The 57200-nt window shown below is 68.0% G+C and carries 50 protein-coding genes, 1 tRNA gene and 1 riboswitch (1 of these 52 running past the window's edge); of the genes, 29 read left to right on the forward strand and 22 right to left on the reverse strand.

Annotation, left to right across the window (positions count from 1 at the left end):
• Nucleotides 1-90 precede the first annotated feature (90 nt).
• From rho to argS, 6 genes are all read right to left on the reverse strand, one after another.
• Nucleotides 91-2244, reverse strand: coding sequence for a transcription termination factor Rho (rho, locus tag ACTWQD_RS04085; RefSeq protein WP_443194923.1), 2154 nt, complete (start codon nt 2242-2244; stop codon nt 91-93).
• Nucleotides 2245-2568: 324 nt separating this feature from the next.
• Complete coding sequence (thrB, locus tag ACTWQD_RS04090; RefSeq protein ID WP_443194924.1) at nt 2569-3555, reverse strand: homoserine kinase; 987 nt, start codon at nt 3553-3555, stop codon at nt 2569-2571.
• A 2-nt stretch (nt 3556-3557) separates the two neighbouring features.
• The gene (thrC, locus tag ACTWQD_RS04095) at nt 3558-4664 is read right to left on the reverse strand and encodes a threonine synthase (RefSeq protein WP_443194925.1); all 1107 of its coding nucleotides are present in this window, start codon (nt 4662-4664) and stop codon (nt 3558-3560) included.
• Nucleotides 4665-5990 carry a homoserine dehydrogenase gene (locus ACTWQD_RS04100; RefSeq protein ID WP_443194926.1) on the reverse strand — a complete coding sequence of 442 codons (1326 nt, stop codon included), beginning with the start codon at nt 5988-5990 and terminating at the stop codon, nt 4665-4667. It abuts the gene before it with no gap.
• Nucleotides 5991-7451, reverse strand: a complete 1461-nt coding sequence (lysA, locus tag ACTWQD_RS04105) for a diaminopimelate decarboxylase (protein WP_443194927.1) — start codon at nt 7449-7451, stop codon at nt 5991-5993.
• A 5-nt stretch (nt 7452-7456) separates the two neighbouring features.
• Complete coding sequence (gene argS, locus ACTWQD_RS04110; protein ID WP_443194928.1) at nt 7457-9121, reverse strand: arginine--tRNA ligase; 1665 nt, start codon at nt 9119-9121, stop codon at nt 7457-7459.
• A 170-nt stretch (nt 9122-9291) separates the two neighbouring features.
• On the opposite strand from argS, the gene ACTWQD_RS04115 reads away from it, so the two are divergent.
• The 5 genes from ACTWQD_RS04115 to yidC all read left to right on the forward strand — a co-directional run bounded on the left by ACTWQD_RS04115 (nt 9292) and on the right by yidC (nt 13189).
• The gene (locus ACTWQD_RS04115) at nt 9292-9729 is read left to right on the forward strand and encodes an FMN-binding protein (protein WP_443194929.1); all 438 of its coding nucleotides are present in this window, start codon (nt 9292-9294) and stop codon (nt 9727-9729) included.
• Nucleotides 9730-9735: 6 nt separating this feature from the next.
• Complete coding sequence (locus ACTWQD_RS04120; protein WP_443194930.1) at nt 9736-10608, forward strand: FAD:protein FMN transferase; 873 nt, start codon at nt 9736-9738, stop codon at nt 10606-10608.
• The gene (locus tag ACTWQD_RS04125) at nt 10605-12140 is read left to right on the forward strand and encodes an FAD-dependent oxidoreductase (protein WP_443194931.1); all 1536 of its coding nucleotides are present in this window, start codon (nt 10605-10607) and stop codon (nt 12138-12140) included. Before ACTWQD_RS04120 ends, ACTWQD_RS04125 begins: the two co-directional genes overlap by 4 nt.
• An 87-nt stretch (nt 12141-12227) precedes the next feature.
• A tRNA-Arg gene (locus ACTWQD_RS04130) sits at nt 12228-12300 on the forward strand.
• Between the two features lie 91 nt (nt 12301-12391).
• Nucleotides 12392-13189, forward strand: coding sequence for a membrane protein insertase YidC (gene yidC, locus ACTWQD_RS04135; protein ID WP_443194932.1), 798 nt, complete (start codon nt 12392-12394; stop codon nt 13187-13189).
• A 30-nt stretch (nt 13190-13219) separates the two neighbouring features.
• Here yidC and ACTWQD_RS04140 read toward each other — a convergent pair whose 3' ends face one another.
• Nucleotides 13220-13672, reverse strand: coding sequence for an SRPBCC family protein (locus tag ACTWQD_RS04140; protein ID WP_443194933.1), 453 nt, complete (start codon nt 13670-13672; stop codon nt 13220-13222).
• Between the two features lie 212 nt (nt 13673-13884).
• On the opposite strand from ACTWQD_RS04140, the gene ACTWQD_RS04145 reads away from it, so the two are divergent.
• Together ACTWQD_RS04145 and ACTWQD_RS04150 are read left to right on the forward strand one after the other, a co-directional pair.
• A complete protein-coding gene (locus ACTWQD_RS04145) occupies nt 13885-14943 on the forward strand; it encodes a M4 family metallopeptidase (protein ID WP_443194934.1) in 1059 nt (352 codons plus the stop codon).
• Nucleotides 14944-14968: 25 nt separating this feature from the next.
• Nucleotides 14969-15277 carry a protealysin inhibitor emfourin gene (locus ACTWQD_RS04150; protein ID WP_443194935.1) on the forward strand — a complete coding sequence of 103 codons (309 nt, stop codon included), beginning with the start codon at nt 14969-14971 and terminating at the stop codon, nt 15275-15277.
• Here the strand turns inward: ACTWQD_RS04150 and ACTWQD_RS04155 are convergent.
• Complete coding sequence (locus tag ACTWQD_RS04155; RefSeq protein WP_443194936.1) at nt 15274-16242, reverse strand: GlxA family transcriptional regulator; 969 nt, start codon at nt 16240-16242, stop codon at nt 15274-15276. The two genes, ACTWQD_RS04150 and ACTWQD_RS04155, sit on opposite strands and share 4 nt — an antisense overlap.
• Nucleotides 16243-16335: 93 nt before the next feature.
• Here ACTWQD_RS04155 and ACTWQD_RS04160 point away from each other — a divergent pair, with 93 nt between their 5' ends.
• Nucleotides 16336-16503 carry a hypothetical protein gene (locus ACTWQD_RS04160; protein WP_443194937.1) on the forward strand — a complete coding sequence of 56 codons (168 nt, stop codon included), beginning with the start codon at nt 16336-16338 and terminating at the stop codon, nt 16501-16503.
• Nucleotides 16504-16603: 100 nt separating this feature from the next.
• Complete coding sequence (hrpA, locus tag ACTWQD_RS04165) at nt 16604-20665, forward strand: ATP-dependent RNA helicase HrpA (protein WP_443194938.1); 4062 nt, start codon at nt 16604-16606, stop codon at nt 20663-20665.
• Between the two features lie 6 nt (nt 20666-20671).
• On the opposite strand, the gene ACTWQD_RS04170 is transcribed toward hrpA, so the two are convergent.
• Together ACTWQD_RS04170 and ACTWQD_RS04175 are read right to left on the reverse strand one after the other, a co-directional pair.
• Entirely contained in the window at nt 20672-21100 is a 429-nt protein-coding gene (locus tag ACTWQD_RS04170; protein ID WP_443194939.1) for an HIT family protein, read from the reverse strand.
• On the reverse strand, nt 21097-22251 hold the full coding sequence (locus ACTWQD_RS04175; RefSeq protein WP_443194940.1) for an NAD(P)-dependent alcohol dehydrogenase: 1155 nt from the start codon (nt 22249-22251) through the stop codon (nt 21097-21099). The genes ACTWQD_RS04170 and ACTWQD_RS04175 overlap by 4 nt, the downstream gene beginning before the upstream one ends.
• Before the next feature lie 167 nt (nt 22252-22418).
• On the opposite strand from ACTWQD_RS04175, the gene ACTWQD_RS04180 reads away from it, so the two are divergent.
• Together ACTWQD_RS04180 and ACTWQD_RS04185 are read left to right on the forward strand one after the other, a co-directional pair.
• Complete coding sequence (locus ACTWQD_RS04180; protein ID WP_443195513.1) at nt 22419-22892, forward strand: ASCH domain-containing protein; 474 nt, start codon at nt 22419-22421, stop codon at nt 22890-22892.
• A 559-nt stretch (nt 22893-23451) separates the two neighbouring features.
• The gene (locus tag ACTWQD_RS04185) at nt 23452-24837 is read left to right on the forward strand and encodes a DUF222 domain-containing protein (protein ID WP_443195514.1); all 1386 of its coding nucleotides are present in this window, start codon (nt 23452-23454) and stop codon (nt 24835-24837) included.
• A 215-nt stretch (nt 24838-25052) separates the two neighbouring features.
• Here the strand turns inward: ACTWQD_RS04185 and ACTWQD_RS04190 are convergent, their stop codons facing one another.
• On the reverse strand, nt 25053-25925 hold the full coding sequence (locus ACTWQD_RS04190; RefSeq protein WP_443194941.1) for a sulfurtransferase: 873 nt from the start codon (nt 25923-25925) through the stop codon (nt 25053-25055).
• Nucleotides 25926-25974: 49 nt separating this feature from the next.
• Between ACTWQD_RS04190 and ACTWQD_RS04195 the strand changes: the two genes are divergently transcribed.
• The 3 genes from ACTWQD_RS04195 to ACTWQD_RS04205 all read left to right on the forward strand — a co-directional run bounded on the left by ACTWQD_RS04195 (nt 25975) and on the right by ACTWQD_RS04205 (nt 29840).
• The gene (locus ACTWQD_RS04195) at nt 25975-27072 is read left to right on the forward strand and encodes a PLP-dependent cysteine synthase family protein (protein ID WP_443194942.1); all 1098 of its coding nucleotides are present in this window, start codon (nt 25975-25977) and stop codon (nt 27070-27072) included.
• Nucleotides 27073-27504: 432 nt separating this feature from the next.
• Nucleotides 27505-29301 carry a BCCT family transporter gene (locus ACTWQD_RS04200; protein WP_443194943.1) on the forward strand — a complete coding sequence of 599 codons (1797 nt, stop codon included), beginning with the start codon at nt 27505-27507 and terminating at the stop codon, nt 29299-29301.
• A gap of 323 nt (nt 29302-29624) precedes the next feature.
• Nucleotides 29625-29840 (forward strand): VOC family protein, encoded by a 216-nt coding sequence (locus ACTWQD_RS04205; protein ID WP_443195515.1) that lies wholly within the window; start codon nt 29625-29627, stop codon nt 29838-29840.
• A gap of 27 nt (nt 29841-29867) precedes the next feature.
• Here ACTWQD_RS04205 and ACTWQD_RS04210 read toward each other — a convergent pair whose 3' ends face one another.
• A complete protein-coding gene (locus ACTWQD_RS04210) occupies nt 29868-30524 on the reverse strand; it encodes an MBL fold metallo-hydrolase (RefSeq protein WP_443194944.1) in 657 nt (218 codons plus the stop codon).
• Between the two features lie 105 nt (nt 30525-30629).
• Between ACTWQD_RS04210 and ACTWQD_RS04215 the strand changes: the two genes are divergently transcribed.
• Nucleotides 30630-31088: a Fur family transcriptional regulator gene (locus ACTWQD_RS04215; RefSeq protein WP_443195516.1), complete on the forward strand. Its 459-nt coding sequence runs from the start codon at nt 30630-30632 to the stop codon at nt 31086-31088.
• Here the strand turns inward: ACTWQD_RS04215 and ACTWQD_RS04220 are convergent.
• The 8 genes from ACTWQD_RS04220 to ACTWQD_RS04255 form a co-directional block, all read right to left on the reverse strand.
• Entirely contained in the window at nt 31085-32707 is a 1623-nt protein-coding gene (locus tag ACTWQD_RS04220) for an MDR family MFS transporter (protein ID WP_443194945.1), read from the reverse strand. The two genes, ACTWQD_RS04215 and ACTWQD_RS04220, sit on opposite strands and share 4 nt — an antisense overlap.
• The gene (locus ACTWQD_RS04225) at nt 32704-33333 is read right to left on the reverse strand and encodes a TetR/AcrR family transcriptional regulator (RefSeq protein ID WP_443194946.1); all 630 of its coding nucleotides are present in this window, start codon (nt 33331-33333) and stop codon (nt 32704-32706) included. The genes ACTWQD_RS04220 and ACTWQD_RS04225 overlap by 4 nt, the downstream gene beginning before the upstream one ends.
• Nucleotides 33334-33423: 90 nt before the next feature.
• Nucleotides 33424-34314: a metal ABC transporter permease gene (locus ACTWQD_RS04230; protein WP_443194947.1), complete on the reverse strand. Its 891-nt coding sequence runs from the start codon at nt 34312-34314 to the stop codon at nt 33424-33426.
• A complete protein-coding gene (locus tag ACTWQD_RS04235; RefSeq protein WP_443194948.1) occupies nt 34315-35130 on the reverse strand; it encodes a metal ABC transporter ATP-binding protein in 816 nt (271 codons plus the stop codon). It lies immediately after the preceding gene.
• A gap of 53 nt (nt 35131-35183) precedes the next feature.
• A complete protein-coding gene (locus ACTWQD_RS04240) occupies nt 35184-36143 on the reverse strand; it encodes a metal ABC transporter solute-binding protein, Zn/Mn family (protein WP_443194949.1) in 960 nt (319 codons plus the stop codon).
• A 111-nt stretch (nt 36144-36254) separates the two neighbouring features.
• Nucleotides 36255-37319 carry a hemolysin family protein gene (locus tag ACTWQD_RS04245; protein ID WP_443194950.1) on the reverse strand — a complete coding sequence of 355 codons (1065 nt, stop codon included), beginning with the start codon at nt 37317-37319 and terminating at the stop codon, nt 36255-36257.
• Nucleotides 37316-38653 carry a hemolysin family protein gene (locus ACTWQD_RS04250; protein WP_443194951.1) on the reverse strand — a complete coding sequence of 446 codons (1338 nt, stop codon included), beginning with the start codon at nt 38651-38653 and terminating at the stop codon, nt 37316-37318. Before ACTWQD_RS04250 ends, ACTWQD_RS04245 begins: the two co-directional genes overlap by 4 nt.
• A 270-nt stretch (nt 38654-38923) precedes the next feature.
• Nucleotides 38924-40387, reverse strand: a complete 1464-nt coding sequence (locus ACTWQD_RS04255; protein ID WP_443194952.1) for a GuaB1 family IMP dehydrogenase-related protein — start codon at nt 40385-40387, stop codon at nt 38924-38926.
• A gap of 262 nt (nt 40388-40649) precedes the next feature.
• Between ACTWQD_RS04255 and ACTWQD_RS04260 the strand changes: the two genes are divergently transcribed.
• From ACTWQD_RS04260 to ACTWQD_RS04280, 5 genes are all read left to right on the forward strand, one after another.
• Nucleotides 40650-44465, forward strand: coding sequence for a multifunctional oxoglutarate decarboxylase/oxoglutarate dehydrogenase thiamine pyrophosphate-binding subunit/dihydrolipoyllysine-residue succinyltransferase subunit (locus ACTWQD_RS04260; RefSeq protein WP_443194953.1), 3816 nt, complete (start codon nt 40650-40652; stop codon nt 44463-44465).
• Nucleotides 44466-44597: 132 nt separating this feature from the next.
• Entirely contained in the window at nt 44598-45197 is a 600-nt protein-coding gene (locus ACTWQD_RS04265; RefSeq protein WP_443194954.1) for a GDSL-type esterase/lipase family protein, read from the forward strand.
• Nucleotides 45198-45314: 117 nt separating this feature from the next.
• On the forward strand, nt 45315-46142 hold the full coding sequence (locus ACTWQD_RS04270; RefSeq protein ID WP_443194955.1) for a DUF4097 family beta strand repeat-containing protein: 828 nt from the start codon (nt 45315-45317) through the stop codon (nt 46140-46142).
• Entirely contained in the window at nt 46142-46762 is a 621-nt protein-coding gene (locus tag ACTWQD_RS04275; protein WP_443194956.1) for a PadR family transcriptional regulator, read from the forward strand. The genes ACTWQD_RS04270 and ACTWQD_RS04275 overlap by 1 nt, the downstream gene beginning before the upstream one ends.
• 85 nt (nt 46763-46847) lie before the next feature.
• The gene (locus ACTWQD_RS04280; RefSeq protein WP_369299106.1) at nt 46848-46922 is read left to right on the forward strand and encodes a 50S ribosomal protein bL37; all 75 of its coding nucleotides are present in this window, start codon (nt 46848-46850) and stop codon (nt 46920-46922) included.
• Between the two features lie 96 nt (nt 46923-47018).
• Here ACTWQD_RS04280 and rsrA read toward each other — a convergent pair whose 3' ends face one another.
• Entirely contained in the window at nt 47019-47273 is a 255-nt protein-coding gene (gene rsrA, locus ACTWQD_RS04285) for a mycothiol system anti-sigma-R factor (protein WP_443194957.1), read from the reverse strand.
• The gene (locus ACTWQD_RS04290; RefSeq protein WP_443195517.1) at nt 47270-47917 is read right to left on the reverse strand and encodes a sigma-70 family RNA polymerase sigma factor; all 648 of its coding nucleotides are present in this window, start codon (nt 47915-47917) and stop codon (nt 47270-47272) included. Before ACTWQD_RS04290 ends, rsrA begins: the two co-directional genes overlap by 4 nt.
• Before the next feature lie 306 nt (nt 47918-48223).
• Here ACTWQD_RS04290 and ACTWQD_RS04295 point away from each other — a divergent pair, with 306 nt between their 5' ends.
• The 9 genes from ACTWQD_RS04295 to ACTWQD_RS04335 all read left to right on the forward strand — a co-directional run.
• Nucleotides 48224-48772 carry a DoxX family protein gene (locus ACTWQD_RS04295; protein ID WP_066432855.1) on the forward strand — a complete coding sequence of 183 codons (549 nt, stop codon included), beginning with the start codon at nt 48224-48226 and terminating at the stop codon, nt 48770-48772.
• Between the two features lie 7 nt (nt 48773-48779).
• Nucleotides 48780-50207, forward strand: coding sequence for a 3-phosphoshikimate 1-carboxyvinyltransferase (gene aroA / locus ACTWQD_RS04300; RefSeq protein WP_443194958.1), 1428 nt, complete (start codon nt 48780-48782; stop codon nt 50205-50207).
• On the forward strand, nt 50191-51306 hold the full coding sequence (gene rsgA, locus ACTWQD_RS04305) for a ribosome small subunit-dependent GTPase A (RefSeq protein ID WP_443194959.1): 1116 nt from the start codon (nt 50191-50193) through the stop codon (nt 51304-51306). Before aroA ends, rsgA begins: the two co-directional genes overlap by 17 nt.
• 55 nt (nt 51307-51361) lie before the next feature.
• The gene (gene hisN / locus ACTWQD_RS04310) at nt 51362-52174 is read left to right on the forward strand and encodes a histidinol-phosphatase (RefSeq protein WP_066432848.1); all 813 of its coding nucleotides are present in this window, start codon (nt 51362-51364) and stop codon (nt 52172-52174) included.
• 106 nt (nt 52175-52280) lie between these two features.
• Nucleotides 52281-53636 carry a glutamyl-tRNA reductase gene (locus ACTWQD_RS04315; protein ID WP_443194960.1) on the forward strand — a complete coding sequence of 452 codons (1356 nt, stop codon included), beginning with the start codon at nt 52281-52283 and terminating at the stop codon, nt 53634-53636.
• Nucleotides 53637-53701: 65 nt separating this feature from the next.
• A riboswitch (SAM riboswitch) is annotated at nt 53702-53815 on the forward strand.
• 34 nt (nt 53816-53849) lie between these two features.
• On the forward strand, nt 53850-55328 hold the full coding sequence (locus tag ACTWQD_RS04320) for an aminotransferase class V-fold PLP-dependent enzyme (RefSeq protein WP_443194961.1): 1479 nt from the start codon (nt 53850-53852) through the stop codon (nt 55326-55328).
• Nucleotides 55329-55439: 111 nt separating this feature from the next.
• A complete protein-coding gene (locus tag ACTWQD_RS04325; protein ID WP_443194962.1) occupies nt 55440-56198 on the forward strand; it encodes a class I SAM-dependent methyltransferase in 759 nt (252 codons plus the stop codon).
• 97 nt (nt 56199-56295) lie between these two features.
• Nucleotides 56296-57009 carry a metal-dependent transcriptional regulator gene (locus ACTWQD_RS04330; RefSeq protein WP_443194963.1) on the forward strand — a complete coding sequence of 238 codons (714 nt, stop codon included), beginning with the start codon at nt 56296-56298 and terminating at the stop codon, nt 57007-57009.
• On the forward strand, nt 56996-57200 hold the 5' end (the start) of the coding sequence (locus tag ACTWQD_RS04335; protein ID WP_443194964.1) for a fluoride efflux transporter FluC. It continues 209 nt past the right edge of the window; the window shows 205 of its 414 coding nt (coding positions 1-205); its start codon is at nt 56996-56998; its stop codon lies beyond the right edge, outside the window. Before ACTWQD_RS04330 ends, ACTWQD_RS04335 begins: the two co-directional genes overlap by 14 nt.

Genomic DNA, 57200 nt, shown 5'->3' on the forward strand with positions numbered 1-57200 from the left:
CAAAGCCTCTCACCACAGGCCGGCCGAGGATTGACTTCGGGCCACCCGGCGGAGGGGCGGGGCCGGCATATATTGAGCGGCTGAAGCCAGCTACTTGTCGTTATCGGACTTCGCACCAAGCGTCGTCTTCTGCACCTGCATCAGGAACTCGACGTTGCTCTGGGTCTCCCGGATCTTGTTGGTCAGCAGCTCAAGGCTCTGCTGCGTTTCGAGTCCGGAGAGGACGCGGCGCAGCTTCCACATGATCTTGACTTCCTCGGCGGAGAGCAGGTTCTCTTCGCGGCGGGTGCCGGACGCGTTTACGTCCACGGCCGGGAAGATGCGCTTGTCCGCGAGCTGGCGGGACAGTCGCAGTTCCATGTTGCCGGTGCCCTTGAACTCTTCGAAGATGACCTCGTCCATCTTGGAGCCGGTCTCTACGAGCGCGGTGGCCAGGATGGTGAGCGAGCCGCCGTTTTCGATGTTGCGGGCTGCACCGAAGAAGCGCTTCGGCGGGTACAGCGCGGCCGAGTCGACACCACCGGAGAGGATACGGCCCGACGCCGGTGCCGCCAGGTTGTAGGCGCGGCCCAGGCGGGTCATGGAGTCGAGGAGCACCACAACGTCCATGCCCATTTCCACGAGGCGCTTGGCGCGTTCGATGGAGAGCTCGGCCACCGTGGTGTGGTCGTCGGCGGGGCGGTCGAAGGTGGACGCGATGACCTCACCCTTGACGGTGCGCTGCATGTCCGTGACTTCTTCGGGACGTTCGTCCACGAGCACCATCATGAGGTGGACCTCAGGGTTGTTCGTGGTGATGGCGTTCGCGATCGACTGCAGGATGAGCGTCTTGCCGGCCTTCGGCGGCGAAACGATCAGGCCGCGCTGGCCCTTGCCGATCGGGGCCACCAGGTCGATGACGCGGGGGCCGATCTTCTTGGGGTCCGTCTCGAGGCGGAGGCGCTCGGAGGGGTACAGCGGGACGAGCTTCGCGAACTCGACGCGGTCCTTAAGTTCCTCAGGCGTCTTGCCGTTGACCGAGGTGACCCGGACGAGTGCGTTGAACTTCTGGCGGGCGGACTGCTGCTGGTTGCTGCGGTCCTCGCCTTCACGGGGTGCGCGGATGGCGCCGACGACGGCGTCGCCCTTGCGCAGGTTGTACTTCTTGACCTGGGCGAGGGACACGTACACGTCGTTCGGGCCGGGCAGGTAACCGGAGGTGCGGATGAACGCGTAGTTCTCCAGCACGTCCAGGATGCCGGCGACCGGCAGCAGGACGTCGTCCTCGGTGACCTCGACGTCGTCGACGTCCGGTCCCTGGACACGCCCGCGGCGGCGGTCGTTGCGGTCGCGGAAGCGATCGTTGCGCGAGGAGTTGTCGCGGCTGTCCTGCCCGCGGTCGGACCGGTCGTTGCGGTCGCGCCGGTTGCGGCGGTTGCGGCGGCTGCCGCCGTCGTTGTCGTCGTTGTCCCGGTTATCGCGGTTGTCCCGGTTGTCGCGGCCGCCGGCGGAATCGTCGCGGCCACCGCGGGTGCGGGTGTTCTCGCGGCGCTGGCCGTCCTCGCTGCCCTGGTCGGACTGGCGCTGGTCGGACTGGCGCTGCTCGGTACGCTGTTCCGTGCGCTCTGCCTGGCGCTGCTCGCCGGCTGCCTGCTCGGCCGGAGCCTCGGCGGAGCTGTTGCCCTGGCCTGCGGCCTGGTCTGCGCCCTGGGCGGCTGCCTCGCCGCGGCGGCGGTTGCGGGTGCGCGGCTGGCGGGTGCGTTCGCCGCCTTCCGGCGCGGACTCAGCGGAGCCCGCTTCGGCGGAAGCCGCGGGAGCCTCCACTGCCGGGGCAGCTGCGGCCGGGGCCTCGGCTGCTGGGGTGGTGATGACGCCGTCGCTGCCGGCGCGGCGGCTGCGGCCGCGGCCGCGGGCACGCGGGTTCTCCTGGGCCGGAGCCTCGGCATCGGCGGCGGGGGCAGCAGCGGGTGCAGCGGCGGCAGGTGCGGCGGACTGGGAGACGGTGCCGTTGTCGGTCGCCTTTTCAGCAGCGCGGGACGGCGCCTTGCTCACAGGGGTACCGGCCCGGTGGGCGGAAATGGCGGACACAAGGTCGCCCTTCCGCATCCGGGAACCGCCGGAAATCCCCAGCTGGCTGGCAAGAGCCTGGAGCTGGGCGAGCTTGAGGCCTGCGAGGCCGCTGCTCTTGGCGGGTGCAGCCGATGATGATCCGGCAGCAGAAGATGATGTTTCCACAGCTGAAGACAGCTCAGTGGTTTCGGTCACGAAGGATCCTTCCCCCTCGACGGCGTCCAGGCTAGGAGCTGGACGCGATGATTTGATCCGGGCTGCAGTTCAGATCTGCAGCCGCGATTTCGGCCTTGCCGGATGGAAATGGCCGGCTCAGCCGGATACTGCATTCACCTGGCTCGTTCCGGTAGAGAAGGAACGGCGGGCTGACTTTTCAGGGGTGCAGAGACTGTTTCTGCGGGTTCCTGCGTCAGACCCTAATGCAGGTGGCACCGAAATTATTGCGCAGTGAAAGATGAGAAAGGCAACTAGGCCAACATCGCGGTCTTAAGGACGGCAATTAAATTGCCGACTGCGGAATTACCGCCGGTGCACTTCCACTTTAGCACCTTCAACGTCCACAGCCAGCTTCATCACACGCCAGCCCACGTCCGGCGTGTTGCCGGCCGTGAAGGAACCGATGAACCCGACGGCGGCTTCCGCCTGGGCCTCGCCGTTGGCCAAAACCAGCACGGTGGGTCCGGCCCCGGAGACGACGGCGGCGAAACCCGCGCCCCGCAACGCTGCGATCAGGTCCGCGCTGGGCCGCATGGCTTCGGCCCGGTAGCTCTGGTGCAGGTAGTCCTCTGTCCCGGCGAGCAGGAATTCCGGTTTCTGCGTCAGCGCATGGATCAGCAGGGCCGCCCGGCCGGAGTTCATGGCCGCAGCATGGTGGCCCACCGAGGCGGGCAGCAGCGCCCGCGCGGCTTCAGTGGAAAGCTCATAGTCCGGTACTGCCACGACCGGAATGACCGCGGCTGCGACGCTCGCGCAGGTGCTGCTGTACTGGTCACTGTCCTGCCACGACAGCGCCAGTCCGCCAAAAATCGCGGGAGCGACGTTGTCCGGGTGGCCTTCCATCTCACTCGTGAGTTGCAGGACCCAGTCCCGGCCCCGGCGCGAGGCCTCCGGGACCAGGGCGTTGGCCGCGGTGACGGCAGCCACCACGGCGCAGGCCGAGGAGCCCAGGCCGCGGCCGTGCGGGTTGATGTTATCCGCCGTGATCCGCAGGCCCTCGTGCCGGAAGCCCAGGCGGTGCAGGGCCTCGGTAAGTGCCCTCACCACCAGGTGGCTGGCATCGCGGGGCAGGGATTCCGCGCCCTCCCCGCTGAGTTCGAACTCCAGCTCGCCGCTGTCCAGGGTTTCCACCGTCAGGGTGTCGAACAGCGTCAACGCCAGGCCGAGGCTGTCATAGCCAGGCCCCAGGTTCGCGCTGGTGGCGGGCACCCGGACCGTCACGAGCTGCCCGGACGGCACCGCCGGTGTGTCGGCGGCGGACTCGGCCGGGATGGTGAGGGTGGTTTCCACGGTTACTTTTCTTCCAGTCCCAGGGCGGTGGCCACGGTGACAACATCGTTTGCGACCTTGACCGGCTGCACTTCGCTGCCGTCCTCGGTGCGGAGCGCCCACTGCGGATCCTTGAGGCCATGGCCGGTGACCGTGATGACGATCGTCTTGCCGGCCGGCACCTCGCCGGCGGCGTGCTTTTTGATCAGCCCGGCGACGCCGGCAGCGGAGCCGGGTTCGACGAAGACGCCTTCACGGGAGGAGAGCCAGCGGTGGGCGGAGAGGATTTCCTCGTCGGTCACGGCCTCGATCACACCGCCGGACTCATCGCGTGCGGCGACGGCGGTCTCCCAGGAGGCGGGGTTGCCGATCCGGATGGCGGTTGCGATCGTATCGGGCTCCGTGATGGGGTGGCCGGCGACGAACGGAGCCGCGCCGGCGGCCTGGAAGCCCCACATGACCGGTGTCCGGGTGGAGACGGGGGCCAGCGTGCCGGCCGTGAGGGACTGGTACGGGGCGCAGTATTCCTTGTAGCCCTTCCAGTACGCGGTGATGTTGCCGGCGTTGCCGACGGGCAGCACGTGGAAGTCCGGTGCGTCGCCGAGCCAGTCGACCACTTCGAAGGCGCCGGTTTTCTGGCCCTCGATCCGGGCGGGGTTGACCGAGTTGACCAGGAACACGGGGTAGGACTCCCCCAGCTTCCGGGCAATCTCGAGGCAGTCATCGAAGTTGCCGTCGACCTGCAGCAGCGTTGCACCGTGCGCGATCGCCTGGCTCAGCTTTCCCATCGAGATCTTGCCCTCGGGCACCAGCACCACGCACTTGAGCCCCGCCGCGGTGGCGTACGCTGCGGCCGACGCGGAGGTGTTGCCCGTGGACGCGCACACCACGGCTTTGGCCCCGGCGGCCACCGCCGCCGTCATGGCCATGGTCATGCCGCGGTCCTTGAACGAGCCGGTCGGGTTCATGCCCTCGACCTTGAGGTAGACGTCGCTGCCGGTCAGGGCGGACAACTGCTGCGCGTGCACCAGCGGGGTGCCGCCCTCACCCAGGGTGATGACGGTGGTCTCCGCGGTGACGGGCAGACGGTCAGCGTATTCGCGGATAACGCCGCGCCATTGGTGAGCCACTTAGACTCCTTCTACCCGCAGAACGGATGTAACTGAATTGATGACGTCCAGGCCCTTCACGGCCTCGACGGTGGCTGCCAGTGCAGCCTCGCTTGCGCGGTGGGTCACGATCCGCAGTTCCGCGGATTCGGTGTTCGAATCAGCGTCGCGGTGGATGGTCTGCCGCATGATTTCAATGGAGACCCCGTGCTCGGCGAAGAGACGGGCGATCTGGGCCAGGACGCCGGGCTGGTCCGCCACGTCGAGGCCGATGTAGTAGCTGGTGACCGCCGAGGTGATGGGCAGCGCCACCACCTGGCCGGTGGTGGTCTCGGCGCGGCCGGGGCCGCCCAGGACGATGCTCCGGGCAGCGGAGATCAGATCGCCCATAACAGCCGAGGCAGTCGGCTTGCCGCCGGCGCCCTGGCCGTAAAACATCAGCTCTCCGGCGTTTTCGGCCTCGACAAAGACTGCGTTGAAGGCGCCGTGGACCGCGGCCAGCGGGTGTTCGCGGGGCAGCAGCGTCGGGTGCACGCGGACGGAGATCCCGGTGTCACCGGTGCCTGCTTCTGCGGCGTCCAGCTTCTCAGCGATCGCCAGCAGCTTGATCACAAAACCGGCGTCCTTGGCCGCGGCGATGTCCGCGGCGGTGACGGAGCTGATGCCCTCGCAGTACACGTCGTCCAGGGAGAAGCGGGTGTGGAAGGACAGGGAGGCCAGGATCGCGGCCTTTGAGGCGGCGTCGTGGCCCTCGACGTCGGCGGTGGGGTCGGCTTCCGCGTAGCCGAGGCGCTGGGCCTGGGCCAGGGCGTCGGCGAACTGCGCGCCGGTGGAATCCATCTGGTCCAGGATGAAGTTGGTGGTCCCGTTGACGATGCCCAGAACGCGGGTGATGCGGTCGCCGGAGAGGCTGTCCCGGATGGGCCGCAGGATGGGGATCGCGCCGGCCACGGCGGCTTCGTAGGACAGCTGCACGCCGGCCCGGTCCGCTTCCTCGTGGAGCGTGGGCCCGTCCTTGGCCACAAGCGCCTTGTTGCCGGTGACCACGCAGGCACCGTTCCGCATGGCGGTCAGGATCAAAGTCCGGGCAGGCTCGATACCGCCCATCAGCTCGATCACCAGGTCCGCGTCCTTGACCAGGGCCTCGGCGTCCGTGGTGAACAGCGCGCGCGGCAGGTCGACGTCGCGGGGGGCATCGACGTCGCGCACGGCGATGCCGGACAGTTCCAGCCGGGCGCCGGCGCGGGACGCCAGCGTGTCGGCGTCGTCAATGAGAATCCGCGCAACCTGGGCCCCGACGTTGCCACAGCCCAGCAGGGCTACTTTCAGGGTTCGCAATTCGGTCATTCAGACTCCCATGTCGCGGTTGAGCAGATCTTCTTCGGTTTCCCCGCGGACAATGAGCCGGGCAGATCCGTCGCGCACAGCGACAACGCCCGGCCGGGCCAGATAGTTGTAGTTGCTTGACAGGGCCCAGCAGTAGGCGCCGGTCCCCGGTACAGCGAGCAGATCACCGGCTGCCACGTCCTCGGGCAGATATACATCTCTAACAACTATGTCGCCGCTCTCGCAATGTTTGCCCACTACTCGGGACAGCTGCGGCGCCGCGTCCGAGGTCCGTGAGGCCAGAATGGCCGAGTAATCCGCGTCGTACAGCACCGGACGCGCGTTGTCGCTCATGCCGCCGTCCACCGACACATACCGGCGCGGGTACGTAACGTTCCCGTCCCCCGGCGCGTCCACCCGGACGGTCTTCAGCGTGCCCACTTCGTAGAGCGTGAACGTGCTGCTGCCGACAATCGCGCGGCCCGGCTCGATTGAAATCCGAGGCGCGGTAATGCCCAGTTCCGCACACTTGGTGCGGACGACGGCGGCCATCGCCTGCGCGATTTCGGCGGGCGGGCGCGGGGTGTCCACCGGCGTGTAGGCAATGCCGTAGCCGCCGCCGAGGTCCAGTTCGGGAAGCACAATCGAGTACTTGGCCTGCATCGCGGCGAGGAAGTCGAGCAGCTTCTCCGCGGCCAGGGCGAAGCCGTCGGGTTCGAAGATCTGCGAGCCGATGTGGCAGTGCAGGCCCAGCAGTTCGATGCTGGGGTACGCGGACGCCGCGGCCACGGCTTCCTCAGCCGCTGACAGCCCGGCCTGCTCGGTGGAGTCCCCCGCCATGGAGAGGCCGAACTTCTGGTCCTCGTGCGCCGTGGCGATGAACTCGTGGGTGTGGGCGTGGACGCCGGGGGTCAAGCGCAGCATCACCCTGGCGGTTTCGCCGCGAGCCTCCGCGATCCTGGCGACGCGCTCGAGTTCGACGAGGCTGTCCACCACGATCCGGCCCAGTTGCAGGTCCAGCGCCCGGTGGATCTCGCCGTCGGACTTGTTGTTGCCGTGCAGCGCAACGTCGGCGCCGGGGATCCCGGCGCGGGCGGCGACGGCGAGTTCCCCGCCGGAGGCCGTGTCCAGCCGGAGGCCCTCCTCCTCCACCCAGCGGACCACCGCGGTGCACAGGAAGGATTTGCCGGCGTAGTAGACGTCCACCCCGCCGCAGATGTCGGCGAACGCGTCGTTGAAGGCATCTGAGAACGCGCGGGCGCGGGCCCGGAAATCGTTCTCGCTCATGACGAACAGCGGTGTGCCGAACTGGCGCTGGAGTTCGCTGACGGGAATGCCGTCAATGGCGAGTTCGCCGGCGTCGTTCCTGGCGACGTCGCCGGCCCACATGGGCGCGTGCAGGGCGTTGAGGTCGGCGGGAACCTGCAGCCACTCGGGTGCGAGCGGAGAGCCTGCGGCCGGGCCGGGGGCGTTCGTGGTCATGGCGGTTACATCCGTTCCGGCGCCGAAACGCCCAGCAGGTCCAGTCCGTTGGCCAGCACCTGGCTGGTGGCGTCGTTGAGCCACAGCCGGGTGCGGTTGAGGTCGGTGATGGCTTCCTCGCCGAGGGGGGCGATGCGGCAGGCGTCGTACCAGCGGTGGTACGCCCCGGCGATGACCTCCAGGTGGCGGGCCACACGGTGCGGCTCCCGCAGTTCGGCGGCCTTGGCCACGATCGAGGGGTAGCTGCCCAGGTGCGAGAGCAGCTCGTTCTCGGTCGCGTGATCCAGCAGCGATGCCTCGAAGCTGTCCTTGCCGTCCACGCTGCGCTCGACGCCGGCGGCCACGGCGTTGCGTGCCGCGCCACGGGACCGGGCGTGCGCGTACTGGACGTAGAACACCGGGTTCTCGTTGCTGTGCTTCTTCAGCAGCTCCGGGTCCAGGGTCAGCGGGGAATCGGCCGGGAAGCGGGCCAGCGAGTAGCGCACCGCGTCCTTGCCTAGCCAGTCGATGAGGTCCTTGAGTTCGATGATGTTGCCGGCCCGCTTCGAGAGCTTCGCGCCGTTCACCGAAACCAGCTGGCCGATCAGGACCTCGATGTTGACCTCGGGGTCGTCGCCGGCGGCGGCCGCAATGGCCTTGAGCCGGTTGATGTAGCCGTGGTGGTCCGCGCCGAGGAGGTAGATCTTCTCGGTGAAGCCGCGGTCCTTCTTGGACAGGTAGTAGGCGGCGTCGGCGGCGAAATAGGTCGGTTCGCCGTTCGCCCGGATCATGACGCGGTCCTTGTCGTCGCCGAAGTCCGTGGTGCGCAGCCAGACCGCGCCGCCGTCGTCGTACACGTGCCCCTGCTCCCGGAGCCGCGCCACGGCGTCCTCGATGGCGCCGGCGTCGTGGAGTTCCTGCTCGGAGAAGTAGACATCGAATTCGACGTCGAAGTCCGCCAGGGTGCGCTTGATGTCGTGCAGTTGCGCCTTGTACGCAGCTCCCCGGATCACCGGCAGCGCGGCGACGTCGGTCAGCTCGCGGATGTCCGGGTGCTGGGTGAGCACCTCATGGCCCAGGTCGGCGATGTACTCGCCGGGGTAGCCGCCCTCCGGGACGCCCCGGCCGTGCAGCCGCGACAGCACCGAATGGGCGAAAACGTTCATCTGCGAGCCGGCGTCGTTGATGTAGTACTCGGCCGTGACGTCCGCGCCGGACGCACGGAGGACACGCGCGATCGCGTCTCCCAGGGCGGCCCAGCGGGTGTGGCCGATGTGCAGCGGGCCGGTGGGGTTGGCGGAGACGAACTCCATGTTGACGGTGTGGCCCGCGAGCGCCGTGTTGGTGCCGTAGACCGGCCCGGCCTCGACGATGGCCTTGGCCAGGGCCCCGGCGGCGGCGGCGTCGACCGTGATGTTGAGGAACCCCGGTCCGGCGATGTCGACGGCGGACACTCCCTCGATGGACTTCAGCCGCGCGCTCAGGACGGACGCGAAGTCGCGCGGGTTGGTGCCGGCCTTCTTGGCCAGCTGCAGGGCGATGTTGGTGGCCCAGTCACCGTGGTCCCGGTTCTTCGGCCGCTCGACGCGCACCTCATCCGGGAGCTCGGATGCGGAGAGCCCGATTTCACCGGCGGCGACGGCGTCTTTCAGGCAGGCGGATATGGCGAGGGAAAGTTCTTCAGGGGTCACGCTTCCAGCCTACCGGTGGCCCCGGTGTGTGGCGGAATTTGGTGTCCGTCATGACCCCGGGCACAGGGGTGATGGGGAATTGCCGGCTTCCCAAGCAGGATCACAGGTTGAACCACTACGCTGATCCATACGTCGTATCCCGGAGTGTCCGCTAGAGAAACGAGCCGCTGTTGAATACCTCTCTTCGTAAAAGCGTTGTGGTCGGCATCGCCGGGCTGTCCCTGGCCGGTTCAGCGGCCGGGTGCGCGCCGGGGCAGGCGTCCGGAACCCCGGACTCCAGCGCCGCGCCTCCGGCCGCCACAGGCGGCGGGTCCTACAAGGACGGGACCTACAGCGCGGACGGCAACTATGTGTCCCCCAACGGCAACGAGACGGTGGGGGTGACCCTCACCGTCGCCAACGGCGCCGTGTCCGATGTCCAGATCACCCAGCATCCGTCGAACCCCAACACCCGCAAATTCCAGGGCGAGTTCGCCGGCGGCATCAAGTCCCAGATCGCCGGCAAGAGCCTCGACGAGATCAAGGTCTCCAAGGTGGCGGGCTCCTCGCTGACGAGCGGGGGCTTCAACCAGGCCGTGGAGAAGATTAAATCCGAGGCACAGGCCTAGGCCACAGTGCCGCATCCGGGCTGGACTGACTTCAGTTTCGACGGGATCGGTACCCGCTGGGAAATTTCCACACCGGCCCCGCTCTCCGGAGCGCTCAAACGCCGGCTGCTGGACACCGTGGCGGGCTACGACGCCGTGTGGTCCCGGTTCCGGCCGGACTCCGTCATCGCGGCCGCGGCCCGGCAGGCGGGACGTTACGAGCTGCCCCCGGAAGCGGATCCCCTGGGCCGGCTGTATGACACCCTGTACCGGCTCAGCGGCGGGTCCATGACCCCGCTGATCGGCGGCAGCCTGGAGCACCTCGGCTACGACGCCGCCTACTCCCTCAGGCCGGCCGGACCACCGCAGCCGGCGCCCCCGTGGGACGACGTGCTCGAGTGGCAGGGCAACGTGCTGGCCACCCGGGCGCCGGTGGTGCTCGACGTCGGGGCAGCCGGGAAGGGGCAGCTGGCCGACCTGTTGTCCGGGGTGCTGCGCGACGGCGGCGTAGGAGAGCACTTCATCGATGCCAGCGGCGACCTGCTCAACACCGGGCCCGTTCCGGTCGACGTCGGGCTGGAACATCCTTATGACCCGTCCCGTGCCATCGGGATCGTCAGCCTCGGGGCCGGCGCCCTCTGTGCTTCCGCCGCCAACCGGCGTGCCTGGGGCGACGGGCTGCACCATGTGCTGGATGGCACCACCGGCGCCCCGGTGCGCACCGTCGTCGCCAGCTGGGCACTGGCGGGGACCGCCATGGTGGCCGATGCGCTGGCCACGGCTCTGTTCTTCGTCGACGGCTCCCGGCTGGCGGCGGAGTTCGACTGTTCCTGGCTGACCGTCTACTCAGACGGCCATGCCGAGTATTCGGCCGGTTTTGAAGGGGTGCTGTTTCCATGACCGCCACGATGTCCCCTCCCCTGGGTTCCCGGCTGGACACGGTGCTGGGCCGGTTCACGATGTACCGGCTGGTGCTCTGGGTCCTCGCCGTGCTGGCCGGGTACAGCCTGCTGCTCAACGTGCTGGGATGGCTCACGTTCGGGCTCCCGGAGATGATCGCCCACCTGACACTCTGCCTCGGCCTGACGTACGGCTCCAACCGGGCCATCGCCGCCCTGTTCCATGTGCGCCCGCATTCGGAGTCGTCCCTGATCACGGGGCTGCTGCTGTATTTCCTCTTCTGGCCGACCCAGTTCTCTGCGGGGCTGCAGTACCTGGACCTGGCGGGCGTCGCCCTCGCGTGTGTGCTGGCGTCAGTGTCCAAGTACGCCTTGGCCTGGCGCGGCCGCCACATCTTCAACCCGGCGGCCGCCGGGGCCTTTCTCACCGGGCTGACGGGACTCAACATCGCCACGTGGTGGGTGGCCACGCCCGCGATGCTGTGGCTGGTGCTGCCGGGGGTGCTGCTGGTCCTGTACCGGGTCCGGAAACTGCTGATGGCCGCCCTCTTTACGGTGGTGGCGGTGTCCATCGTGGCCGTGGAGCTGCTGGGCTCCGGCATGACCCTCGCGGAAGCGCTGTGGCAGCCCCTGGCGCAGCGCCCCGTGCTGTTTTTCGTCGGCTTTATGCTCACCGAACCACTCACCCTGCCGCCGCGCCGGTGGCAGCAGCTGGTGCTGGCCGCCGTCGTCGGGGTGCTCTTCGCCGTGCCCTACAACCTGGGCGTCGTGGCCAACTCCCCCGAACTGGCGCTGCTGGTGGGCAATGCGCTGGCGTTCATCGCCGGCCAGCGCAGCCGGGTGCTGCTCCGTTTCCGCGGAGCCCGCCCCTTAACCCCGACGACGACGGAACTCACCTTCCAGCCCGAGCACCCGGTCCGCTTCACGCCGGGGCAGTACATTGAGCTGAACCTGCCGCACACCGGGGCCGACCGCAAAGGCAGGCGCCGGGTGTTCAGCCTGACCAGTCCCCCGGAGACGGCGGAGCTGAGCATCGGCGTCGGAACGGCCCAACCGCTGTCGACGGCCAAGCAGTCCCTCCTTGCCCTGGCGCCCGGCGACGAACTGACCGCCACCACGGTGGGCGGCGACTTCGTCCTGCCGCGGGATCCGGCGAGGCCGGTGCTGCTGGTGGCCGCCGGCATCGGCATCACCCCGTATCTGTCGCAGCTGACCGGGAGCGCCGGCGGGGATCGGGACGTGGTGCTGCTGTACCTGGCCCGGACCGCCTCCGAGCTTGCCTACGCCGCGGAACTCGAACGCGCGGGAGTGCGGGTCATCGCGAGGCTGTCCGACGGGTCCGTGCCGCCGGCGTTTATGCAGGACGCGGGCCAGGCCCGGATCGACGGAGCCGCGCTGAAGGAACTGGTGCCGGACATCGCCGGCCGCGACGTCTACGTGTCGGGTTCGCCGTCGAGCGTCCGCTCGCTCCGTGCAGCGGCGCGCAGAGCCGGTGCGCGGAGGATCCATGTGGACTCCTTTGCGGGCTATTGACCGCGCCGGGTGCGCCGATTTTCCCTTGGGGCCCTCCTTCCTGCTAAGCTCTAGGACGTCCCGCCGGTCACGGCAGGAACCCTGACTGCCCTCGTAGCTCAGGGGATAGAGCGTCTGCCTCCGGAGCAGAAGGTCGTTGGTTCGATTCCAATCGAGGGCACAGCCAAGAACCCCTAGGATCCACTGGATTCTGGGGGTTCTTTCGTGTTTGCTTGCGGGAAGTGCGCAGATTATGAATCGGGGGACGTCGGATGGGTTTTGGCGCAGAGCTCCTGTTCCCGTTCCAGTGGCTGGTGTCGGCCATCCTGGTGGGACTCCACGACGGCCTGAGCGCCCTCGGCATGTCCGCTGCCAGCGGCTGGACGTGGACGCTGGCCATCATCGGGCTGGTGCTGGCCATCCGGGCCGCCCTGATCCCCGTAGCCCTGCAGCAGATCAGGGCCCAGCGCCGCATGCGGCAGCTGCAGCCGGACCTGAAGACACTGCAGGACAAGTACGCCGGTAGGACCGACGCTCTGTCCCGGCAGGCCATGGCGCAGGAACAGATGGCCCTGTACAAGGAGCACGGCACCAATCCGTTCTCGGCCTGTCTGCCCCTGCTGATCCAGGTGCCGTTTTTCTTCGCCCTCTTCACCGTGTTGTCCCTCATCCCGGCGGCGGCCGCCAGCGGCCAAGGCATCGGCGCCATGAGCGCGGAGCAGGTGGTGCAGTTCGGGGAATCGAGCATCTTTGGTGCCCCGCTGTCGGCGTCCGTGCTGCACGGCACGCCCCCGGGCGGCAACGTGGTGGCCGTGTGGCTCCTGTCCATGGTGATGATTCTGGCCATGTCGGCGGCGCAGTTCATCACGCAGCGGCACATTCTGGCCAAGACTACGTCCGCGGAGGCCATGGCGGGCCCGTTCATGCGCCAGCAGAAAGTGGTGCTTTACTCCTTGCCCATCGTCTTCGGCGCGGGCGGCATCATCTTCCCCATCGGCGTGCTGATCTACTGGACCACCACGAATCTGTGGACCATGGTGCAGCAGTTCGTCCTTGACCCGGGGCCGTGATGAACGTCCGGGCAGGCGGACCCCGGCAGCTCAGCGCCGGGCTTCGGCGATTTCCTTGAGTTTTGCCAGCGCGGGCGGCCACGCGTCGTCGAACATGGACACGAACTGTTCGTCGCTGTCGAGCTCCACGTCCACCGTCGTTGACCCACCGGACTCGCTGAAGGCATACCTTTCGTGGCCGCCCACAAAAGGCTTCGCAGCCTCGCTGGTGGCATCGACCTCGCCGTTGACGATCAGCCCGATGTAGCGCAGGGAGATGAGCTCGTGCGGCCTGTTTTCCTCGACCGTGGCGATCAATCCCCCCATGGAGCCGTCGCCGTCGGGTCCGACGAAACGGATATCGCTGCCCTGGCTCCAATCCCCGACGTAGGAGGACTCGCCGAAGGCCTTGGTCCATTCCCGGTAGGAGGCCTGGTCCAGCATCGTGGACCACACGTCTTGTACGGGCGCGTTGACGGTTACCGAATACCTCAACTTTTCCATAGCCGATTCTACGTCTGCGCTTGAATCCCGGACCAGCACGCGGTACAGGTCCCGCGCGGGATGACGCGGAAGCGGGCGCGGCCCCTGCCAATTGTCGGTGCCCGCTCGTAGGCTGTCTGCATCGGCAGCGGGGTTCCGGCAGCCGGGTGGCTGGACTGGGTGCCGGCCGCCGCATCACGCCGGGATTCCGCCGAAGCGCAAAGGGGTCTCACATGCAGTGCACCATCATCCCTCCATACATGCTCCGCCGGCTGGCAGCCCAGCGCGAACCGGAGCTCTCCGCAGCCGCGCGTGCGGCGAAGGAGGCCCTGCACCACGTCCCCAGCTTCCAGGCGGCCCGCGCCGTGCCCGGGCCCGGCAGCCATCCGGGGCTGCGGGAACCCCGGCCGGCACCGCCAGAGCGGACTGTCTACGACGCCGAGTTCGCCGAGCAACTGCCCGGCAGCGTGGTCCGGAAGGAAGGGGAACCGCCCACCGGCGATCCCGCCGCCGATGAAGCCTACGACGGGCTGGGCCACACGCACCGTCTTTACGCCGAGGCCTTCGGCCGGAACTCAATCGACGGCAACGGCCTGCACCTTGAGGCCACCGTGCACTACGGGCGGCTGTATGACAACGCGTTCTGGGACGGCCGGCAGATGGTCTTCGGCGACGGTGACGGCCAGGTCTTCCAGCGGTTTACGAAGTCCTTGAGCGTGATCGGCCACGAGCTGGCCCACGGCGTCACCCAATACTCGGCAGGGCTGGTCTACCGCAACCAGGCCGGCGCACTGAACGAATCGATGTCCGATGTTTTCGGGGCGCTCGTTGAGCAGCACGTCCGGCGGCAGTCGACCGCGGACGCCAGCTGGCTGATCGGCGAGGGCCTCTTCACGGAAAAAGTCCAGGGGACGGCCCTGCGTTCCATGAAGGCCCCGGGAACCGCGTACGACGACGACGTGCTCGGCAAGGATCCGCAGCCGGACTCGATGGACAGCTACGTGCACACAAGCGCGGACAATGGCGGCGTCCACATCAATTCCGGGATCCCCAACCGGGCGTTTTACCTGGTGGCCACCAGCCTCGGCGGCAACGCCTGGGACGCGCCGGGCCGGATCTGGTACGAGACCCTGACCGGCGGCTCGCTGGCCCCGAATGCGACGTTCGGGGCCTTCGCCAAGGCCACCGCGGCTGCTGCCAAGGAGCTTTTCGGGGCGGATTCTACGGAGCATGACGCCGTGCGCTCCGCGTGGGAAACTGTGAAGGTAAAGTTCCCCGGAGCCCGGCGGTAACCAGGCTCATGACGATCCGAGCCCCATGAAAATAACTGTCCAGCGCAGCGGCGGCATTGCCGGCATGAAGCGGACGTGGACCGTGCAGCCCACGCCGCCTGAGGACACTGACGTCTGGCAGCCGCTGATTGAGGCCTGCCCGTGGGACGCCGTTCCACTGGCGGGCAGGGGCGCCCCGACCGGCCAGCCGGACCGGTTCCTCTACAGCATCCGGGCCGGGCAGCACCGTGCCACCCTGCCCGAGCAGGCCGTCACCGGACCGTGGCGGGACCTCGTCGAGACCGCCAAAGCGGCGGCCGAGCCGGCACCGCCGTCGGACCGGCTTGCCCCTTAGACCGCGGCAGCCAGATGGCCGCGGAAGGTCCGGCGGTAGGACTGCGGACTCGTGTCGAGCACCTTGGCGAAGTGGTGCCGCAGCAGCACCGAGTGGCCGAAACCTGACTCGCGGGCGATTTCGTCGATATTGAGATCCGTGGTCTCCAGCAGTTCCTGCGCCCGCAGCACACGCTGGGAATTGAGCCAGGCCGCCGGGGTCGCTCCCGTTTCAGAACGGAAGCGCCGGGCAAACGTGCGGGGTGACATGTGGACGCGCGCGGCAAGCTCGTTGACCGAGTGGTCTTCCCCCAGATGCCGCACCATCCACTGCAGGAGTTCCTCCATGGGCTCGGAGCCGCAGCGCGGGATCGGCCGGTCGATGAACTGCGCCTGACCGCCGTCGCGGTGCGGCGGGACCACCATGTCCCGTGCGATGCTCGCCGCCACGTTCGCACCGAACTCCCGCCGGATCAGGTGCAGGCAGGCGTCGATACCGGCGGCCGTGCCGGCGCTGGTGATGATCCGGTTGTCCTCGACGTAGAGGACGTTCTCATCCACGTGAGCCGCCGGGTACCGGGCAGCGAGTTCCTGGGAGTAATGCCAGTGCGTGGTGCAGCGACGCCCGTCGAGCAGGCCAGCCCGGGCCAGGGCGAAGGCCCCGGAACAGATGGACATCACCCACGCGCCGCGGGCGTGGGCCGCCCGCAGCGCCTCCAGGACGGATTCCGGGACGTCCCGGTCGTGGCCGAAGGGCGTCATGATGACCAGGTCGGCGTCGGCCGCGGCCTCCAGCCCGAGGCCCACGTGCAGGGACAGCCCGGACTTCATCGGGACATCGCCCGGCGCCGGGGTACAGACGCGGAAGTCGAAACCGGGGACGCCGCTCCCGCGCGGCGAGCGGTCGATGCCGAACACCTCGAACGCCGTCGCGAATTCGAAGACCGAGAAGTGCGGAACCACGATCATGGCCACTGATTTGATCATGCCTTCATTGTGGCAGAAGCAGTGGCAGAAATTATAGCTTTTTGGTCATTTCTGCCACTTATTTCCGCGCCGCCAGAGGAGAACCATGGAGTCATGGAACTCTTCGGAATCGCAGTCATCGTTCTCATCGTCGTCGGAGTCGCCGCCACAGTGGCCGCTCTCCGCAAGGACGGGCTTGGCCACAACCCGCCGGTCCGCTCGGAAGACCACTGGTCCGCCCTGGACCTGCCCAGCAGCAACTACACCTTCCGGATCTTCTGAACGCCCCACGCGCACCCGAGGCCCGGTCCCGTCAGGGGGGCCGGGCACATTCTTGCCCGGACCGCCGCAGCGGACTGTTCCCAGTAGACTGTGTGCAGCCATGACACTGCATATCTCCTACCCCGCCGAGCTGCCGGTTTCCGAGCGCCGCGAGGACCTGATGGCCGCCATCGCGGCCAACCAGGTGACCATCATCGCCGGCGAGACCGGTTCCGGTAAGACCACCCAGATTCCGAAAATGTGCCTGGAGCTGGGGCTGGGCGAGAACGGCCTCATCGGCCACACGCAGCCGCGGCGGCTGGCCGCCCGTACGGTCGCCGAGCGCATCGCGGAGGAACTCGGCGTCGAGATCGGCCAGGAGGTGGGCTTCCAGGTCCGCTTCACCGGCGAGGTCAGCCGCAGCACCAAGGTCAAGCTGATGACCGACGGCATCCTGCTGGCAGAGATCCAGCGGGACAAGCTGCTGCGCAAATACAACGCCATCATCATCGACGAGGCGCATGAGCGCAGCCTCAACATCGACTTCATCCTCGGCTACCTCAAGCGCATCCTGCCGCAGCGTCCGGACCTGAAGATCATCATCACGTCGGCCACCATCGATCCGGAGCGCTTTGCCAAGCACTTAGGCAGCGAGGAGGAGCCCTCCCCCATTATCGAGGTCTCCGGCCGCACCTACCCGGTGGAGATCCGCTACCGCCCGCTGTCCCAGCCGGCCGGCGGCGCAGCGGACGGAGACGGCGAAGGCGCCGCCGCGGATGACGAACTCGAGGAGGACCGCGACCCGCTCGACGCCGTGTGCGACGCCGTCGACGAACTCGCGCAGGAAGCCCCCGGCGACATCCTTATCTTCTTCTCCGGCGAGCGCGAGATCCGCGACGCGGCCGAGGCCCTCAACGCCCGCATCCAGGCCAACCGCAAGCTGGCCGGCACCGAGGTCCTCCCCCTCTTCGCCCGGCTGAGCCTGCAGGAGCAGCACAAGGTCTTCCATCCCGGCAGCAAGCGCCGGATCGTGCTGGCCACCAACGTCGCCGAGACCTCCCTGACGGTTCCCGGCATCAAGTACGTGATTGACACGGGCACGGCCCGCATCTCCCGCTATTCGCACCGCACCAAGGTCCAGCGCCTGCCGATCGAACGCGTCTCCCAGGCCTCCGCCAACCAGCGCTCCGGCCGCTGCGGCCGCGTCTCCGACGGCATCGCCATCCGGCTGTACTCGGAGGAGGACTTCGAGTCCCGGCCGCTGTACACGGACCCGGAAATCCTGCGCACCAACCTCGCTGCCGTCATCCTGCAGATGACGGCGATGGGGGTGGCACGCGGGCCGAAGGACGTCGAAAACTTCCCGTTTGTGGAGCCGCCGGACTCGCGGGCCATTAACGACGGCGTTACGCTCCTACGCGAGCTGGGTGCCCTGAGTGCCGCGCGGCAGGAGTCCGCGGACGACGGCGGACCCCGCAGCGGCAGCCAGCGCGGCGGGCAGCGGCGCGGCAGCCAGCGCGGCGGGCAGCGGCGCGGCTCCGGCCGCCCCGGAAGCGGCCTGACCGCCGTCGGGCAGCAGCTTGCCCAGCTGCCCGTAGACCCGCGGCTCGGCCGGATGATTGTCGAATCCGGCAAGCGCGGCTGCGTCCGCGAGGTCATGGTCCTGGCGGCGGCGCTGACTATCCAGGATCCGCGCGAGCGTCCGACCGATAAACAGCAACTGGCCGCGGAGAAGCACGCGCGGTTCCGGGACGAGAACTCGGACTTCACCGGCTACCTCAACCTCTGGAACTACCTCCAGGAAAAGCAGCAGGAACTCTCCTCCACGGCGTTTCGCCGGCTCTGCCGCGCCGAGTTCATCAACTATCTCCGCGTCAGGGAATGGCAGGACCTGTTCGCCCAGCTGCGCCAGCTGGCCCGGCCGCTGGGCATCAGCCTGGACAACAAACGCCTGGCCGACCCGGTGGGCAACCACGAGGGCATCCACATCAGCCTGCTCTCGGGCCTGCTGAGCCATGTGGGCATCCTCGATGAGCGCAAGCGTGAATACGCCGGCGCCCGCGGCAGCCGCTTCGCGATCTTCCCGGGCTCGGCCCTGTTCAAGAAGTCCCCCACCTTCGTGATGGCCGCTGAGCTGGTGGAGACCAGCCGGCTATGGGCGCGGGTGGCGGCGAAGTTCGATCCGCTGTGGGTGGAGCAGGTGGCGCCGGACCTGGTGAAGCGCAGCTACAGCGAACCGCACTGGTCGAAGAAGATGGGCTCGGTGATGGCCCATGAGAAGGTCACGCTGTACGGCGTGCCCATTATCCCGAGCCGCCGGATCAACTACGGCAAAGTGGACCCGGAACTCTGCCGGGAGCTGTTCATCCGGCATGCCCTGGTGGAGGGCGACTGGCAGACCCACCACAAGTTCTTCCACCGCAACCGGGCGCTCCTCCACGAGGTCGAGGAGCTTGAGGCCCGCATGCGGCGGCGGGACATCCTGGTGGATGACCAGACCCTTTTCGAGTTCTATGACGCCCGCGTGGGCAAAGACGTTGTCTCGGAGCGGCACTTCGACAAGTGGTGGAAAGACGCCCGGCAGCAGGACCCCGCCCTGCTCGACTTCGACCAGGCGCTGCTGATCAGCGAGGACGCCGATGCCCTGGACGACTCCGCCTACCCCAAGACGCTGCTGCACAAGGGCTTTGAGCTGCCGCTGAGCTACGAGTTCCACCCCGTAGCCCCCGGTTCGCCGCCCAACCCGTCCGACGGCGTCACCGCCGAAGTGCCCGTGCTGTTCCTGAACCAGCTTGACGACGCAGCCTTCCGCTGGCTGATCCCGGGCCAGCGCGTGGAGCTGGTCACGGCCCTGATCAAGTCGCTGCCCAAGCAGGTGCGCAAGAACTTCGTGCCGGCGCCGGATGTCGCCCGGCAGGCCGTCGCAGCCCTCGAGGCGGACTTCGATCCGGCCACCGACGAGCTGGAGGCCTCCCTTGAGCTGGTCCTGCGCCGGCTCCGCGGCCAGGTCATCCCGCCGAACTCCTGGAACTGGGACGCCGTCCCGCCCCACCTGCGGGTGAGCTTCCGCGTGGTGGACTCCCAGGGGAAGGTGTTGGATGAGGGCAAGGACCTCACCGCGTTGCAGGAGCGGCTGGCACCGCAGACACGCCGGGCGATCGCCGAGTCGCTGGGCGCCACGCCCGCCACCACCGCGCCCTCCGCGAACGGCAGGTCCGGTGCGAGGGCCGGAGGTGCGAAGGCAGGCGGCGCGGCTGCCGGCGGCCCGGCTCCGGCCGGGCCCGCAGTGTCCGCCACCGCCGCAACCGGGTTCGCGGAACAGGCCGGACTGACGTCCTGGTCCTTCGGCACGCTGCAGCGCCAGGTCCAGGGCACGGTGAAGGGTCATACCGTCACCGGCTACCCCGCGCTGGTGGACGAGGGGAAGTCCGTGGCCCTGCGGCTGTTCCAGACCGCGTCCGAGCAGGACGCGGCCATGCGGGGCGGGGTCATCCGGCTGCTGGCCCTGAAGGTGCCACCGCCGGACCGCTACGTCCTGGAGCACCTGAACAACACCGAGAAGCTGACGTTCAGCCAGAACCCGCACGGCTCGGTCACGGCGCTGATTGCGGACTGCGCCCTGGCGGCCATCGACAAGCTCACTCCGGCGGAGCTGCCCTGGGACGAGGCGTCCTTCAACGCGCTGTACGAGAGTGTCCGGGCGGACCTGATCGACACGGTCTTCACCGTCACGGCCATCGTGGAGCGGATCCTGGCCAGCACCCGGCGGATCGAGAAAACGCTCAAGGGCACCACCAGCCTGGCCCTGATCAGCGCCCTCAACGACGTCAAGAGCCAGCTGGAGCAGCTGGTGTTTCCCGGTTTTGTGGCACGCACGGGCTACGCCCAGCTCAGCCAGCTGCCGCGGTACCTCGCAGCGATCGAGAAGCGCCTCGAGAAACTGCCCACCAACGTCCAGCGGGATGCCCAGCACATGGCGGCCGTGCAGGCCCTCGAGGACGACTACGACGACGCCGTCTCCGCGCTGCTCCCGGGCCGCCGGGCCGGCGCCGAGTTAACCCAGGTCCGCTGGATGATCGAAGAGCTGCGGGTGAGCCTGTTCGCCGTCGAACTCGGGACGGCCTATTCGGTGACCGAAAAGCGGATCCGTGCCGTGCTGAACAAGGCGCTGGCGCCGGCCTAGCGGCGTTTAGGCCTGCGGCACGTGGGCGGTGTGCCCGGCGTTGCGGAGGCCCTCGCGGAGCTTCTCGGCGTTGGCGTCAAGCCGCGCCGGATCGGGGTTCTGGTCCACCGAGCCGAAGTCAAAGTCCGCCATGGTGTTGGACGGCCACACGTGGACGTGCAGGTGGTTAATTTCGTAGCCGGCCACAATCAGGCCGGCACGCGCCGCGCCGAACACCTCGACCTGGACGGCGCCGATTGTCTGCGCCACCTGCATCACCCGGGCCAGCAGTTCCGGCGAGGCGTCAGTCCAGCGGTCCACTTCCTCGGTGGGAACCACCAGGGTGTGGCCGTCGGCGAGAGGGCCCACCGTCAGGAACGCCACGACGTCGTCCTCCCGCCAGACGAAGCGGCCGGGAATCTCGCCGTTGATGATCCGGGTGAAGAGAGTGCTCATGCGTCTGCCCTTTCCGAGGGTGTTCCGAGGGTGCTGGTGTCCAGGACAAAACGGTACTTCACATCTCCGGCCACCATGCGGTCGTAGGCCTCGTTGAGCTGGTCCGCGGCCACCACCTCGACGTCGGAGATCACGCCGTGTTCGGCGCAGAAGTCCAGCATCTCCTGCGTCTCGGCGATGCCGCCGATCAGCGACCCGGCGTACGCGATGCGGCGCCGGATCAGCGCCCCGGGGTTCACCGGCGGCATGTCCTCCGAGGGGAGCCCGAGCTGGAAGAGGGCCCCGTCCACACGCAGGGTGCGGAAGTACGGGTTGAGGTCGTGCGGCGCTGCGACAGTGTCGATGATGACGTCGATGCTCCGGTTCGCGGCGTCCATCGCGGCCTCGTCGCTTGAGAGGATGACGTCATCCGCGCCGAGTTCCCGGGCCGCGGCGATTTTGGACTCCGACGTGGTGAACACCTTGACCTCGGCCCCCATGGCCTTTGCCAGTTTCACGGCCATGTGCCCCAGGCCGCCCAGACCGACGACGCCGACGACGTCGCCCTCCTCGACGTCGAAGTGGCGCAGCGGCGAGTAGGTGGTGATGCCGGCGCACAGCAGCGGCGCCGCGGCGGCGGGGTCCAGGCTCTCCGGGACGTGCAGCACGTAGCGGCGGTCGACGACGATGGACGTGGCGTAGCCGCCCTGGGTGATGGTGTCCCCGTTGCGGCGGTCCTTTGCACCGTAGGTCCCGGTCATGCCGTTTTCGCAGTATTGCTCCAGGCCGTCGAGGCAGCTGTCGCATTCGCGGCAGGAATCGACCAGGCAGCCGACGCCCACCCGCTCACCCGGGGTGAAGTCCTCGACGGCGGAGCCGACACGGCTGACCCGGCCCACGATTTCATGGCCGGGGACCAGCGGGTAGTTCTGGTTGCCCCATTCGCCCCGGGTGGCGTGGACGTCCGAGTGGCAGAGCCCGCAGTATTCGATGGCGATCTCGACGTCGTCCGCTTTGGGCTCCCGGCGCGCGACGGTCAGGGGAACCAGGCCGCTGTCGCTTGCTGTCGCGCCGTAGGCGGCGGCAAGGCGCGGGCCTTCGGCGACCGGCGTTGTGCCGAGATCAGGCAGGGGCTTGGCGAGGGGCGGCGGTACGGGACGTCCAGGAGTCATGAGTTGACGCTAACCCGGGCGGCGGAAGTTCTCCAACCGGAACCGCGGCCCGCTCGGCGTGGATGCTGCCCGGCGTCGACTGCGGGCTGCTTCCGCTCCGCGCCTGCGAGGATAGGCAGGTGCATACCCAGCCCGCCGCCCCAGTAGACCGATACGCCGCTGATCGAATGTGGGAGGACTACGCCGCCGCCCGCCCCGGGGCTGTTGCCGCGTCGCCGGAGTACACGGTGGAGCACTTCGGTGATTCACGGCGGCTCGCCAACGAACTCCTTGGCCTGGTCCTCAGTGGACGAAAGCGCGCGACGGCGGAACTCGTCGCTGACTTCATCGCCCGCGGCGACCAGGTGCCCCGCATCGGAGCCCACTGGATCGCGTGCGACGGCGACGGGGTGCCCCGCATCATCATCCGCAGCACGGAACTCCGGATCGGGCCGTTCACCAGCGCCGACGCGGCCTTTGCCCGGGACGAGGGCGAGGATGACCTGTCTCTGGACAGCTGGCAGCGCGAACACCGCCGGTACTGGATGCGTGTCGCCGCCGCCAACGGGCGTGAATGGTCCGAATCCGACGAGATCGTGTTCGAGCGCTTCGAGGTGGTGTGGCCGGTCGAGTACGCCGACGAGCGCACTCCGCGACAGTAAGGGGCCCGGGCTCGCTACATTATGGCCAGTCCATTGCCGGACTGCGGCGGCGCCGTTTGAGGCCGGAAATTGTCGGTGGTCGCAGCGACGTCGCAGGGACACTGGATTCATGGACAGCTGGCAGAAGCCGGGGCGGGCGACGGATGCTGGTGCCCGCCAACCGGCAGCAGGGCAATCTCGGAACTGGTGCTTGCCGGCGGGCGCCGGCTTGCCGGCCGCTTGCCGGGCGGAGCTTGTGACGTGTTGCCTGTCCGCCCGCGTTGGTTCGCCGTTAAATGTCAGTGCTCGAAAGTAGCCTTGCATCATGGAGAACAGGCGGGATCCAGAGGCATTTGGGCCGGCGGGCGGGATGGTCGCGGACCTGCCCCGGGTGGCCGTCAGCCTTCCGGACGTTTCGGCTACGGGCGGCGTTGGGCTGGAAAGTGCCCAGGCGGGCGGGGTTGGAGGCGGGACTGGACTGGGCCGGGCCGGACACGAGGGCGCCGCCAGTGACAGTTTCGACCGTGAGAGTGCCGCGTTGATTGCTGAGATCCGGGAACTTGAGGATGAGAAGTCTGCGATGTCTGCCCGGCAGGCACGGCTGTCGGTCGCTTTCGATCTGGTCCAGCGTCGGAAACAGGCCGCCGCCGGGATGCCCGCGGACCAGCTCGGCGCCGGTGTCGCGGCGCAGATCGCCCTGGCCCGACGCGAGTCCCCGGCCAAGGGCGGCCGGCTCCTGGGCCTGGCGAAAGCCCTGGTCACCGAAATGCCCCGCACCCTGGCGGCGCTGGAGGCCGGGCAGGTCAACGAATGGCGCGCCACCCTGCTCGTGAAGGAAACCGCGGCCCTGTCCGCGGAGGACCGGGCCGCCGTCGATGAAGAGCTCGCCGCCGACACCGGAACCTTCGACGGCGCCGGGGACCGGCAGATCATCGCCGCGGCGCGGGCCGCGGCGTACCGGCGGGACCCCCGCACCGTCACCCAGCGCGCCGCCCACGCCGCGACCGAACGGACCGTGACCCTCCGCCCGGCCCCGGACACCATGTGCTACCTCACCGCCCTGCTCCCCGCCTCCGCCGGGGTCGCCGTGTACGCCGCCCTGACCCGGCACGCCGACACCGCCCGCGCCGCCGGAGACCCCAGAACCCGCGGCCAGCTCAAAGCCGACGCCCTCGTCGAACGCACCACCGGCACCCCCGGCGGGATCACCGGCATCGAAATCCAGCTCGTCATGACCGACCGCACCCTCCTCCAAGCAGACGCCGAACCCGCCCGCCTCCCCGGCTACGGCATCGTCCCCGCCGGCTGGGCCCGGGAACTGCTCAAAAGAGGAGGACCCGCCGCCGGACCGGAGGCGGGAGCCGAAACCGCACCGCCGACAGGAACCGACGCGGGACCGGACAGGGGAACCGCCACGGAATCGGATACAGGCACCGACACCGACCCGCACGAGGACCTGCGCGTCTGGCTCCGGCGGCTCTACACCGCCCCCGGCACCGGGGACCTGGTCGCACTCGACTCCCGCGCAAGGATCTTTCCGCCCGGGCTGCGCCGTTTCGTGACAGTCCGGGACGCCACCTGCCGCACGCCCTACTGCGACGCGCCCATCCGGCACCTGGACCACATCAACCCCTGGCACAATGGCGGCGAAACCACCGCCGCCAACGGCGCCGGACTCTGCGAAGCCTGCAACCACACCAAAGAAACCCCCGGCTGGAACGTCAAACCCCGCCCCGGCCCCAGACACACCCTCCAAATCCAGACCCCCACCGGCCACACCTACCACTCCACCGCACCACCACTTCCCGGGACCCCTGAAACCGACACCCGGATAACCAACCCGGCCCTGCCCGAAACGGCTGCGCCGATACCCGGTGCCGCAGACACCAGCCGTCGCCGCCGCAAGTTCCGGCACCACCTGAAGGCCGTCAGGTGCAGACGCAGGGCCGTCCTGCCGGCGGCCTGAGGCAGCCGTCCAGCCTGCGCTCCCGCCCAGTTCCTTCGCTGATACTTCCCCACGCCCCACCAGAGAACCGTGGAATCCCGCGCTTCCCTGGGATGGGTGCGTGATCAGGTGAGGAGCAACCGGGCGGGAACGTCACGCGGAAGCCCGCCAGCACCGGGTCCCAAGCCCGCTGTTTTCCGTGGTCTATCGTGCCGCGTCCCAAGCCGGGTCGCGGTCTATCGTGCGGCGTCTCCGGCCGGGTACGGCTCGGCTCCGGTCACCACGTCGTTTGCTTCGTTGTTGGACCATTCGGAAAACGACCCGGGATACAGCGCCGCAGGGAATCCGGCGATTTCCAGAGCCGCAACTTCGTGGGCCGCCGTGACCCCGGAGCCGCAATAGACGGCGGTGGGAACGTCTGCCCGCACCCCGAGGCCGGTGAACCGTTCCCGCAGCGCGGCGGCGGACAGGAACCTGCCGTCAGACCCCAGGTTGTCGGTGGTGGGCGCGCTGACTGCCCCCGGAATGTGGCCCGCCCGGGGGTCCACCGGTTCGAATTCCCCTCGGTACCGCTCCCCCGCCCGGGCATCCAGCAGCAGTCCCTGACGGCCCCAGGAAGCGGCCTGCCCGGCGTCGACCACAGGCAGCGCACCGTCCGTGAGCACCACGTCACCGGGCTCCACCTTCTGATCGCCGCTTTCGACGTCGAAGCCCGCTGCGCGCCAGGCGGCCAGGCCGCCGTCGAGCAGGTAAACCTCCTGCAGACCGGCGTTCCGCAGCATCCACCAGGCCCGGGCGGCGGCCAGGTTGCCACTGTCGTCATAAGCCACCACCGCGTCGCCCGTGCGGATGCCCCAGGACCGGGCAGATACCTGGAACTGCTCGAGGGACGGGAGCGGATGTCGCCCGCGGCTTGGGTCCGCGGGGCCGGCCAGTTCAGTGGCGAGGTCCACGAAGACAGCACCGGGCAGGTGTTCCGCGAGGTAGTGCTCCCGGCCGTGCGGGTCGCCGAGGGCCCACCGCACATCCAACAACACCGTCCGCCGGCCGGTGGCCGCGGCGCCGTCCAGGCGGTCCTTGAGCGTGGCAACGTCCATGAGGGTCTGCATCCGCCCACTCTATCCAGTAGGGTCCCGTCGCCGCGGGTAGGCTGGTGCGGTGATAAGAGCACTGCAGCAGGACCGGGCCTGGGCCGACGAGGCCATCCGCCGCATCAACGCCGAGAACAACCGGTCCGCGGATACACACCTGTACTCGGTCCCGCTGCCGGAACACTGGGGCGTGCAGCTGTACCTCAAGGACGAGTCAACGCACCGAACCGGCAGCCTGAAGCACCGTCTGGCCCGCTCGCTGTTCCTCTTTGGGCTGGTCAACGGCTGGATCTCTGAGGGCACCACCATCGTGGAGGCGTCCAGCGGCAGCACGGCCGTCTCGGAGGCGTATTTTGCCCAGCTGCTGGGGCTGCCGTTTATTGCGGTGATGGCCCGGACCACCAGCCGCGAGAAGATCGCCCTGATCGAACAGTTCGGCGGCTCCTGCCTGCTGGTGGATCATGCCTCCGAGGTCTACGACGCCGCCGCAGACCTCGCCCGGCGCACGAACGGCCACTACATGGACCAGTTCACCTACGCCGAGCGGGCCACGGACTGGCGGGGCAACAACAACATCGCCGAATCGATCTTTGGCCAGCTTGCCCTCGAGGAGCACCCGATCCCCCGGTGGATCGTCGTGGGCGCCGGCACCGGGGGCACCAGCGCCACCATCGGCCGTTACCTCCGCTACCACCGCCATAACACCGGGCTCGCCGTCGTGGACCCGGAGAACTCGGCATTTTACCCCGGCTGGCTGGAAAACCGCGGACCTTCCGGCGGCGGAGCCCAGGCTGCCGGCCAGCCGTCGAGGATCGAGGGGATCGGGCGGGCCCGGCTGGAACCCAGCTTCGTGCCGGCCGTCATCGACCACATGGTCCAGGTCCCGGATGCTGCCTCGGTGGCTGCGATGCGGCATCTGCACCAGTACGCCGGCCTGCACGCGGGCCCGTCCACCGGCACCAACCTGTGGGGCGTCTGGCAGCTCATCGCGGAGATGATCAGGGAGGGCCGCCGGGGCAGCGTAGTGTCGCTGATGTGCGACGGCGGAGACCGCTACGCCGGGAACTACTACAGCCCGGAGTGGCTCCAGTCCCAGGGCCTGGACCCCGCCCCGCACGAAGCGGCCATCCGGGAATTCTTCGCCACGGGAACCTGGTCCGCCTAAGGTGACCGGCCAGCTTTCCCTCTCCCCCGTTGTTGTGGCTGCTGGCGAAGCTTGCGGAGCTGTGGCCGACAGAGGCCTGTCTACCCGCAGGGCAAGGGGCGGGAAATTCCCGGAGGAAATCAGCGACGAATTAGGAGCGCCGGAAGGACATTTCCAGCACCGCATAGAAGCAGCAGCGGCGGTGGCATGACGTTCTCGGCGTTGATACCGGCGGGTGATCTGACTGACCCGTCGGCCCTTTCAGGGAATGCCCATCAAGTTCATGGTGGCGACGCTAACGTCTCAATCGGGCATCGGTACCAGCGATTTCGGATATGGATGGCCTTCGTGGGAGACGTGATCCGTAGACTTTGATGCTGCACAAAACGCCCACAGAAGAAATATCCGTCAGAGCAGTCTGAGCGCCTAACAGCGCAGGAGGAGAAAATGGGAATGTCTGCCACACCAGGCTCCAGTACCGATCAACGACCCCCGAATGAATCGAAGGAGTCCGGGGTCAACACCCGGGTGGACCGGGAACCGCCCGCGAACTCGTCACAACCGGGGAAGAGCATCGACAAGTGGGTCTTCTGGCCCGCAGCCAGCATCATCCTGGTCTTCGCACTTTTTGCCATCCTGTTCCCCGCAACAGCGACAGACATGTTCAGTTCCATCCAGAGCAACGTCATCAAGTGGTTCGGCTGGTACTACGTCGCGTCCGTCGCCGTCTTCGTTGCCTTCGCTCTCTGGATCGGGCTCAGCCGCTACGGTGATATCAAGCTCGGCCAGGACGACGATGAACCGGAATTCTCAATCATGTCCTGGTTCGCACTTCTGTTCGCCGCGGGGATGGGCATCGGTCTTGTCTTTTTTGGTGTCGCCGAACCCCTGAACCATTTCGCTTCGCCGCGGCCGGGCGTCGAGGGCACGCCGATCCAGATCGCCCAGCAGGCCATGACACAGACATTCCTCCACTGGGGATTGCACGCCTGGGCCATCTACGTCGTCGTGGGCGTTTCCATCGCCTACGCCGTCCACCGCAAAGACCGGCCCATCTCCATCCGCTGGACCCTGGAGCCCCTGCTGGGCACCCGACGCGTCGCCGGGGGCTGGGGCAACCTCATCGACGTTGTCGCCCTCGTCGGCACCCTCTTCGGTGTAGCGACCTCCCTGGGACTGGGCGTCCTGCAGATATCAGCGGGACTTGAAGAAGCCAACATCATGCAGGCCACCCAGATGACCCAGATCGGGCTGATCCTGTGCATCATCACCCTGACCATCGTCTCGCTCGTCTCAGGCGTGGGCAAAGGCATGAAGTGGCTGTCCAACACCAACCTCATCCTCGCCGGTGCGCTGCTGGTCTTCGTACTCTTCACCGGCCCCACCCTGTTCCTGCTCCGTGAGTTCGTGCAATCCGTCGGCAGCTACCTGCAGAACGTTGTAGGCCTGACGTTCAATACGCTCGCGTTCTCCGGAGCCGAGGGCGAAGCTTGGCAGGCGGCCTGGACCACGTTCTATTGGGGCTGGTGGATTTCATGGGCCCCGTTCGTCGGCATCTTCATCGCCCGCATCTCCAAAGGCCGCACCGTCCGTCAATTCGTCGCCGGTGTCCTGCTGGTCCCCAGCACCGTCGGGTTCCTCTGGTTCGCTGTTATGGGCGGCACCGCCATCCACCGCGAGCTCTTCGGAGGCGGCGGGTTGGTCGGCCCGGATGGCACCGTTGATACTGAAGGTGCGCTCTTCGGTATGCTCGGCGGACTTCCCGGTGGGACCATACTCACCATCGGTGCAGTCCTCCTGATCGCAATCTTTTTCATCACCTCCGCTGACTCCGGTGCACTGGTCATGAGCATGATCTCGACCGGCGGAGACGTCGAACCGAAGAACTGGATCCGTATCTTTTGGGCGCTCTCCGCCGCAGCGGTAGCAATCGCCCTGCTCGTGGCCAACGGACTCGCGGCTATACAGACCGCCGCGATTCTTACCGCGGTGCCTTTCAGCGTAGTCATTCTGATGATGTGCGTTGCCACGGCCAAAGCGTTCCACCAGGAACACGCCATGCTCATGCGTGCCCAAAGGAAGCTGGCCCGTGAGCAACTGACAGCCCAGGTATCCGAACAGGTCCAGGATTCCATTGAGGAGCAGTACAAAGACCACGTAGCCGACGAAGTCGCCGCGGCCGTCCAGTCGCAGTTTGCCAACGGCCCCTCGTCACAGCCGGAGGACCGCTTAGTCACAAGAGGGCCCTAGAACTACCCGCTGAATTCGCAAGGTAACTGTTGTGCGTAAGTGGCCTCCGCACCATTAGGTGCGGGGGCCACTTGCTTGACCTGGCGTATCTGCAGCGTCTCTGACGGGAATGCCCGGCATGGTCCGGCCCCTTTGTTTGGCCGAACGAGCGTGGCGCCCTGTCCGGCGAGGAGCGGAAGGGCCTCCTGGCGTCCCGTACCGGAACGGTCTCTCCTCTCTGCCGGTCCGGTATGCCTGCTCAGCCGCTCCAGGACTCCCCGATGCCTGGTGGCTCGTCACGCCAGCGCTGCGTCGGAAGATCTTAAACGCTCCTACCTCGACCGCTGAGCCGGAGCTACCCTGCCTTTGTCCGCGCCGAGTACGGCGATTCGATCAACTTCCAGAAGGTGGAGTCGTTCACGCCGCCGCAATGGCCCGGCCAGGAGATGCCGCAGCAGATGCACCTTGACCTCGTCGTCGATGAACTCGACGAGGCGGAGGTGGTTGTGCTCGAGCTCCGCGCGACCAAGCACGAGCACCAATCTGGCTACGCCAATTAAGGAGACACGCCCTAGGCCCTTACGGCCTTAGACCTCCACCGTGTCGCCGCTGGAGAGGTGCCGGTATTCGGTGCCGTACTTGGCTCCGAACCGGGTCACGTGCCCTTCCACCAGCCCGCGTCCGTTCTCGTTGAGCAAGGCGTCGTGGATGGGGAAGGCCTTCGGCGCGCGGACGCCGATCACGAAGTCCACCACCTCCCCCACCTTGTTCCACGGTGCGTGGATCGGCACCAGCAACGTCTGCACCTTCACGCCGTCGGGCACAACAAACGAGTCCCCCGGGTGGTACACATTGGAATCCACGAAGTAGCCGATGTTGGCCACCACCGGAATCTGCGGATGGATCAGCGCGTGCTGGCCGCCAAAGCACCGGACGGAGAGCCCGGCAGCTTCGAAGTCCTCGCCGGGGGCCACCGTATGGATCCGCTGCCCGGCGTCGGGCACTTTCCCGCGCAGCTGCGCCGCGACCCCGGCCGGCGCGAAGAGCTGCAGGGAACGGACCTCCTGCAAGGCGGAGGTGACGACGTCGACGTCGATGTGGTCCGGATGCTCGTGGGTGATCAGGACGGCATCCGCGCCGTCGAGGGCCTGCTCCGTCTCGGAGAAGTTCCCCGGATCAAAGACCAGCACCCTCCCGTCCTGCTCCAGCCGGACACACGCATGCGTAAACTTCGTCAGCAACATCTGGCCAGCCTAGGGTCCTGCGCCTGCAGTGTCCACGGGGCCTGCTGGTAATCTGGAACCTTGCCACCACCCCGTACCGAGACCACCAGTGAAGCGAGTTCCACGATGTCCCACGGCGTCACAGCCGCCGGCCGCCGGACCACGGCGCCGGCACCCGCCGCGGCCAAGGAGCAGCGGGTCACGAAGCAGCGGCTGGCGGTCAGTGCCGCCCTGGACGAACTGACCGATTTCGTCAGCACCCAGGAACTGCACCGCATCCTGCAGGACCGCGGCACCTCGGTGTCCCTGGCCACGTCATACCGGATCCTGCAGTCCCTCGCGGACGAGGGCCAGGTGGATGTCCTCCGGAACGCCGACGGCGAGGCCGTGTACCGGCGCTGTGCCGACACCGGCCACCACCACCATCTGCTGTGCCGCAGCTGCGGCAAGGCCGTGGAAATCGAGGCGCCCGCCGTCGAGGCCTGGGCCGCGCGGACGGCAGCCGAACACGGCTTCACCGCGGTGGAACACACCGTCGAGATTTTCGGGCTGTGCCCGGACTGCACCGCCCGGAGCGGCTCCTAGCCCTTCGGGCGGCCGGCAGGAGCGAGCGGCTGGTCGGCGTCGTCGGCGGTGATGAGGATGTTGCCCTCCGCGATGGATTCGGGCAGGACGTCGTGCTCAATGGCGGTGGCCAACGGCTTCGGCTTGACGAAGCACATCAGCGCCGCCGCTGCCAGCGCCAGCGGCACCATCCAAACGAAAATGGGCGTCAGCGCGTCGTTGTAGGAGGAAATGATGGCCTCCTTGACCGGCGCCGGAAGCTGGCTGACCAGGGCCGGCGTCAGCGAGTTTGATCCTCCCGGGGTGCCGCCCCCGGTTGCCGCGGCCGGCAGCCGCTCGGCGAGGAGCTCGGCCAGCCGGCTCGCGAAGAGGCTTCCCACGACGGCTGAGCCGAGGGTGGCGCCGATCTGCCGGAAGAAATTGTTCGACGCCGTTGCGGTGCCGACTTCGCGCAGCGGGAACGAGTTCTGCACGATCAGGACCATGATCTGCATGCTCAGGCCCAGCCCCAGACCCATCACGGCGAGGTACGCGCAGATTTCCCAGAGCGGCGCCTCCGGCTTGAGGGTGGAGAGTAGCACGAGGGCGACGGCCACCAGCACGCCGCCGGCAATCGGCATCCACTTGTAGCGGCCCGTGCGGCTGACCAGCTGCCCGGAGACCACCGAGGCGACAAGGAGCGCGCCCATCATCGGAATCATCAGCAGCCCGGATTCGGTGGCATTGACGCTGAACGCCATCTGGAGATAGGTGGGCAGGTATCCGATGGCACCGAACATCGCGACGCCGATCAGCAGGCCGGCGATCGTGGACAGGTTGAAGTTGAGGTCCTTGAACAGGTGCAGCGGAATGATCGGCTCAGCCGTGCGTCGCTCCACCAGAACGAAGGCAACCGCACTGAGCACCGTGCCTGCGATCAGTGCCAGGATGATCGGATCGTTCCATTCGTACTTGCCGCCGCCCCAGGTCGCGAACAGCACCAGGCAGGTGGTTGCGATCGCCAGCAGCACCATTCCGCCAAAGTCCAGCCGGGGCTTTCCGCTGTGCTTGGGAAGCTTCAGGAAGAAGATGGCTCCGGCGAGGGCCAGCAGGCCGAGGGGGATGTTGATCCAGAACACCCAGCGCCAGCCGGGACCTTCGGTGAACCAGCCGCCCAGCAGGGGGCCGGCAACGGAGGCGATGGCGAAGACGCCACCCATCATGCCCATGTACTTGCCGCGTTCGCGGGGCGGCACGACGTCGGCGATGACGGCCTGCGACAGGATCATCAGGCCGCCGCCGCCGAGGCCCTGCACCACACGGGCGACGATGAGCACACCCATGTCGTTGGCGAGGCCGCCAATGACGGACCCGATCATAAACAGGATGATCGCGGCGATCAGCAGCGACTTGCGTCCCATCAGGTCGCCGAGTTTGCCGTAGATGGGCATGGTGATGGTGGAGGCAAGAATGAAGGCGGTGATAACCCAGAGCATGTCGCTGACGCCGTGGAGTTCGCCCACGATGGTGGGCAGGGCCGTGCTGAGCACGGTCTGGTTGAGCGCCGCCAGAAGCATCGAGAGCATCAGGCCCACGAAAAGCAGCACCATGTGCTGCTTTTCCCCGGCCGGCCCGGGGGCGGCGACAGTGTGCGTGGTCATGAGAGTTTCCTTAGCAAATGGTGCAGGAGTGCCAACGAGGGCTGGAGGGTTTCCGCGGAGAGCCCCTCGACGGGGTCGAAATCAGCGGAGGTGATTTTGAAGCGGATGGGAACGCCGGCGAGCATGACCAGCATGCGCGCCGATTCCTCCGGGCTGAACCCTTCGGCGCCGGCCGCCCAGCCGGGATCCTGTGCCAGCAGGCCGGCCAGTCCCTGGCAGACAAGGTTCTCGGCCTTGACCATGTAGTCCATATGGCGGCGGCCCAGGTGGGGATCCCGGGCGATCAACTGGCGGCGGCGTGCCCGGTCCTCGCCCCCGAGTGCTGTCGTGGCGACCGCCATGAGGAGGTTGGCGACCTGGTCCGCCAGATCGTCTGCCGAGAGGGAAACCTGCGAGAGCAACGCCGCGTCCAGGACCGGCTCCCGCAGGCCCAGGATGGCGTCTTCCTTCGCCTGGAAATAGTTGAAGAAGGTCCGTGGGGAAACGCCGGCGCTGGCCGCAACGGCCTCAACCGTGGTGTGCTCGACGCCGTGTTGCAGGGCCAGCGATGCGGCCGCCTCGTGGAGCGCCGCCCACGTCTCGGCTTTTTTGCGCTCACGGAGGGGCAGCGAAACGGCGGCAGTCATGGCCTCAATAATTGCAGAACTGCAATCTCTGCACAAGTGCATACTTGCAGTCGCGCAATTAAGTCCCCGCCGATCGGGACGCCCCCGGGGTCAGGTGGCCGGCGCCGCCTGCGGGCGGACCACCCTCCCGTTGAGTCCGCGCTTGGCCCGGGCGCCGCCGATGATCCGGCAGACGACGTAGATCAGGAAGGACAGGGTGGTGACATAGGGGCTGATGGGGATTCGCCCGCCCAGGGCCAGAAGGATGCCGCCCACGGTTGCCGTAACGGCAAACGCGACGCTCAGGACCACCACCAGCCGGGGCGATGACGTCACGCGCATGGCGGCCGCCGCAGGGGTAATCAGCAGCGCCAGCACCAGCAGGGCGCCGACAATCTGGATGGAAAGCGCCACGCTGACGCCCAGCAGCAGCATAAAACCGAGTGCGAGGGCCCGCACGGGCACACCGCGGGCCGAGGCCACGTCCGGGTCCACGCTGGCGAAGCTAAGGGGCCGCCAGATGGCCACGAGGGCAATCATCACGGTAATCGCGGCGACCGCCAGGACCTGCAGCTGCACGGTGCCGACCGAGACGATCTGCCCGGTCAGCAGGCCGAATTTGTTGGCCGCACGCCCCTCGTAGAGCGAGAGGAACAGGATGCCGAGGCCCAGTCCAAACGGCATGATGACGCCGATGATCGAGTTTTTGTCCCGGGCGCGGACGCCCAGCAGACCCAGCAGCAGCGCGGCCACCACGGACCCGAACAGCGAGCCCAGGATGATGTCGGCCCCGATCAGGAGGGCAAAGGCCGCGCCGGCGAATGAAAGTTCGGAGATCCCGTGCACGGCAAACGCCAGGTCGCGCTTCATCACGAAGGTTCCCATGAGGCCGCCGAGCAGCCCCAGCACCGCTCCAGCCCAGAGGGAGTTCTGGACCAGCACCAGAAGGTCGCCGTAGTTGTCGAAGTTGAAGATTGAATTGAGCAGGCTGTCCAGATCCATCTAGCCCACCTCCCCCGCCACCGCGTGCGCGTCTTCGTGGTGGTGGGTGGTGGCGTCCGGAAGTCCGACGACGATGAGCCGCCCGTTGGCCTTGATCACTTCAACGTGGCTGCCATACAGGTCCGACAGCACCTCAGTGGTCATGACCTCCTCCGGCGGGCCCACCCGGAACCGTCCGCCGGCCAGGTACAACACCCGGTCCACGTAGTCCATGATCGGGTTGATCTCGTGGGTAACGAACACCACGGCACTGTCCTGGTCGTGGCACTGCTTGTTGATCAGGGCACTGACGGCCTGCTGGTGCTGCAGGTCCAGGGACAACAGGGGTTCATCACAGAGCAGCACGCTGGGGTCGGCGGCCAGTGCCTGCGCAACCCGCAGCCGCTGCTGCTCGCCGCCGGAGAGCTGGCCCACCGGGACCTTGGCGTAGTCGGCGGCCCCGACGAGCTCGAGGAGTTCGTCGATCCGCCGGTTGATCCTGGCCCCGCCGAGCCGGACCCCCCAGCGGTGGCCGTCGACGCCAAGCCCCACGAGGTCACGGGCGCGCAGGGGCGTGTCCGGGTCGAAGGACTTCTGCTGCGGGATGTAGCCGATGCCGCGGTTGCCTCGCTGGACCGGCCGCCCGGCAAGGGTGGCCGTGCCGGCACTCAGCTCCTGCAGCCCCAGCAGCACCTTGAGGAACGTCGTTTTGCCGCTGCCGTTAGGGCCGAGGACAGCGAAGAACTCACCCGGGTTGATGTCCAGATCGAGGCCCTCCCACAGCGTCCGCTGACCGAACGCGAGGGAGGCCCCTCGGAGGCTCACTACGGGTGTCACCTTTTGTTTTCCTCGAATTCTGCGCGGAGCCTGCTGACGCTGTCCCGCTTATCTTAGGCCAGGGCCTTGGCAATATTGTCGACATTTTCCGTCATCCACTGCACGTAGGACTTTGCGTCCGGCAGCGTCTCGCTGAAGTTCACCACGGGGACGCCGGCCGCGTTGGCCGCCTCCCGGACCGCTACGGTCTGCGGGCCTTCGGTCTGCTGGTTGTAGGCCAGCAGCCTGACGCTGCCTGATGCCATCAGGTCGGTGGCGGCCTTCAGCACGGCGGGGGGAACGTCGGCGTCCTCCTCGATGGCGGCGGTGTACTCGGCCGGCGTCTGGTTTTCCAGGCCGGCCGCCTCAAGCATGTACAGCGGCACGGGCTCGGTCACGGCAACGGGAGCCTCGCCGGCGGAGGCCTTGATGTCCGCAAGCCGTGTGTCGAGGACGCCGAGTGAGTCCTTGAGCGCCGCGGCGTTGCTGCGGAAGGTTTCGGCGGAGGACGGTTCGAGTTCCCCCAGCTTGGCGGCCACGGCATCCGCCAGCCGCGCCATGGCGGGCAGGCTGTACCAGACGTGCTCGTTCAGGCCCTCATGGGCGTGGCCGTGCTCCTCGGCCTCAGGGGAAGCACCGGCCTCTTCTTCCGGGACCAGCCCGGAGAGCTCCACCGCGTTCAGGACCCTGTTGTGGTCCAGCCCCGTATCGTCCACCAGTTTGTGGATGAAGCCGTCGTACCCGCCGCCATTCTCCACCACCAGTTCGGCCTTCGAGACCGCCAGCTTGTCCTGGGTGGTGGCCTCGTAGGAGTGCGGGTCCTGGCTGGTGCGGGCAATGATGGAATTGACGCGCACCTTGTCGCCGCCGATGCTGCTGACGATGTCGCCGTAAACGCTGGTGGAAGCCACGACGTCGACAACGCCGTCGTCCGTATTGCCCTGCGGGCTCTCCCCCGACTGGCCGCAGGCTGTCAGGAGGACGCTCAGGCCGGCTAGGACGGCAACGATGGGTCGGGCAGCAGGACGGCGCACGGGAAAACCTCGGATCTGTTATTGAGAATCAGGAGCAATAGCAACTTGTCCGAGTGTAGCCCTAAATGGGAATGATTCCTATTTAGGGCTACACCGGTGGTCCCGCCGCTGCTACTGGTCTTGGCCGAGCCTCCGGTAGCCGGTGGCCTGGGTGGCGTCCCTGATCTCGCCCACGAGTTCCTCGATGACGTCCTCGAGGAACAGCACGCCCTGGGTGTTGCCGCCCGGGCCGATGACGCGGGCCAGGTGGGATCCCGTCCGCTGCATGACGGACATGGCATCCTCGATCTCGTCGTCCATGGACAGGTTCGCCAGGGACCGGATGTGGCTTTCCGCGATGGGCTGGTGGTAGGCCGCATCCGGAATGGTCAGGACATCCTTGATGTGGAGGTAGCCGGAGAGCATTCCGTCATCGTCCAGCATCGGAAAGCGGGAGAATCCGGTCCTGCTCACGGCCTTTTCAAATTCAACCGGCGTGGTGGTCGCCTTCAGCATCACCAGTTTGTCCAGCGGCACCATCACCTTTGAGGCGGTCTGGTCCGAGAACTCCAGTGCCCCGGTGATCAGTCCGGCGTCGTCGTCCACCAGCCCGTGGCGGGTGGACTCCTGCACGATTGACTGCACCTCCTCCAGGGTGAAGGAGGACGCAACCTCGTCCTTGGGCTCGATCCGCATCAGTTTCAGGATGTGGTTCGCGGACCAGTTGAGGGCCACGATCACCGGCTTTACCACGCGGGCGATGAACATCAGCGGCGGCGCCAGCAGCAGGGCCGCTTTGTCCGCCACAGACACCGAAATGTTCTTCGGGACCATCTCGCCGATGGTGACGTGCAGGAAGGTGACCAGCAGCAGGGCGACGGCGAACGCGGCAATGTCCGCAACTTCCGCCGGGACGCCCACGGCTTCCAGCGGCACCACCATCAGGTGGTGGATTGCCGGTTCCGCCACCTGGAGGATGAGCAGCGAACACACAGTGATGCCCAGCTGCGCGCAGGCCAGCATCAGCGACACGTTCTCCATGGCGCGCAGGGTGGTCTGCGCGCGCTTGGAGCCCGCCTCGGCAAGGGGCTCGATCTGGCTGCGCCGGGCGGACATGACCGCAAACTCGGCGCCGACGAAGAAGGCGTTGCCGAGCAGCAGCACTACAAGCCACAGAATTCCGGCCCAGTCGCTCATGCGGCACCAACCTGGCCGGCGGCGTGGTTGCCGTCCACGGTACGGGCCGGCTTGAAGCAGATCCGGTCGATCCGCCGCCCGTCCATGCGGGTGACACTCAAGGTGCCGCCGCCGACGTCGACCGTGTCACCTACCGTGGCGATCCTGCCCAGCTGGCTCATGACGTAGCCTCCCACCGTTTCGTAGGCAGACTCGTCGGGCACGGTCAGGCCCGGGATCTGTTCGGAGAGTTCATCCGGGCGGAGCAGGCCCGGGAAGTACCAGTCCCCCGAGGCGCTCTGCAGCAGCCCCGGCCGGACCTTGTCGTGCTCGTCAGCGACTTCGCCGACGATTTCCTCCACCAGGTCTTCCAGGGTGGCGATGCCGGCGGTTCCGCCGTACTCGTCCAGAACCACCGCAAGCTGCAGGTTCCCTTCACGCAGTTCCGCGAGGAGCGCGTCGAGGTGGATGGTTTCCGGCACCCGGAGCACGTCCGTCATAATGGCGCCTGCTTCAAGGTTGGCGCGCCGGTCCGAGGGGACGGCGATGGCCTTCTTGATGTGCACAACGCCGCGGATGTCGTCAGCGGATTCCCCGATCACGGGGAACCGTGAATAGCCCGTGCGGCGTGCCGCGTCGACGATGTCGGACACCGGCTGGTGGCCGTCAATGGTCTCAACCCGGATCCGGGGCGTCATCACGTCCGCCGCTGTACGGCCGGAGAACTTCAGGGTCCGGTCGATGAAGTTGGCGGTGCCGGCGTCGAGTGTTCCCATCTGCGCCGACCGGCGGACGAGGGAGGCCAGCTCGGCGGGGGTCCGGGCCCCCGAAATCTCCTCCTTGGCTTCCAGGCCGAAGATGTTGAGCACCTTGTTGGAGAAGCCGTTGAGCACCACAATGGCCGGCTTGAAAACCGCGGTGAAGATCAGCTGCGGCCGGGCCAGCGCCTTGCCCACCTGGAACGACAGCGCAATGGCCATGTTCTTGGGCACCAGCTCGCCGATCAGCATGGAGAGCAGCGTGGCGAACGCCATCGCAAGGATCAGCGATACGGAGGAAATCGCGGCCTCCGGAAGCCCCAGGGCGGCCAGCGGGCCCTCCAGGAGCTTGCCGACCGACGGCTCCATCACGTAGCCGGTGAGCAGCGTGGTGATGGTGATGCCCAGCTGGCAGCTGGAGAGTTGCGTGGACAGGGATTTGAGGCATTTGAGCAGGGGTACGGCGGCGGTGTCGCCGTCATCCACGGCCCGCTGGACGGCGGCCTGGTCAAGGGCGACGAGCGAGAATTCGACGGCCACGAAGAAGCCGGTTCCGAGGATGAGCAGCAGGCCCGCTGCGAGAAGGATCCACTCCATCTAGCGGCCCGCTTCCGGGCCGCCGGCGGCACCTGGCGGAGGATGGTCGGCCGGGGCCGACCCTGGTTCCTGGCAGGACCCTGTTGGGAAGGCCGCTGTTTGGAAGGCCGCGCAGTGGCGGGCAGCCGGAGAGTGATGGGCGCGTGAACGGGGTTTGCCGGCTCTTCGGGAAGACTGCGCGGGAACGGTGTCCGTTCCCCGCTGACAGCCCCCAGGCCGGCACCTAGATTTACTGTCCATAAGAAGCTCAGTCTACAGGAGCAGCACGCCTCACCAGCTCTGCGGCACCGGGCGTCCTTCCTCGTATCCCGCAGCGGACTGGATCCCTGCCACAGCGCGCTCGCGGAACGCCGCGAGGTCCGCGGCGCCGGCGTAGCTCATGGAACTGCGGAGCCCGGCGGTGATCATGTCAAGCAGGTCCTCGACGCCGGGCCGCGCCGGATCGATGAACATCCGGGAGGTGGAGATGCCTTCCTCGAACAGGGCCTTGCGGTCCTTTTCAAAGGCGCCCTCGCGCTGGTTGCGGTTCTGCACAGCGCGGGCAGAGGCCATGCCGAAGCTTTCCTTGTACTGCCGCCCGCCGGCGTCCTGCTGCAGGTCCCCGGGGCTTTCATGCGTGCCGGCGAACCAGGACCCGATCATGACTTGGCTGGCGCCGGCGGCCAGGGCGAGGGCGACGTCGCGCGGGTAGCGGACTCCGCCGTCGGCCCAGACGCGGCCGCCGGCCGCCCGGGCGGCGGCCGAACATTCCAGCACCGCCGAGAACTGCGGCCGGCCCACAGCCGTCATCATGCGGGTGGTGCACATGGCGCCGGGCCCGACGCCAACCTTCACGATGTCCGCCCCGGCCTCGATCAGTTCACGCGTAGCGTCGGCCGTGACCACGTTCCCGGCCACCACGGGAACGCCCGGGGTGAGTGCCTTGACGGCGGCGAGGGCATCAAACATTTTCTGCTGGTGGCCGTGCGCGGTGTCCAGGACCAGCACGTCGACGCCGGCGGCGAGGAGTTCCGCCGCCCGCCCGGCGACGTCGCCGTTGATCCCGACGGCGGCGGCGACCTTGAGCCGGCCGGCTCCGTCCAGCGAGGGCCGGTACAGCGTGGAGCGCAGCGCGCCCTTGCGGGTGAGGACACCGGCCAGGACGCCGTCCCGCTGCACCGGCGCAAGGTCCGTCCCGGCCGCGTCCATGGCCTCGAACGCCCCCCGCAGGCCTTGTTCCGCCGCGGCGCCGGGGGCGCCGTCGAGCGTTGCGGCGTCCAGCACCAGCGGCTGGCGGCGCATCACCGAGGCGAGCGAGGCGAAACGGTCCTGCCCCTCGCAGTCCGAGGCCCGGACGATGCCGGTGACGGCACCGGCGTCGTCCACCACCACCACGGCACCGTGCGGACGCTTGCCCATCAGGTGCAGGGCATCAATGACTGTGCTGGACGGCGCCAGCGTGACCGGGGTTTCCAGGACGGCGTGGCGGGCCTTGATCCAGGCCGTGACGTCACGGATCACGTCGAGCGGCACGTCCTGCGGCAGCACCGCCAAGCCGCCGCGCCGGGCCATGGTCTCGGCCATGCGTTTGCCGGTCACGGCGGTCATGTTTGCCGCCACGAGCGGAATGGTGGAACCCGTCCCGTCGTCGGCGGCCAGGTCCACGTCAAGCCGGGAAAGCACGTCCGAGCGGGACGGGACGAGGAAGAGGTCAGAATAGGTCAGGTCTGTGGTGGGCTCGCTCAGGAAACGCACGGCTGCTCCTTAATAGGCATTCCGGTGCTCAACGGGTTGTCTCTGTGCGATTCTAGCGACCCTCCGGGGGCCCGGCTGAGCGGCCGCTTCGACGCTTTAAGACGACTTGATGATTTGAGTCACCCTTATTGGCGGTTTGGCAAGAATCGTCACTAGACTGGCATGGGTCTGGGTTCACTGGACGCGGAGACTGGTACAACCGTCGTGATGCGGCGCCGTGAAACCAGTCGGGAATCAAACTCATGGAAGAGGCGTAATTCAAGTGCCAGAGCAGCCTAGCCACCGTCTACCAGAGGAATTTGGCGGAAACGAGTGGCTCGTTGACGAACTGTACGAGCGGTATCAGCAGGACAAGAACACGGTGGATGCCAAGTGGTGGCCCTTGTTCGAATCCTTTGACGCCGGAGACAGTTCCTCCACCAACGGAGCCTCAGGCGCAGCGACAGTTGCGCACCCCGCCACCCGCGAACTTCCGGTTGTAGCTCCCGCGGCCCCGGCAGCGCAGCCGGCCGCCCCTGCAGCACCGGCCCCGGCAGCGCAGCCGGCCGCCCCCGCCGCTGCGGCCCCCGCCGCTCCCGCCGCCAAGAAGGCTCCCGCCACGGTGGCCCGCGACGGCTCCAAGACCTCGGATGCCGGCCCCGGCACGGCGCCGATCCCGGCACAGCTGCCCAAGAACATCAAGGCCCCGACGGCGCCGGAAGAGGACGTCGTCTCCGTCCTCCGCGGCCCGGCCAAGGCCATCGCCACCAACATGGTCACCAGCCTGGAAGTTCCGACCGCCACCAGCGTGCGCGCCATTCCGGCCAAGCTGCTGATCGACAACCGCGTGGTCATCAACTCCAACCTGGCCCGCGCCCGCGGCGGCAAGGTCTCCTTCACGCACCTGATCGGCTACGCCGTCATCCGCGCCCTGGCCCAGTTCCCCTCGATGAACGTCTACTACGACGAGATCGACGGCAAGCCCGTCGCCGTCCAGCCGGCGCACGTCAACTTCGGCATCGCCATCGACATGCCCAAGCCCGACGGCACCCGCCTGCTCATGGTGCCGAACATCAAGAAGGCGGAGACCCTCAACTTCTCCGAGTTCTGGCACACCTACGAGGACCTGATCAAGCGTGCCCGCACCGGCAAGCTGACCGCCGATGACCATTCCGGCACCACCGTCTCCCTGACCAACCCGGGCGGCATCGGCACGGTGCACTCGGTGCCGCGCCTGTCCAAGGGCCAGGCCGCCATCATCGGCGTCGGCGCACTGGACTACCCCGCGGAGTTCCAGGGCGCCAGCGAGAAGATCATCGCGCAGAACGCCATCAGTAAGGTGCTTACGCTGACCTCCACCTATGACCACCGCGTCATCCAGGGTGCCGGCAGCGGCGAGTTCCTGAAGCTGGTCCACCAGCTGTTGCTCGGTGCCCAGAACTTCTACGACGAGATCTTCGAGTCCCTCCGCATTCCGTACGAACCGGTGCGCTGGAGCCCGGACCTGCAGGTGGACCCGGCCGATGAGATCAACAAGGTCGCCCGGATCCAGCAGCTCATCCACGCCTACCGCGTCCGCGGCCACCTCATGGCGGACACCGATCCGCTCGAGTACGTCCAGCGCAAGCACCCGGACCTCGATGTCCTGACGTACGGCCTCACCCTGTGGGACCTGGACCGCGAATGGCCCACCGGGGGCTTCGGCGGCAAGCCGATGCTCAAGTTCCGCGACATCCTCGGAGTCCTCCGCGACGCCTACTGCCGCACCGCCGGCATCGAGTACATGCACATCCAGGACCCGGCCGAGCGCAAGTGGTTCCAGGACCAGATCGAGCACCCGTACTCCAAGCCGAGCCGGGATGAGCAGCTGCGGATCGTTTCCAAGCTCAACGCGGCCGAGGCTTTCGAGACGTTCCTGCAGACGAAGTTCGTCGGCCAGAAGCGCTTCTCCCTGGAAGGCGGCGAGTCCCTGATCCCGCTGCTGGACGCCATCATCTCCGACGCGGCCGACGACGAACTCGACGAAGTGGCGATCGGCATGGCCCACCGCGGCCGGCTCAACGTGCTCACGAACATCGCCGGCAAGACCTACGCCCAGGTCTTCCGCGAATTCGAAGGCACCCAGGACCCGCGCTCCGTGCAGGGCTCGGGTGACGTCAAGTACCACCTGGGCACCGAGGGCACCTTCACGTCGGACAACGGCAAGGAGACCAAGGTCTACCTCGCCGCCAACCCGTCGCACCTGGAGGCCGTGGACTCCGTCCTCGAAGGCATTGTCCGCGCCAAGCAGGACCGCCTCGACCAGGGCAACAACTTCCCCGTGCTGCCGATCATGGTCCACGGCGACGCCGCATTCGCCGGCCAGGGCGTTGTGGCGGAAACGCTCAACCTCTCCCAGCTGCGCGGGTACCGCACCGGCGGCACTATCCACATCGTGGTCAACAACCAGGTCGGCTTCACCACCGCACCGTCCTCGTCGCGCTCGTCCACCTACTCCACGGATGTTGCCAAGATGATCCAGGCGCCGGTGTTCCACGTGAACGGCGACGACCCGGAAGCCGTGGTCCGTATCGGCCAGCTCGCCTACGAGTTCCGCCAGCGGTTCCACAAGGACGTTGTGATCGACATGGTCTGCTACCGCCGCCGCGGGCACAACGAGGGCGATGACCCCTCGATGACGCAGCCCCTGATGTACAACCTGATCGAGGCCAAGCGTTCGGTCCGCAAGCTGTACACCGAGTCCCTGATCGGCCGCGGTGACATCACCGAAGAAGAAGCCGAGCAGCTCCTGCGCGACTACCAGGAACGCCTGGAGCGGGTCTTCGCGGAAACCCATGCCGCCCAGACTTCCCCGATTCCGATCATCACCGCGGATTCCGCCGCGGTCTCCGATCTGGAGCGGCCCATGGCCCAGCAGTCCGATTCGAGCATCAATGCCCCCGCGTCCACGGCAATTTCCGCCGAGACCCTGGCCCGCATCGGCAAGGCCCACGTGGACTTCCCCGAGGGGTTCACGGTCCACGCCAAGCTCAAGCAGCTGCTGGAAAAGCGCGAGGTCATGTCCCGCGAAGGCGGCATCGACTGGGGCTTCGGCGAACTGGCCGCCTTCGGTTCCCTCATCATGGAGGGCGTCCCGGTCCGGCTCGCCGGCCAGGACTCGCGCCGCGGCACGTTCGTGCAGCGTCACGCCGTCTTCCACGACCGTGCCAACGGCGACGAGTGGCTGCCCCTGGCACACCTCTCCGACGACCAGGCCAAGCTGTGGATCTACGACTCCCTGCTCTCGGAATACGCGGCCATGGGCTTCGAATACGGCTACTCCGTGGAACGCCCGGACGCGCTGGTGCTGTGGGAGGCGCAGTTCGGTGACTTCGTCAACGGTGCACAGACCATCATTGACGAGTTCATCTCCTCGGCCGAGCAGAAGTGGGGCCAGCGTTCCTCGCTCGTGCTGATGCTGCCGCACGGCTACGAAGGCCAGGGCCCGGACCACTCCTCCGCCCGGATCGAGCGCTTCCTGCAGCTGTGCGCCGAAGAGAACATGATCGTGGCCAACCCCACGACGTCGGCGTCGCACTTCCACCTGCTGCGCCGCCAGGCCTACAGCCGGCCGCGCAAGCCGCTCATCATCTTCACGCCGAAGCAGCTGCTCCGCCTCAAGGCAGCGGCATCGTCGGTGGAGGACTTCACCACCGGGACGTTCCGGCCGGTCATCCCCGAGCACGAGGAACTGCAGGCCAACGCCGTCGAGCGTGTGCTGCTGGTCTCCGGCCGCCTGTACTACGATCTGCTGTCCACCCGGCAGAAGACCGGCGACAAGACCACGGCGATCGTCCGCGTCGAGCAGCTGTACCCGCTGCCGGCGGCCGAGATTGCCGCGGAGCTCGCCAAGTACCCGAACGCCGAGGTGGTGTGGGCCCAGGACGAGCCCGCCAACCAGGGCCCGTGGCCGTTCATCGGCCTCAACCTTCCGGACGCGCTGGACCGCCGGGTCCGCCTCGTTTCACGGCCCGCCTCGGCTTCCACCGCGGCTGGATCCATGAAGCGGCACGCGGCCGAGCAGGACGCGCTGCTCAAGCAGGCATTCGCACGCAAGTAACGCCAACGCTGCCCGGCCGGAGATTGAAACACGCAACTCCGGCCGGGCAGCGTTGTTTAACCGGCTTTGTCCCGCGGCGGCGTGACGGCGCGCGGGACGGTTTAATGGACGCTCGGGAGTAAAGAGGTAGTCGTGGAAGATCGAAAGCTGCGGATCGCAGCCGTGGGTGATGAACTGCTGGCCGGGCTGGGTGACCCCCGGGCCCTGGGCTGGCTGGGACGGGTGCTGGCGCGCACCCCGCAGGACGGATTGTCGCTGGAATGCTATTCCCTGCCCTGCCCGCAGGAGGGCACGGAAGGCCTGGCTGCCCGCTGGCTCGAGGAGGCGGGCCGCCGCTTCAACGGCCACTACGAGAACCGCCTGGTGATCGGCCTCTCCGGCCGCGACGTCGAATTTGGACTGTCCACGGCCCGCAGCCGGCTGAACCTCGCCAACATCCTCGACTCCGCCTCGCAGAACAAGATCGAGGTCTTCGTCGTGGGCCCGCCGCCGACCCTGGACCCGGCCCAGAACCGCCGGCTGGGCGAGCTCAACACCGCCTTCGCCGATGTCACCACCCGGCGCAAGCACCTTTATGTCGACACGTTCTCCCCGCTCCTGAACCACGAGCAATGGCGGCAGGACCTCGCCGCCAACGCCGGCACCCCGGGCCAGGCCGGCTACGGGCTGATGGCCTGGCTCGTGCTGCACCGCGGCTGGTTCCAGTGGCTGGGAATGGATGCCCCGGAGTAGTCCCAGGCGGGAATTTCGCGATATATCTTGACCCCTCCCCTCCCGCGATATATCGTGAGTCCATAGTCACGATATATCGCAAGTGAATGCTTGTGGTATTGCTTCCCCGGAGGAACCATGGCAGAGAACAACTGGACCGTCACCGGCCCGCAGACCATCGACGTCGACGGCGTCCGATCCCTCAAGCTCGGCATTGTGCGGGGGCGGTTCGACATTGTCACCCACGAGGAGGCCGTTGCCAGGATCGAGGTGTCCGAGGTCAGCGGCGACCCGCTGGCGATCAGCCTGGTCGACGGACGCCTCGAGGTCCGGCACCAGCTCCACGGCCCGCAGGGCTGGTTCAAGAACCTGATGGACACCGTCAGCAACAACAGCAACAACTCGACGGTCATCAGCATCGCCCTGCCGGCCGGCGTCGACGTCGAGGCGGGCACCGTCAGCGGCGACGGAATGGTCTCGGGGACCAGCGGTCACACCCGGCTCAACACCGTCTCCGGCTCCGTCCTGGCCGACGGCACGTCCGGAGACCTCGCCGTCAACACCGTCAGCGGCGACGTCATCGCGCGCAACCACCACGGCGTGCTGACGGCCAAGAGCGTGTCCGGCGAAGTAACGGCCTCCGGCGATCTCAGCCACGTCCGTGCCAACACGGTCAGCGGCGACCTGACCTTCGACCTGCACGGCTTCACCGAGGACTTTGGCGCCAATTCCGTCTCCGGCGACGTCACCCTCCGCGTGCCGCATGACGTCGGGGTGGACATCATTGCCAAGTCCGCCAGCGGCGCCATTGTCATCGGCGACACCAAGTACACCCAGCCCGGCGGCGGCGTGCAGACCATCGCCGGACCCGATACCCAGCTCATGCTGGTCCGCACCAACTCCGTCTCGGGCAAAACGTCCATCTTCCACCGCCCGGCGCGCACTGATACCGATTCGGGGCTCTGATGCCGCCGGTCTTCGCCCACGGCGCCCTCCGGCTCTACCTGCTCGCGCTGCTGGAGTCCGGCCCCAAACACGGCTACGAACTCATCAAGGCGCTCAGCGAACGCTTTGGCGGGACCTACTCCCCCAGCGCCGGAACCATCTACCCCCGGCTCGGCAAGCTCGAGGAGGAAGGGCTCGTCGCCACCCACACCGAAGGCCGCAGGACCCTCTACAGCATCACTCCGGCAGGACTCGTGGAACTGGAGCGCCGGCGCGATGAACTGGCCGACGTGGAAAACGACATTTCCGCCTCCGTCCGGCGGCTCGCCGACGGCCTGCGCCAGGACATCAAGGCGAACATGCGCGGGCTCCGCGCGGACCTCGCCGCGACGGCCGAGGCAGCCCGGTCCTCGGCCAGGGCCGCCGGGTCGACAGTCGCCTCGCTGGCGACCCAACGCTACTCGCCCGAGAGCGACCGCCGGCTGCGGGAAGCGGAGATGCTGGTGCAGGCCTTCCGCGACGACATCCGCGTGGAACTGCGCCGCCATGGCGGCCGGCACCCCATCACCCCGGTGACGCTGGAGACGGTCAAGACGGTGCTGGACCAGGCCCGGATCTCCATCCGCAATTCGCTGGAGTGATCCGGCCGCCGGTTCGCGGCGGGTGCCCCGATGTGGGAGACTTGAGGGCAGCTCTTTTGAGTACCTAGAAATAAGGAGGCCAGCTATGAGCAAGCGTGCACGTAAACGTCGTGACCGTAAGCGTGGCGGCGCGAACCACGGCAAGCGCCCCAACACCTAAGCACTGCTTGGGTACCCCCGCCTTGGACAAATGACCCCGGCAGCCTGACGGCTGCCGGGGTCATTTGTTTATCCTGTCCGGGTCGGGCTCGAATCCCTAAACAGAGTTGCTGGAGTGGATCCGGTCCAGGATCGAATTCTTCAGGTTCTCCGGAGCGGCCTCGGTGCAGGAGCGCTTCACCATGACGCGGATGACACACTCCAGGTCGTACTGCTCGAAGCATTCCGGGCAGCCTTCCAGGTGGTCCTTGATCTCCGCAATGTCATCGTGGGTGAGGGCACCATCGAGATACTCGTAGATCCGTTGCATCCGGGCATCATCGCAATCGCCCAGTCCCTGGCAGTCGCTCATTTCCTGTTCTCCTGTGTGTTGCTTCCGGCCGCCGCGGCGGTATCCGCAGCCTTAAATCCCCGCTCTGCCGCGTAGTCGGCGAGCATGTCCCGCAGCATCTTGCGGCCCCGGTGCAGGCGGGACATGACGGTCCCGATCGGGGTGTTCATAATGTCTGAGATTTCCTTGTAGGCGAACCCCTCGACGTCGGCGAAGTACACCGCCAGCCGGAATTCCTCCGGAATGGCCTGCAGGGCCCGCTTCACGTCGGAGTCCGGCAGGTGGTCCAGCGCCTCGGCCTCGGCCGACCGCAGGCCCGTGGACGTGTGTGACTCCGCCCGGGCCAGCTGCCAGTCCTCGATGGTGTCCGAGTTCGACTGCAGGGGCTCGCGCTGCCTCTTGCGGTAGAGGTTGATGTAGGTGTTCGTCAGGATGCGGTACAGCCAGGCCTTGAGGTTGGTGCCCGGCTTGTACTGGTGGAAGGCTGAAAACGCCTTCGTGTACGCCTCCTGGACCAGGTCCTCGGCGTCAGCCGGGTTCCGCGCCATCCGCATCGCCGCGGAATACAGCTGGTCCACGTACTGCATGGCGTCGCGTTCGAACCGAACCCGGCGTTCCTCCGGCGTTTCCGCCGCGACATCGAGTTCCTGCCCGTCCACGGTCATTTCCTGGGCGGCAGCGTCGTGCATGGCCGCAACGGCCGGATCCATGGTGCTCATTGCGTCCAAGTCTACTGTCACCTTCGGGCGGGCGCCCGGAACGGCCGGCATGGCGATGTCCTGCCGGGTGCTTGCCCTGTCCTGAACGAGAATCAAATCATGGCCTCCCTGCGGCATCCTTCCGGCCGGGTGTGCGGCCGGTGTTCTCGCCATGTCCAACCCCGCCGGGCAGGCAAATATTCCGCAAAAGTGCAAGACTAGAACCGGTTCTCCCGCATCGATTCCGCGGCTCGTCCATCCAGGAGGAAATTCATGTCCGTTGTCCGCTTTCTCGCCCGGCCCATGCTCGCCTCCAGTTTCGTCCTTGCAGGCATGGACAAGCTCAAGAACGCGGACGACACTGCGTCGCAGCTTTCCCCCCTGCTGCGCCGCGCGGCTGCATCCCTGCCCTTCCAGGCCGATGAGAAGGTCCTGGCCCGTGTCATCGGCGGCACGCAGGTGGGCGCCGGCGTCCTCTTTGCGCTCGGCAAGTCGGCACGCCTGGCCGCCACCGTCCTGGCCGTCATCTCCGCGCTCAACAGCTACGTGGAGTGGCGCAGCGCCGACATCACCTCCAAGGAGGGCCGCGAGGCCCGCCGCAAGCAGCTCCTCAAGAACGTCTCGCTGACCGGCGGCGTGCTGCTGGCCGCCGTGGACACCAACGGCCGCCCCAGCCTGGCCTGGCGCGCCGAGCACCTCGCCGCGGACGCCCGGAAGAGCGCCGGCCACCTCGCCGCCGATGTCAAGAAGACCACCAACAAGCAGCTGAAGAAGGCCGACAAGGCCGTCCGCAAAGCCGTCGACCACACCGCCGGGGCCTAAGACGGCAATGACAGGCACCACCCCCACCGCAGCTGCCTCCTCTGCTCCGGCCGGCGCGGCCCCGCACTGGCGGGCGCCGTTCGCCGGACAGCCCGTCGACGCGACAGTCACCGTGCCGGGATCGAAGTCCCTGACCAACCGCTACCTTGTACTGGCAGCCCTCGCCGACGGGCCCTCGCGGTTGCGCGCTCCCCTGCACTCCCGGGACTCCGCCCTAATGATCGGGGCGCTGCGGCAGCTCGGCGCCACCATCACGGAGGTTCCGGGCGACGGCGCGTTCGGCCCCGACCTGGCGGTGACTCCCATTCCGGCGGATGCCCCCGCGGCCCGGACCTCCATCGACTGCGGCCTGGCCGGAACGGTGATGCGGTTCGTGCCGCCCGTCGCGGCCCTGCGCCGGGGCGTGGCCGTGTTCGACGGCGATCCGCATGCCCGCCAACGCCCGATGGGCACCATCATCGAGGCGCTGGCCGGGCTGGGCGTCTCCGTCAGCGCGGCCGACGGCGGTCCGGCGTCGTCCCTGCCGTTCGCTGTGGAGGGCGCAGGTGTTGTCCGCGGCGGTCACCTCGTCATCGACGCCAGCGCCTCCTCCCAGTTTGTGTCCGCCCTGCTCCTTGCCGGAGCCCGGTTCACCGACGGGCTGCACCTGGAACACCGCAGCGCCGGCAACCCCGGCCCTGTCCCCAGCCTGGACCACATCAACATGACCGTGGCCGTGCTCCGCGGCGTGGGCGTGGCCGTGGACGATTCCCGGCCGAACCACTGGGTGGTCTCCCCCGGCCCCATCCGCGCCTTTGACCTCCGGATCGAGCAGGACCTCTCCAACGCGGGACCTTTCCTGGCGGCAGCCCTGGCCACCCGCGGCACCGTCCGCATCCCCAACTGGCCCGCCCCGACCACCCAGGTCGGCGATCTGTGGCGCAGCATCCTCACCACGATGGGTGCCACCGTCACGTTCACGGACGGGACCCTCACCGTCACCGGCGGCCCCGAGATCAAGGGCGCCGACTTCGATGAGACCTCCGAACTGGCCCCCACGGTAGCGGCGCTCTGCGCCCTGGCCTCGGGGCCCTCGCGGCTGAGCGGCATCGCCCACCTCCGCGGGCACGAGACAGACCGGCTGGCCGCGCTGGTGGCTGAAATCAACCGCCTCGGCGGGGACGCCGAGGAAACCAGCGACGGCCTGGTGATCCGGCCGGCGCCCCTGCACGGCGGCGTCGTCCACAGCTACGCCGACCACCGCATGGCCACAGCCGGCGCCATCCTCGGCCTGGCCGTGCCCGGCGTCGAGGTCGAGGACATTGCCACGACGGCCAAGACCATGCCGGACTTCCCGCAGCTGTGGGAGGCCATGCTTGCCCAGGGCGCGCCCGGGACGGCAGCCGCGCAGACGGCCGCCACGCAGAAGGACACAACCGGTGGCACGCAGCACTGACTCCTGGGACGAATCGGACGTCCGGATCCGCCCCAACAAAAAGGGCACCCGGCCCCGCACCAAGGACCGGCCCGCCCACGAGGACGCCGTCACCGGACGGATCATCACCGTTGACCGCGGGCGCTACACCGCCGTCGTGGACGAAGGCCTTCCCACGGAACGCAAGATCATTGCCGCCCGCGCCCGGGAACTGCGCCGCAACCCCGTGGTGGCCGGCGACTTCGTCTCTCTCGTCGGGGACGTCAGCGGCGAGCCCGACACCCTGGCCCGGCTGGTCAAAATCCAGGACCGCCGGACGCTCCTGCGGCGCAGCGCCGACGACACCGACCCGATCGAGCGGGCCGTGGTGGCCAATGCCGACACGCTGGTGATCGTGGTGGCGGCGGCCAATCCGGAGCCGCGGACCGGGTTCATCGACCGCGCGCTCGTGGCCGCGTACGACGCCGGGATCGAGCCGCTGCTGCTCGTCACCAAGGCCGACGTCAAGGATCCCGCGGAACTCCTCGCCAATTACCGGCACCTCGGGTTCCCGGTGATCATCTCCAAGACCGCGGATTCCGCCGCGTCCGGCATTGACGCCCGCTCCGACGACGGGTTGTCCGCCCGGCTGGACAAGGACGCCGTGTCGCAGCTGCGCGCCCACCTCGACGGCAAGGTCACCGTCATGCTGGGCCATTCCGGCGTCGGGAAGTCCACCATGGTCAACGCGCTGACCGGCGCCGAGCGGGCCACCGGCGGCGTTAATGCCGTCACGGGCCGCGGCCGCCACACGTCGTCCTCCGCGCTTGCCCTGAAGGTCAACGATGCGCCCGCGGGCAGCTGGATCATTGACACACCGGGCATCCGCTCCTTCGGCCTGGCCCATGTGGACCCGGACCGGATCATGCGCTCCTTCCCGGACCTCGAACCCGGGACCGACGACTGCGAGCGGGGCTGCAAGCACGACTCCACGGCCGTCAACTGCGGTGTGGACGCGTGGGTGGCCGCCGGCCACGCGGGCGAATCCGGCCCGGCCCGGCTCGCTTCCCTCCGCCGCCTGCTGGGAACGGACCCGCGGATGGAAGCACAGGACGTCAAGGAACTGGGCACCGTCTCGTAGCGGGCAGCGGTGCCGCCTACCGCGCCCCTGCGCGGTTTGACGGTAGTTTGGAACCATGAGTCAACCCGCTTCGAGCTACAACGATGACCTGCGTCTTGCCCATGTGCTGGCAGATTCCGTAGATTCCCAGACCATGAGCCGCTTCAAGGCACTCGACCTTCGGATCGAGACGAAGCCGGATCTGACCCCGGTGACCGACGCCGACAAGTCCGCCGAGGAGGCCATCCGAGGCCAGCTGTCCCGTTCCCGCCCCCGCGACGCCGTGCTTGGCGAAGAGTTCGGCAGTTCCGGGCACGGCTCCCGCCGCTGGATCATCGACCCGATCGACGGGACCAAGAACTTCGTCCGCGGCGTCCCCGTCTGGGCCACGCTGATCGCCCTCGTCGACGAAGGCGAGCCGGTGGTCGGCGTCGTGAGCGCCCCCGCTTTGGGCAAACGCTGGTGGGCCGCCAAAGGTGCCGGCGCGTACACCGGCCGCTCGCTGGCGGCCGCCACCAGGCTGAGGGTCTCCAACGTCTCCCAGCTCTCGGATGCCTCGCTGTCCTACTCCAGCCTGGGCGGCTGGAAGCAGCGCGGCAACCTTGACGAGTTCATCGGCCTCACGGAGGAAGTCTGGCGCACCCGGGCCTACGGCGATTTCTGGTCCTACTGCCTCGTGGCCGAAGGTGCCGTCGACATCGCCTGCGAGCCCGAACTGAACCTCTACGACATGGCCGCGCTGGTGCCGATCGTCACCGAGGCCGGCGGACGCTTCACCTCCCTCGACGGCGAGGACGGCCCCTTCGGCGGCAACGCCCTCGCCACCAATTCCATCCTGCACTCCGAGGTCCTCAAGCGCCTCAACCCGGGACTGGACGACCTCCTCTAGCTCACCACCTCCAAGGATTCCCCAACCTCCCCATAGGAGCCTGTCCTCGACGGCGGCCCCACAGCCCGCCGCCAAGGTAGGGCATCTTTTTGGGAGGAGAGCAGCCTTGTCTGACACCGTTCACGCCCCGGTCCGCGGCGCTGCCGCAACAGCCGGGGCAGCCGGGGCACCCGGAACCGGGCCGGCGCTGCTGGTGCTGGTGGCGAAGTACCGGGACCTGGACCTCGAATCAGCCGCGGCCCTGCACGCGGCGGCCGCCGGGCTCGCACCGCACCTTGTCGCCGGCAGCACAGCCGTGGCCGCGTCCGTGGTCCTCGCCACCTGCAACCGGTTCGAAATCTACTGCGATGTCACCGCCGCGGCGGCGCGTGCGGCCGCCCGGGCAGATGTCCTCGGCGCGATCCACCGCTGCTCGGGGCTGCCCCGGAACCTCGTGTCGGCCCTCTTCGGGGAACTCCAAGGGGCCGCGGCCGCCGAACATCTTTTGGCCGTGGCCGCCGGCCTGGACTCGGTGGTGGTGGGTGAACGCGAGGTGGCCGGCCAGGTCCGGCGGGCGCTGGCCGCGGCGCAGGCCGCCGGAACGTCCAGCGGCCGGCTGGACCGGCTGTTCCAGGCCGCATCCCGCACGGCAAAGGACGTGGGGGCGCAGACGGCACTCAGCAGCGCAGGCGCCTCCATCGCCTCCGTTGCCCTGGACCTAGCCGCCGGGACCAGGCCGTCCGGGATCGCGGGGGCGTCCACCGTCCTCGTCGGAACGGGCGCCTATGCCGGCTGCCTGGCGGAACTGCTGAGGAACCGGAAATGCTCCGCCGTCTCCGTCTTCTCCCACTCCGGCCGCGCAGAGGCCTTCGCCGCGGCCAGGGGCGGCCGCGCACTCTCCGCCAGCGACCTGCCCACGGCAGTTGCCAACGCCGACCTCCTCATCGGCTGCAGCGGGGCGGGAGCCCGCATCGACGCCGCCGCCCTCGGCCGGTGGCGCGCGGACGCGGCGCATCCCCTCACCGTCATCGACCTGGCACCCAGCCATGACTTTGACCCCCGCATGGCGGACCTGCCCGGGGTGGAGGTCATCACGCTGGACTCGGTCCACCGCAGCGCTCCCCCGGCGGACGCCGAGGCCCTCCGCTCAGCCCGGGCGCTGGTCCGGCAGGCCGCCTGCCGTTTCAACGAACTGGACGCCGTCCGCGGGGCGGATGCCGCCGTCGTCGCCCTGCGCGGGCACCTCGAGGGGCTCCTCCGCAGCGAAATGGATCGCGTCAGCACACGGCACGGCGGGGACGTCCCGGCGGAGGAGGTTAACCGCGCCCTGCGGCACCTGGTGCGGCGGCTGCTGCATGCCCCGACGCTGCGCGCCCGGGAACTCGCCGCCGCCGGCCGGCAGGACGATTACACGGCGGCGCTGGACGCGCTGTTCGGCCTCAGCATTGCGGCCGCCGCGCAGACGCCGGGGGTTCCGGCGTAACAAACCGCTTCATAATCAGAGCGCGCCTTTCCGCCGGAAGAGCGATTGTCCTAGGCTCGAGAACAGGTCACGAGTGCCAGCGCTAAACCCCGGTTTGCTGGCCGGCAACCCTCCATTCGCGGTGGGGTGCCCCGGGTGACGACCTGGCCGGTCCGGAGCGGACCCGGCAAGCGCGGATCCCCGGTGCGTGGGGTCCTTTTCCAGCGAGGTCCCATGACTACTGCCACTTTCCCTGCCCCTGCCGCACTCCAGGCCGGCGGCCTTGCCCCGTCCGATGCGCGGTTCGACGTCGCCCGCCAGCCGCTCGCCGCTGTCACCGGGGCCGAGATCCAGGCACCGCTGATCCAGGGCGGCCACGTCCGGTACGCCAACCTGGACTACGGCGCGTCCGCCCCGGCCCTGTCCGTCGTCTCGGCCTACCTCAACGAGATCCTGCCCTACTACGCCAGCGTCCACCGCGGGGCCGGCTACGCCTCCCAGATCAGCACCTCCGTCTACGAAAACGCCCGCACGACCGTCCGCGACTTCGTGGGCGGGCGGCCGGACGATGCGGTGATCTTCACCCGGAACACCACCGATTCCCTGAACCTGCTGGCTGGCTGCCTTCCCGCCGCCGGCGGCGGTGAGCCCACCGGGGAGGTGCTGTACCTCGACATCGAACACCATGCCAACCTCCTGCCCTGGCAGCGGGTGCCGCACCGCAGCGTCATCGCCGCGCCGACCCTCGCCGGGACGCTGGAACTGCTCCGCGGCGAACTCGCCCACGGCGGCGTCAGTCTCCTGGCCGTCACCGGCGCCTCCAACGTCACCGGCGAGGTCCTGCCGGTCCGGGCCCTGGCCGCCCTGGCCCATGAGTACGGCGCCCGGATCGTCGTGGACGCCGCACAACTGGCCCCGCACCGGCGGATCGACATTGCCGCGGACGACGTCGACTACCTCGCCTTCTCCGGCCACAAGCTCTACGCGCCGTTCGGTGCGGGGGTCCTGGTGGGCCGTCCCGACTGGCTGGACGCCGGCACCCCGCACCTGGCCGGCGGCGGCGCCGTGCAGGACGCCCGCCTCGACACCGTCAGCTGGACCACGGGCCCGGCCCGGCACGAAGGGGGCTCACCCAATGTGCTGGGCGCCGCCACGCTGGCCCGGGCCACCCAGGTGGTGGCCGGCCTGGACCAGGACCAGTGGCACGCGCACGAGAACGCCATCCGGTCCTTCCTGGTCGAGGGCCTCGACCGGATCGACGGGGTGACGGTCCACCAGATCTTTTCGGACAGCGCCACCTTCGATGCGCCGGCAGGCAGTGGTCCCGCCAGTGGTCCCGGTAACGGGCCGGGCACGGGCACGATCGGCGTCGTCAACTTCTCCGTGGCAGGCTACGATGCCGGCCTGGTGGCGGCGTACCTGTCGGCGGAACACGGCATCGGCCTGCGCGACGGCCGGTTCTGCGCCCACCCCCTGCTCCGGCGCCTGGGACTTCCCTCCGGCTCCCTGCGGGCCAGCTTCGGGCTCGGGTCCCGGCTGGAGGACGCCCAGCGGCTGCTCGCGGGGATCCAGGAACTGCGGCAGTCCGGCCTCGGCTGGGACTACGTGGTGGACTCCGGGCGCTGGGTGCCCGCCAACGACACCCGCAGCTACCCGCACTGGGCGCCCAACACACCCGGGACGGCCGGCGCCGCCCCCTGCTCGCAAAACTGACACCCCGCAGGCTGATGTTCCCGCGGTATGACCGCCGTTCCATGGCAGGGTGTGAAAAAGGTGCGGTAAATTCGAAAGGTACCCATCCGGACCTGCCGAAGGAGAGCGCCCGTGGCACGCGGCGGCCCCAAACTGCATCACGAACGGCGCCACGAGCTGGGTCAGAGCTTCCAGGACGGCGGGGAGCACTATGACCGCGTCCGCCCGGGCTACCCCAGCGACTCGGCGGACTGGCTGATCCCCGCCGGCGCGCACGACGCAGCGGACCTGGGCGCCGGCACCGGGAAGTTCACCGCGCTGCTGGCCGGACGCGGCCTGCACACCGTGGCGGTGGACCCCTCCGCCGACATGCTGGAACAGCTCCGGCGGGCGCTCCCCGGCGTGGCCGCCGTCGAAGGCACTGCCGAACAGACGGGGCTGCCCGCCGCGGCGTTCGACGTCGTTACCGTTGCCCAGGCCTGGCACTGGTGCGATCCGCTGCTGGCCAGTACCGAGATCGCCCGGATCCTCCGCCCGCACGGCGTCCTGGGCCTGGTCTGGAACCAGCTGGACACCTCGGTGCCCTGGGTGCACCGGCTTTCCCGCATCATGCACGCCGGGGATGTGCACAAGCCGCACTTCCGGCCGCCGCTCGGTCCGGAATTTACGGGGCTCGACAGCCACCTCACCCGCTGGGAGGACCCGGTGCGCACCGCCGACATCATTGAGTTGACCAAGTCGCGCAGCTACTATCTGGCAGCCAGCGACGCGGTCCGCGCCAAGGTGCTGGGCAACCTCGACTGGTATCTGCACGAGCACCTGGGCCACCGCCCGGGGGACGTCCTCCTGCTTCCATACCTGACACAGAGCTGGCGGGCCGTCCGGGCCTGAACCGGCTGGGATCTGGTTTCGGTCTTGGCAGTGACCGCCAACCCCGTCCTGCTGTGGCTTGCCTTCTCCGGCGCCGCCTGACGGTAGGCTGGACGCTGTGAAGACCAGCCCGCCCTCCTCCTCGATCGAGGACTACGTCAAGGTCATCTACTCCTTCACGGAGTGGCAGGACAAGCCCATCACCTCCACACAGCTGGCCCAGCGCCTCGGCGTCGCGAACTCCTCGGTATCCGAGATGGTCCGGAAGCTCAAGGACCAGGGCCTGGTGGACCACCAGCCGTACAGCGCCATCACCCTCACGGCCGACGGCGTGCGGCTGGCCTTGTCCATGGTCCGGCGGCACCGGCTCATAGAGACTTTCCTCGTCCGCGAACTCGGATACCGCTGGGACGAAGTCCACGACGAGGCCGAGCTGCTGGAACACGCCGTGTCTGACACGTTCATTGACCGGATGGCCGCCAAGCTCGGCAACCCGGTGCGGGATCCCCACGGCGACCCGATCCCTGCCGCGGACGGCTCCGTGCACATGCCCGCGGCCCACCGGATGAGCGAACTCGACGAAGGCCACACCGGCCTCATCACCCGGATCAGCGACGACAACCCCGAGCTGCTGCGCTACCTTTCCGCCGAGGAGATCGCACTGGACGACGACGTTGAGGTTCTGGGCCGCAAGCCCTTCGGCGGCGCCCTGGTGGTGCGCATCGGCTCCGGCGGGGCAGGGCGCGAGTTCGACCTGGCGGAAGAAGTCGCCGCCGCCCTGTGGGTCCACAGCGCGGCGGCCCATCCGGGCTGCAGCCTTGAGCGCAGCTAACGGCTGGCGGGCGTGGACGGCAGTCGCCGTCGGCGGCCTCGTCGGAACGGAACTGCGCTACGGAGCCGGCGTGCTCTTCCCTGAGACGGCCGGGGCCATCCCCTGGACCACCCTGGCGATCAACGTCGCCGGAAGCTTTGTCCTCGCAGCGCTCACCACCGTCTGGATCGCCCGGCCGAAGACCGCCTTCT

It is taken from the genome of Pseudarthrobacter sp. 1C304 (assembly GCF_052245515.1).
Lineage (GTDB): Bacteria > Actinomycetota > Actinomycetes > Actinomycetales > Micrococcaceae > Arthrobacter.

Excerpts from the sequence above, each read along its gene's own strand:
- ACTWQD_RS04100 (WP_443194926.1), bottom strand. The coding sequence starts at position 5,990 with ATGACCGAATTGCGAACCCTGAAAGTAGCCCTGCTGGGCTGTGGCAAC.
- lysA (WP_443194927.1), bottom strand. The coding sequence starts at position 7,451 with ATGACCACGAACGCCCCCGGCCCGGCCGCAGGCTCTCCGCTCGCACCC.
- ACTWQD_RS04125 (WP_443194931.1), top strand. The coding sequence starts at position 10,605 with ATGACCGCCACGATGTCCCCTCCCCTGGGTTCCCGGCTGGACACGGTG.
- yidC (WP_443194932.1), top strand. The coding sequence starts at position 12,392 with ATGGGTTTTGGCGCAGAGCTCCTGTTCCCGTTCCAGTGGCTGGTGTCG.
- ACTWQD_RS04140 (WP_443194933.1), bottom strand. The coding sequence starts at position 13,672 with ATGGAAAAGTTGAGGTATTCGGTAACCGTCAACGCGCCCGTACAAGAC.
- ACTWQD_RS04145 (WP_443194934.1), top strand. The coding sequence starts at position 13,885 with ATGCAGTGCACCATCATCCCTCCATACATGCTCCGCCGGCTGGCAGCC.
- ACTWQD_RS04150 (WP_443194935.1), top strand. The coding sequence starts at position 14,969 with ATGAAAATAACTGTCCAGCGCAGCGGCGGCATTGCCGGCATGAAGCGG.
- ACTWQD_RS04155 (WP_443194936.1), bottom strand. The coding sequence starts at position 16,242 with ATGATCAAATCAGTGGCCATGATCGTGGTTCCGCACTTCTCGGTCTTC.
- ACTWQD_RS04160 (WP_443194937.1), top strand. The coding sequence starts at position 16,336 with ATGGAACTCTTCGGAATCGCAGTCATCGTTCTCATCGTCGTCGGAGTC.
- hrpA (WP_443194938.1), top strand. The coding sequence starts at position 16,604 with ATGACACTGCATATCTCCTACCCCGCCGAGCTGCCGGTTTCCGAGCGC.
- ACTWQD_RS04170 (WP_443194939.1), bottom strand. The coding sequence starts at position 21,100 with ATGAGCACTCTCTTCACCCGGATCATCAACGGCGAGATTCCCGGCCGC.
- ACTWQD_RS04175 (WP_443194940.1), bottom strand. The coding sequence starts at position 22,251 with ATGACTCCTGGACGTCCCGTACCGCCGCCCCTCGCCAAGCCCCTGCCT.
- ACTWQD_RS04180 (WP_443195513.1), top strand. The coding sequence starts at position 22,419 with ATGTGGGAGGACTACGCCGCCGCCCGCCCCGGGGCTGTTGCCGCGTCG.
- ACTWQD_RS04185 (WP_443195514.1), top strand. The coding sequence starts at position 23,452 with ATGTCTGCCCGGCAGGCACGGCTGTCGGTCGCTTTCGATCTGGTCCAG.
- ACTWQD_RS04190 (WP_443194941.1), bottom strand. The coding sequence starts at position 25,925 with ATGCAGACCCTCATGGACGTTGCCACGCTCAAGGACCGCCTGGACGGC.
- ACTWQD_RS04200 (WP_443194943.1), top strand. The coding sequence starts at position 27,505 with ATGTCTGCCACACCAGGCTCCAGTACCGATCAACGACCCCCGAATGAA.
- ACTWQD_RS04210 (WP_443194944.1), bottom strand. The coding sequence starts at position 30,524 with ATGTTGCTGACGAAGTTTACGCATGCGTGTGTCCGGCTGGAGCAGGAC.
- ACTWQD_RS04215 (WP_443195516.1), top strand. The coding sequence starts at position 30,630 with ATGTCCCACGGCGTCACAGCCGCCGGCCGCCGGACCACGGCGCCGGCA.
- ACTWQD_RS04220 (WP_443194945.1), bottom strand. The coding sequence starts at position 32,707 with ATGACCACGCACACTGTCGCCGCCCCCGGGCCGGCCGGGGAAAAGCAG.
- ACTWQD_RS04225 (WP_443194946.1), bottom strand. The coding sequence starts at position 33,333 with ATGACTGCCGCCGTTTCGCTGCCCCTCCGTGAGCGCAAAAAAGCCGAG.
- ACTWQD_RS04230 (WP_443194947.1), bottom strand. The coding sequence starts at position 34,314 with ATGGATCTGGACAGCCTGCTCAATTCAATCTTCAACTTCGACAACTAC.
- ACTWQD_RS04245 (WP_443194950.1), bottom strand. The coding sequence starts at position 37,319 with ATGAGCGACTGGGCCGGAATTCTGTGGCTTGTAGTGCTGCTGCTCGGC.
- ACTWQD_RS04250 (WP_443194951.1), bottom strand. The coding sequence starts at position 38,653 with ATGGAGTGGATCCTTCTCGCAGCGGGCCTGCTGCTCATCCTCGGAACC.
- ACTWQD_RS04270 (WP_443194955.1), top strand. The coding sequence starts at position 45,315 with ATGGCAGAGAACAACTGGACCGTCACCGGCCCGCAGACCATCGACGTC.
- ACTWQD_RS04275 (WP_443194956.1), top strand. The coding sequence starts at position 46,142 with ATGCCGCCGGTCTTCGCCCACGGCGCCCTCCGGCTCTACCTGCTCGCG.
- rsrA (WP_443194957.1), bottom strand. The coding sequence starts at position 47,273 with ATGAGCGACTGCCAGGGACTGGGCGATTGCGATGATGCCCGGATGCAA.
- ACTWQD_RS04290 (WP_443195517.1), bottom strand. The coding sequence starts at position 47,917 with ATGACCGTGGACGGGCAGGAACTCGATGTCGCGGCGGAAACGCCGGAG.
- ACTWQD_RS04295 (WP_066432855.1), top strand. The coding sequence starts at position 48,224 with ATGTCCGTTGTCCGCTTTCTCGCCCGGCCCATGCTCGCCTCCAGTTTC.
- aroA (WP_443194958.1), top strand. The coding sequence starts at position 48,780 with ATGACAGGCACCACCCCCACCGCAGCTGCCTCCTCTGCTCCGGCCGGC.
- hisN (WP_066432848.1), top strand. The coding sequence starts at position 51,362 with ATGAGTCAACCCGCTTCGAGCTACAACGATGACCTGCGTCTTGCCCAT.
- ACTWQD_RS04320 (WP_443194961.1), top strand. The coding sequence starts at position 53,850 with ATGACTACTGCCACTTTCCCTGCCCCTGCCGCACTCCAGGCCGGCGGC.